General features: G+C 59.6%; 53 protein-coding genes and 1 pseudogene (1 of these 54 running past the window's edge). 32 read left to right on the top strand and 22 right to left on the bottom strand.

Translation table 11 applies throughout. The features are described from left to right. Positions 1-1,155: the 3' end of a complex I subunit 5 family protein gene (locus tag FHT76_RS17540; protein ID WP_183861898.1), read on the top strand. Its footprint begins 1,971 nt before the window's first position; the window shows 1,155 of its 3,126 coding nt (coding positions 1,972-3,126); its start codon lies off the left edge, out of view; the stop codon is at positions 1,153-1,155. 39 nt (positions 1,156-1,194) lie between these two features. On the opposite strand, the gene FHT76_RS17535 is transcribed toward FHT76_RS17540, so the two are convergent. Then, the gene (locus FHT76_RS17535; protein ID WP_259185743.1) at positions 1,195-2,343 is read right to left on the bottom strand and encodes an alpha/beta hydrolase; all 1,149 of its coding nucleotides are present in this window, start codon (positions 2,341-2,343) and stop codon (positions 1,195-1,197) included. 584 nt (positions 2,344-2,927) lie between these two features. Here FHT76_RS17535 and FHT76_RS17530 point away from each other — a divergent pair. From FHT76_RS17530 to FHT76_RS17510, 5 genes and pseudogenes are all read left to right on the top strand, one after another. Continuing rightward, on the top strand, positions 2,928-4,034 hold the full coding sequence (locus FHT76_RS17530; RefSeq protein WP_183861900.1) for an efflux RND transporter periplasmic adaptor subunit: 1,107 nt from the start codon (positions 2,928-2,930) through the stop codon (positions 4,032-4,034). Continuing rightward, positions 4,031-7,120, top strand: a complete 3,090-nt coding sequence (locus FHT76_RS17525; RefSeq protein WP_183861902.1) for an efflux RND transporter permease subunit — start codon at positions 4,031-4,033, stop codon at positions 7,118-7,120. The genes FHT76_RS17530 and FHT76_RS17525 overlap by 4 nt, the downstream gene beginning before the upstream one ends. Positions 7,121-7,255: 135 nt before the next feature. After that, positions 7,256-7,621: pseudogene (locus tag FHT76_RS17520) on the top strand (AI-2E family transporter); the annotation flags it as partial. Between the two features lie 301 nt (positions 7,622-7,922). Beyond that, complete coding sequence (locus FHT76_RS17515; RefSeq protein WP_183861904.1) at positions 7,923-8,174, top strand: hypothetical protein; 252 nt, start codon at positions 7,923-7,925, stop codon at positions 8,172-8,174. Between the two features lie 10 nt (positions 8,175-8,184). After that, a complete protein-coding gene (locus FHT76_RS17510) occupies positions 8,185-9,324 on the top strand; it encodes a helix-turn-helix domain-containing protein (protein ID WP_259127526.1) in 1,140 nt (379 codons plus the stop codon). A 95-nt stretch (positions 9,325-9,419) separates the two neighbouring features. Here the strand turns inward: FHT76_RS17510 and gltS are convergent, their stop codons facing one another. From gltS to FHT76_RS17485, 5 genes are all read right to left on the bottom strand, one after another. Then, on the bottom strand, positions 9,420-10,625 hold the full coding sequence (gltS, locus tag FHT76_RS17505) for a sodium/glutamate symporter (RefSeq protein WP_183861906.1): 1,206 nt from the start codon (positions 10,623-10,625) through the stop codon (positions 9,420-9,422). An 84-nt stretch (positions 10,626-10,709) separates the two neighbouring features. Then, positions 10,710-12,545, bottom strand: a complete 1,836-nt coding sequence (locus tag FHT76_RS17500) for an SLC13 family permease (RefSeq protein ID WP_183861908.1) — start codon at positions 12,543-12,545, stop codon at positions 10,710-10,712. Positions 12,546-12,657: 112 nt separating this feature from the next. Further along, a complete protein-coding gene (locus FHT76_RS17495) occupies positions 12,658-13,860 on the bottom strand; it encodes a M20/M25/M40 family metallo-hydrolase (RefSeq protein ID WP_405049271.1) in 1,203 nt (400 codons plus the stop codon). A 43-nt stretch (positions 13,861-13,903) separates the two neighbouring features. Beyond that, positions 13,904-15,451: an AbgT family transporter gene (locus FHT76_RS17490; RefSeq protein WP_183861912.1), complete on the bottom strand. Its 1,548-nt coding sequence runs from the start codon at positions 15,449-15,451 to the stop codon at positions 13,904-13,906. 370 nt (positions 15,452-15,821) lie between these two features. Then, the gene (locus tag FHT76_RS17485) at positions 15,822-16,079 is read right to left on the bottom strand and encodes a glycine zipper domain-containing protein (protein WP_183755391.1); all 258 of its coding nucleotides are present in this window, start codon (positions 16,077-16,079) and stop codon (positions 15,822-15,824) included. Between the two features lie 457 nt (positions 16,080-16,536). Here FHT76_RS17485 and FHT76_RS17480 point away from each other — a divergent pair, with 457 nt between their 5' ends. Next, positions 16,537-17,217 (top strand): GntR family transcriptional regulator, encoded by a 681-nt coding sequence (locus tag FHT76_RS17480; protein WP_259185742.1) that lies wholly within the window; start codon positions 16,537-16,539, stop codon positions 17,215-17,217. A 133-nt stretch (positions 17,218-17,350) separates the two neighbouring features. Here the strand turns inward: FHT76_RS17480 and FHT76_RS17475 are convergent, their stop codons facing one another. Continuing rightward, positions 17,351-18,835 (bottom strand): amidohydrolase family protein, encoded by a 1,485-nt coding sequence (locus tag FHT76_RS17475; RefSeq protein ID WP_183861916.1) that lies wholly within the window; start codon positions 18,833-18,835, stop codon positions 17,351-17,353. Continuing rightward, a complete protein-coding gene (locus FHT76_RS17470; protein ID WP_183861918.1) occupies positions 18,835-20,028 on the bottom strand; it encodes an amidohydrolase family protein in 1,194 nt (397 codons plus the stop codon). Before FHT76_RS17470 ends, FHT76_RS17475 begins: the two co-directional genes overlap by 1 nt. Before the next feature lie 475 nt (positions 20,029-20,503). Here FHT76_RS17470 and FHT76_RS17465 point away from each other — a divergent pair, with 475 nt between their 5' ends. From FHT76_RS17465 to FHT76_RS17450, 4 genes are all read left to right on the top strand, one after another. Then, positions 20,504-21,526, top strand: a complete 1,023-nt coding sequence (locus FHT76_RS17465; protein ID WP_183861920.1) for an amino acid ABC transporter substrate-binding protein — start codon at positions 20,504-20,506, stop codon at positions 21,524-21,526. Between the two features lie 66 nt (positions 21,527-21,592). After that, positions 21,593-22,741: an amino acid ABC transporter permease gene (locus FHT76_RS17460; RefSeq protein WP_183861922.1), complete on the top strand. Its 1,149-nt coding sequence runs from the start codon at positions 21,593-21,595 to the stop codon at positions 22,739-22,741. Between the two features lie 2 nt (positions 22,742-22,743). After that, complete coding sequence (locus FHT76_RS17455) at positions 22,744-23,838, top strand: amino acid ABC transporter permease (protein ID WP_259185741.1); 1,095 nt, start codon at positions 22,744-22,746, stop codon at positions 23,836-23,838. Next, complete coding sequence (locus tag FHT76_RS17450; protein WP_183862038.1) at positions 23,831-23,974, top strand: hypothetical protein; 144 nt, start codon at positions 23,831-23,833, stop codon at positions 23,972-23,974. Before FHT76_RS17455 ends, FHT76_RS17450 begins: the two co-directional genes overlap by 8 nt. Before the next feature lie 57 nt (positions 23,975-24,031). Here the strand turns inward: FHT76_RS17450 and FHT76_RS17445 are convergent, their stop codons facing one another. Both FHT76_RS17445 and FHT76_RS17440 read right to left on the bottom strand, forming a co-directional pair. Beyond that, positions 24,032-25,753: a hypothetical protein gene (locus FHT76_RS17445; protein WP_183861926.1), complete on the bottom strand. Its 1,722-nt coding sequence runs from the start codon at positions 25,751-25,753 to the stop codon at positions 24,032-24,034. Positions 25,754-25,900: 147 nt separating this feature from the next. Next, positions 25,901-26,047 (bottom strand): hypothetical protein, encoded by a 147-nt coding sequence (locus FHT76_RS17440; protein ID WP_183755383.1) that lies wholly within the window; start codon positions 26,045-26,047, stop codon positions 25,901-25,903. Between the two features lie 666 nt (positions 26,048-26,713). Between FHT76_RS17440 and FHT76_RS17435 the strand changes: the two genes are divergently transcribed. The 13 genes from FHT76_RS17435 (at position 26,714) to FHT76_RS17375 (ending at position 38,460) form a co-directional block, all read left to right on the top strand. Beyond that, complete coding sequence (locus tag FHT76_RS17435) at positions 26,714-28,039, top strand: ABC transporter substrate-binding protein (RefSeq protein WP_114713745.1); 1,326 nt, start codon at positions 26,714-26,716, stop codon at positions 28,037-28,039. Between the two features lie 101 nt (positions 28,040-28,140). Next, positions 28,141-29,109, top strand: coding sequence for a carbohydrate ABC transporter permease (locus tag FHT76_RS17430; protein WP_183861928.1), 969 nt, complete (start codon positions 28,141-28,143; stop codon positions 29,107-29,109). Beyond that, positions 29,106-30,059, top strand: a complete 954-nt coding sequence (locus tag FHT76_RS17425) for a carbohydrate ABC transporter permease (RefSeq protein ID WP_016555185.1) — start codon at positions 29,106-29,108, stop codon at positions 30,057-30,059. The genes FHT76_RS17430 and FHT76_RS17425 overlap by 4 nt, the downstream gene beginning before the upstream one ends. After that, complete coding sequence (locus FHT76_RS17420; RefSeq protein WP_007814759.1) at positions 30,056-30,268, top strand: hypothetical protein; 213 nt, start codon at positions 30,056-30,058, stop codon at positions 30,266-30,268. Before FHT76_RS17425 ends, FHT76_RS17420 begins: the two co-directional genes overlap by 4 nt. 3 nt (positions 30,269-30,271) lie before the next feature. Further along, positions 30,272-31,369: an ABC transporter ATP-binding protein gene (locus tag FHT76_RS17415; protein WP_183861930.1), complete on the top strand. Its 1,098-nt coding sequence runs from the start codon at positions 30,272-30,274 to the stop codon at positions 31,367-31,369. Beyond that, a complete protein-coding gene (locus tag FHT76_RS17410) occupies positions 31,362-32,366 on the top strand; it encodes an ABC transporter ATP-binding protein (protein ID WP_183861932.1) in 1,005 nt (334 codons plus the stop codon). The genes FHT76_RS17415 and FHT76_RS17410 overlap by 8 nt, the downstream gene beginning before the upstream one ends. A 46-nt stretch (positions 32,367-32,412) precedes the next feature. Next, positions 32,413-34,053 (top strand): dihydroxyacetone kinase subunit DhaK, encoded by a 1,641-nt coding sequence (locus FHT76_RS17405; RefSeq protein ID WP_183861934.1) that lies wholly within the window; start codon positions 32,413-32,415, stop codon positions 34,051-34,053. Between the two features lie 28 nt (positions 34,054-34,081). Then, positions 34,082-34,696, top strand: coding sequence for a dihydroxyacetone kinase subunit DhaL (gene dhaL, locus FHT76_RS17400; protein ID WP_183861936.1), 615 nt, complete (start codon positions 34,082-34,084; stop codon positions 34,694-34,696). Beyond that, a complete protein-coding gene (gene dhaM, locus FHT76_RS17395) occupies positions 34,693-35,091 on the top strand; it encodes a dihydroxyacetone kinase phosphoryl donor subunit DhaM (protein WP_183861938.1) in 399 nt (132 codons plus the stop codon). The genes dhaL and dhaM overlap by 4 nt, the downstream gene beginning before the upstream one ends. After that, complete coding sequence (locus FHT76_RS17390) at positions 35,091-35,435, top strand: HPr family phosphocarrier protein (RefSeq protein ID WP_114713753.1); 345 nt, start codon at positions 35,091-35,093, stop codon at positions 35,433-35,435. The genes dhaM and FHT76_RS17390 overlap by 1 nt, the downstream gene beginning before the upstream one ends. Beyond that, positions 35,419-36,999, top strand: coding sequence for a putative PEP-binding protein (locus tag FHT76_RS17385; protein ID WP_183861940.1), 1,581 nt, complete (start codon positions 35,419-35,421; stop codon positions 36,997-36,999). The genes FHT76_RS17390 and FHT76_RS17385 overlap by 17 nt, the downstream gene beginning before the upstream one ends. A 2-nt stretch (positions 37,000-37,001) precedes the next feature. Next, on the top strand, positions 37,002-37,412 hold the full coding sequence (locus FHT76_RS17380; protein ID WP_114713755.1) for a hypothetical protein: 411 nt from the start codon (positions 37,002-37,004) through the stop codon (positions 37,410-37,412). 55 nt (positions 37,413-37,467) lie between these two features. Beyond that, positions 37,468-38,460, top strand: coding sequence for a dihydroxyacetone kinase subunit DhaK (locus FHT76_RS17375; protein WP_183861942.1), 993 nt, complete (start codon positions 37,468-37,470; stop codon positions 38,458-38,460). A 68-nt stretch (positions 38,461-38,528) separates the two neighbouring features. On the opposite strand, the gene FHT76_RS17370 is transcribed toward FHT76_RS17375, so the two are convergent. The 6 genes from FHT76_RS17370 to FHT76_RS17345 all read right to left on the bottom strand — a co-directional run bounded on the left by FHT76_RS17370 (position 38,529) and on the right by FHT76_RS17345 (position 44,304). Further along, on the bottom strand, positions 38,529-39,140 hold the full coding sequence (locus FHT76_RS17370; protein ID WP_259127567.1) for a flavin reductase family protein: 612 nt from the start codon (positions 39,138-39,140) through the stop codon (positions 38,529-38,531). A 3-nt stretch (positions 39,141-39,143) separates the two neighbouring features. Beyond that, positions 39,144-39,884: an aspartate/glutamate racemase family protein gene (locus tag FHT76_RS17365; RefSeq protein ID WP_183861944.1), complete on the bottom strand. Its 741-nt coding sequence runs from the start codon at positions 39,882-39,884 to the stop codon at positions 39,144-39,146. A 6-nt stretch (positions 39,885-39,890) separates the two neighbouring features. Continuing rightward, positions 39,891-40,712: an ABC transporter permease gene (locus FHT76_RS17360; protein WP_183861946.1), complete on the bottom strand. Its 822-nt coding sequence runs from the start codon at positions 40,710-40,712 to the stop codon at positions 39,891-39,893. A 1-nt stretch (position 40,713) separates the two neighbouring features. After that, positions 40,714-41,628: an ABC transporter permease gene (locus FHT76_RS17355; protein ID WP_183861948.1), complete on the bottom strand. Its 915-nt coding sequence runs from the start codon at positions 41,626-41,628 to the stop codon at positions 40,714-40,716. 245 nt (positions 41,629-41,873) lie between these two features. Further along, positions 41,874-43,181 carry a PotD/PotF family extracellular solute-binding protein gene (locus tag FHT76_RS17350; protein ID WP_183861950.1) on the bottom strand — a complete coding sequence of 436 codons (1,308 nt, stop codon included), beginning with the start codon at positions 43,179-43,181 and terminating at the stop codon, positions 41,874-41,876. A gap of 34 nt (positions 43,182-43,215) precedes the next feature. Next, the gene (locus FHT76_RS17345) at positions 43,216-44,304 is read right to left on the bottom strand and encodes an ABC transporter ATP-binding protein (protein ID WP_183861952.1); all 1,089 of its coding nucleotides are present in this window, start codon (positions 44,302-44,304) and stop codon (positions 43,216-43,218) included. Between the two features lie 268 nt (positions 44,305-44,572). Here FHT76_RS17345 and FHT76_RS17340 point away from each other — a divergent pair, with 268 nt between their 5' ends. Then, a complete protein-coding gene (locus FHT76_RS17340; protein WP_210296667.1) occupies positions 44,573-45,286 on the top strand; it encodes a GntR family transcriptional regulator in 714 nt (237 codons plus the stop codon). Positions 45,287-45,527: 241 nt separating this feature from the next. Here the strand turns inward: FHT76_RS17340 and FHT76_RS17335 are convergent, their stop codons facing one another. Next, positions 45,528-45,983: an Lrp/AsnC family transcriptional regulator gene (locus tag FHT76_RS17335; RefSeq protein ID WP_016555203.1), complete on the bottom strand. Its 456-nt coding sequence runs from the start codon at positions 45,981-45,983 to the stop codon at positions 45,528-45,530. Positions 45,984-46,098: 115 nt separating this feature from the next. Between FHT76_RS17335 and FHT76_RS17330 the strand changes: the two genes are divergently transcribed. The 3 genes from FHT76_RS17330 to FHT76_RS17320 all read left to right on the top strand — a co-directional run bounded on the left by FHT76_RS17330 (position 46,099) and on the right by FHT76_RS17320 (position 48,103). Further along, positions 46,099-47,028 (top strand): DMT family transporter, encoded by a 930-nt coding sequence (locus tag FHT76_RS17330; RefSeq protein ID WP_183861954.1) that lies wholly within the window; start codon positions 46,099-46,101, stop codon positions 47,026-47,028. Positions 47,029-47,283: 255 nt separating this feature from the next. After that, positions 47,284-47,640, top strand: coding sequence for a helix-turn-helix transcriptional regulator (locus FHT76_RS17325; protein WP_183861956.1), 357 nt, complete (start codon positions 47,284-47,286; stop codon positions 47,638-47,640). Next, positions 47,624-48,103, top strand: coding sequence for an SRPBCC family protein (locus FHT76_RS17320; protein WP_183861958.1), 480 nt, complete (start codon positions 47,624-47,626; stop codon positions 48,101-48,103). Before FHT76_RS17325 ends, FHT76_RS17320 begins: the two co-directional genes overlap by 17 nt. A 159-nt stretch (positions 48,104-48,262) precedes the next feature. Here FHT76_RS17320 and FHT76_RS17315 read toward each other — a convergent pair whose 3' ends face one another. Continuing rightward, on the bottom strand, positions 48,263-48,616 hold the full coding sequence (locus FHT76_RS17315) for a hypothetical protein (protein ID WP_183861960.1): 354 nt from the start codon (positions 48,614-48,616) through the stop codon (positions 48,263-48,265). A gap of 289 nt (positions 48,617-48,905) precedes the next feature. Between FHT76_RS17315 and FHT76_RS17310 the strand changes: the two genes are divergently transcribed. Then, entirely contained in the window at positions 48,906-50,060 is a 1,155-nt protein-coding gene (locus FHT76_RS17310) for an MFS transporter (protein WP_183755366.1), read from the top strand. 303 nt (positions 50,061-50,363) lie between these two features. Beyond that, positions 50,364-51,893 (top strand): FAD-dependent oxidoreductase, encoded by a 1,530-nt coding sequence (locus FHT76_RS17305; RefSeq protein WP_183861962.1) that lies wholly within the window; start codon positions 50,364-50,366, stop codon positions 51,891-51,893. A gap of 415 nt (positions 51,894-52,308) precedes the next feature. Here FHT76_RS17305 and FHT76_RS17300 read toward each other — a convergent pair whose 3' ends face one another. From FHT76_RS17300 to speB, 4 genes are read right to left on the bottom strand one after another with little or no spacing between them, the layout of a single operon-like run. Continuing rightward, entirely contained in the window at positions 52,309-52,962 is a 654-nt protein-coding gene (locus tag FHT76_RS17300) for an amino acid ABC transporter permease (RefSeq protein ID WP_183861964.1), read from the bottom strand. Beyond that, positions 52,959-53,627 (bottom strand): amino acid ABC transporter permease, encoded by a 669-nt coding sequence (locus FHT76_RS17295; protein WP_183861966.1) that lies wholly within the window; start codon positions 53,625-53,627, stop codon positions 52,959-52,961. The genes FHT76_RS17300 and FHT76_RS17295 overlap by 4 nt, the downstream gene beginning before the upstream one ends. Positions 53,628-53,662: 35 nt before the next feature. Continuing rightward, the gene (locus tag FHT76_RS17290; RefSeq protein ID WP_016555211.1) at positions 53,663-54,454 is read right to left on the bottom strand and encodes a transporter substrate-binding domain-containing protein; all 792 of its coding nucleotides are present in this window, start codon (positions 54,452-54,454) and stop codon (positions 53,663-53,665) included. Between the two features lie 50 nt (positions 54,455-54,504). Next, the gene (gene speB, locus FHT76_RS17285) at positions 54,505-55,563 is read right to left on the bottom strand and encodes an agmatinase (protein ID WP_183861968.1); all 1,059 of its coding nucleotides are present in this window, start codon (positions 55,561-55,563) and stop codon (positions 54,505-54,507) included. Positions 55,564-55,834: 271 nt separating this feature from the next. On the opposite strand from speB, the gene FHT76_RS17280 reads away from it, so the two are divergent. Both FHT76_RS17280 and FHT76_RS17275 read left to right on the top strand, forming a co-directional pair. Continuing rightward, positions 55,835-56,695, top strand: coding sequence for a LysR substrate-binding domain-containing protein (locus FHT76_RS17280; protein WP_016555213.1), 861 nt, complete (start codon positions 55,835-55,837; stop codon positions 56,693-56,695). A gap of 108 nt (positions 56,696-56,803) precedes the next feature. Next, positions 56,804-57,163 carry a Rid family hydrolase gene (locus FHT76_RS17275; protein ID WP_183861970.1) on the top strand — a complete coding sequence of 120 codons (360 nt, stop codon included), beginning with the start codon at positions 56,804-56,806 and terminating at the stop codon, positions 57,161-57,163. The last annotated feature ends 508 nt before the right edge of the window (positions 57,164-57,671 follow it).

The following is a 57,671-nucleotide window of genomic DNA, read 5'->3' as shown; positions in this document are numbered from 1 at the left end:
GTTGGCGTTCATGTCTGGCTGCCTGGCGCCTATGCCGAGGCTGACGACGACCTGTCGGCAATGCTTTCCGCCGTGATCAGCAAGGTTGCGGTCTTCGGGCTGTTCATGGTGACATACCTCGCCATTCGCTCTGACGTCGGACTCGAAATGGCGCACGTGATGGGTTGGATCGGACTACTGACGACCGTCGCTGGTGCCGTTATGGCGTTCCAACAAACCGATCTGAAACGAATGCTCGGCTATTCCAGCATGAGTCAGATTGGCTACATCATCACGGCGATAGCGTTGATGAGTCATCTCGGTTGGGTCACGGCGTTCTACCTTGTTGCCAATCATCTGATGGTCAAGGGTGTCCTCTTTCTTGCAGCCACAGCCGTCATTCTGCGAACCGGTACCCGATTGTTCGATGAGCTCGGTGGCCTCGCCAGGGAAATGCCTCTCACCTTTGCTTGCGTGATTGTTGCCCTTGTCTCGATGTCCGGCCTACCCCCACTTGCCGGCTTCGGCGGCAAGTGGTTGCTGCTAAGCGCAATGATGGACAGGGGCTGGTATGGTCTCGCGATCGTTGCCGTCCTCGCGACCTTCATCGGTTTCTTATACATGTTCAGATTTGGCTATTCGATCTTCCTTGGTCCAAGAAGCCCCGCAGCTGAGGCTGTGGCGGAGGCGCCCTTGCCGCTCTTGGCCGCGCAATTCGTTCTAGTCCTCGCAATTGTCTTGCTGTCGTTCTTTCCGAAGCTGGTAATGGATCCGGTGTCTGCGGCGATCGATCCTTATTTCGCCTCGACTCTGGTCTGGCAGGGGATGTCGCTTGAGACCATCTATGGCTACTGGAATCCTATCCCCATCATGGCAGTCACTGTCGCGATCACAGCGGTTCTTTTAGGGGGCTTCCTATTGGTCTATCGAACCGGGCGCGGGCGCTCCATTCCCGTCAGCACGACGCATTTTTATGCCTTCTATCGATCGGCGTTTGCACCGCTCGTTACCCCAATTGCAAACTTTATCTGGGACGGAATCTGCGATCTGACGATCGGCGCGGCGGGAGTAGTGCGAAGGGTCTACACGGGCAACGGCCAGACATACGCGCTCTATGTGCTCTACTATGCAATCGCGATCTATCTGCTGGGGACGTTCAGGCTTCTTCCAGCTTGATGTCCGGCAGCGGCCCAACAATCTTGGCCCCTGTCATCGCTATTGGCCGGCCGCCTGTGCGATCCCACCCAGAATGCGGCTCGGAAGGAAAATTATCAGTGCTGCAGCGCCCTCGATCACCGATGCGCCGTCGGCCAGCATCGTCTGGCTAGCCGGCGCTTGGTCTTCTCTGAGAATACTGCGCATCAAGGCATCGTTGTTGACCACGTCCATTAGCGTGGGTGAACTGGCAAAGACACTATGCCTGCCACCATCGATGTCGGAGACATCGATAACCGCGATCTCTCTCTTTTGAAGGGCAGCAACCTCGGAGCCGCTGCCGACACGCGGGTGACCACCCGCCAATCGCCGGGAAAATCCGAGAGCGCGATCGCGCTGTGAGACGATGATTGCAAATGGTCGCGGGATGTCACCAATGTCGTCAATCTGGCTCAGGAAGACGTCGACATCGATATCAGGTGCGGCGAGAACGACGCCACCCAGCCGCTTCAACGTGCTGGTACGCCCCCTGAGGGCCAGATCGCGCAACGCTTCCGTGACGACATAGGCGCCCATGGAATGACCAACCAGGATGATTCTCGTTGCATTGGTCTCTGCGGCGATCTCGATCGTCTCGGCAAGTCCTCGCCGGCCAACGAGGGCACTGTCACGATCGAAGACGTAAAGCGGGATCGACGCTCCTGACGGCCAGGCGTAATGCAGCGAGACCGACTTGATATTGTAGTCGTAGCTGATCTGGGCGTTGCGGAAGACGCTGTCGGCGAAGTTGTTGTTGTATCCGTGAACGAAGATGAAAATCTCGCGATTTTCCGATGCCCGCTGCGCGAGCGCGACATTCATCTGCCTGATGAAGTCCTGCCGCTCGGCAATCGGCTGATAGGTCCGTGCTGAAAAGTGCCTGCTTGGATCAGGAGCACGGCCGCTTTTCTCGACGCGGCCGGCAACGTGGTTTTGTGGTATGCCAATGTCGAGTTTCGCAAAATTCAACGTCCTCGATCGCTCGGCCGAATACGGCAGCGAAAGATTGTCGGATCGGGCGCGGGTAGTCGCGACGTAGATTGGAACGATTGCCCGTGGTTCTGCTCCTGACGATGATGCCGTGGGAAGGCCAAGCACGGCGCGTGGTCCGCCACAGCCGACGAGAGCCAACAGGATGATCACAATGACTGACAATCGAATTGAGGACACGGGCTCGACCTAATTCCCTGGCAAGCTGCTAAAATCGTTCAACAACAAAGACAATCGGCTGGATCGTTCACCCTGGCCACACGCATGAGGCGAAGCACTTCCTTGTTCTAAGCTATCCGCGGCGGGTGCGGTAGACGAATTCCAGCTGTTGCTCGCAGCATCCAGATTTTCGTGTCGTTCCGGCGACAGAATGATGCGGAAAATCTTTGCGCCGATAGAGACCTCCCGCCGATTGCCAAAATCTGGACTGCAGGCATGTTTGCGGGATTCTATGCTGATCACTTCGCTTCTTGAACCGCTCTATAGTTCTTAACCAGAGCGCCTGCGCCTTCGGTTCCGAAGACCACGCAAGCCGAGCCGGACGTTAAAGGAGCACGATCACTTGAGTCCCTACTCAGGACTTCTACCGTTCGCGTTGATTACTGGCACAGATCGATTGATGTGTAATGGGCGCATATTTCCGATGCCCAGTGACGCATCAAACCCGCCAAAATGCATTTATCTCATTGAATCTATCCCATTTTTACAGCTGTCCGCGCATGGAGAAACGCCATCGCGCCAGTAGGTATCCGGGGGAACCGCCCATGAAGATGCATCTGGCTACTTCGAAATCCCGCGCAATGTTTGGCGTGTCGGTCGCTATGCTGGCGACCATCCTCCTGGCGGGTTGCCGAAACGAGGAGGAGGCTTCTGAGCGCCCTCCAAGACCGGTCAGAACCGTCGCGGTTTCATTCAATCCCGAGGATACATATGGGTCGCTCGTCGGGGAGATCCGTCCGCGTACAGAAACCAGCTTCAGCTTCAGGCAGGGAGGCGAGGTGCGCGAGCGCGACGTCGAGGTTGGCGACCTCGTGAAAGTGGACACCGTTCTCGCCCGTCTTGATACCGAAGACGCTCAGGACGCAGTGCGAAAAGCTGAAGCAAATCTCTTTGCGGCTCAGGCCCAATTCCAGAACGCAGAGACCGAGCGTGCGCGTCAGCAGCAACTTTATCCCCGCACATCAACCCGTCAGGCTTTCGATGCAGCGACCGCCCAGGCGAGTATGGCACAGGCTGGTGTAGACGCGGCACAAGCCGGTCTGCGAATAGCGCAGACCAATCTTGACAACCGCGTCCTGAAGGCAAATGCCGCAGGCGTCGTCACCGCGATCGGAGGTGAAGTGGGACAGATCGTCGGCGGTGGACAAATGGTGGTGCGGGTTGCCCAGCTTGGAACACGTGACGCGGTTTTCCAGGTTCCCGAAGCCACAATCCAGACGACCGGAGGCGATGCCCGCGTAGACGTGCAGCTTCTCAGCAACCCCGCCATCAAGGCGACAGGAACGGTTCGAGAGATTTCGCCGACTGCTGATCCGATCACCCGCAACTTCACGGTCCGCGTCGGGCTCGATACCGCGCCCGACGAATTCCGCTTCGGAAGTGCCGTGCGTGGTACAATCCGGCTTTCCGGTGAGCCCGCGGCGCGGCTGCCAATAACAGCACTTTTCAGCCAAGGTAGCGAAAGTGCCGTCTGGGTTGTCGATGCGGCCAGCAAGACGACAAAGCTTGTGCCGGTCGAGGTCCATCGCTTCGACACGAAAGATTTCCTTGTGACCAAGGGCCTCTCAAGCGGAGACAACGTGGTGGTTGCCGGAGTGCAGCAACTGCGCCCGGGCATGCCGGTTCGCTTGCTTGAAGGAAGCGTCGAATGAACGAGGGCTTCAATCTATCGCTCTGGGCGATCCAGCGACGGAGCCTTGTGATCTTCCTCGTGGTTCTAAGCGCCATAGCGGGCATCCTTGCCTACATCAATCTGGGACGCGACGAGGATCCAGAGTTTACCTTCAAGACGATGATCGTCTCCGCCGGGTGGCCGGGCGGAACGATTGAGCAGACCACGGATCAGATCACCGACCGTCTGGAAAGGACGCTCGAAGAGGTGCCCCACCTCGACAGTCTGCGCAGCCTGACAACGGCCGGACAATCAATCGTCTACGTGACGCTCGACGATTCAACGCCGCCCGATCAGGTCGGAGAATCCTGGTATCAGGCCCGCAAGAAAGTCGGAGACATGGTGTCGACGCTGCCAGCTGGTGTGCGCGGACCCTTCTTCAACGATGACTTCGGTGACACCTTCGGCATCATCTATGGCTTTACATCCGATGGCTTTACCGATCGCGAAGTCCGTGACTGGGCCTACGAGGCCCGCACCCGGCTGCTCAAGATCGACAATATCGGCAAGATTCAGCTTATCGGGACCCAGGACGAGACGATCTATATCGAATTCTCGACCGAGCGGCTCGCTAGCCTCGGCCTCAGTGCTGCAACAGTGATCGGAACTATACAGGCGCAGAACGCCGTCCTGCCTGCAGGTCTCATAACCTCGGCGCAGGATCGAACAATTCTTCAGGTTTCCGGCAGTCTCGCCGACGAGGCAACGCTGCGGCAACTGAACATTCCAACCGCATCCGGCTTCGTGCGTCTTGGAGATATTGCCAGTGTCGTGCGCGGAACCGTAGATCCGCCCCAGCCGCGATTCCGCATCAAGGGTAAGCCGGCTATCGGTATCGCCATCTCCATGGCGTCGGGGGGCGACATCCTGCAGCTTGGCCAGAATATCGAAGCGACGATGCAGAAGCTTGAGGACGATCTGCCAATTGGCATCAACCTCACGCACGTCGCGAGCCAGCCTGCGGTCGTCAAGACAGCGATCCGCGGCTTCACAACCTCGCTCGGCCAAGCAGTCGTCATCGTTCTCGGTGTGAGTTTCCTGGCTCTCGGAATTCGAGCCGGCATCGCGGTTGCCGTGTCAATCCCGCTTGTTCTTGCCTTGACCTTCCTGTTCATGGACATATCAGGCATTGCCCTGCAGCGCGTCTCGCTGGGAGCATTGATCATTGCGCTGACGCTGATGATCGATGACACGATGGTCACCGTCGAGACGATGATGGCGAAGCTTGAGCAGGGTTACGAGCGGGTTCAGGCGGCGTCCCACGCCTACACTTCAACCGCATTTCCGATGCTGGCCGGCACGCTGGTAACGATCGCTGGCTTCATTCCTGTCGGTTTTGCAAGCAGCTCTTCGGGCGAGTATGCGCGATCCCTTTTTCTGGTGATCGGCTTCGCGCTCATCGTGTCCTGGCTCGTGGCGGTGCTGCTGACACCGATCGTTGGTCTTGCCGTCCTGAAATCAGGGACTGCAACGGGTCCGAAGGAGGATGGAGCACTCATCCGCGGCTTCAAGAACCTCCTGTACGCCTGCATGCGAATGCGCCTCCTTGTCGTGCTTGCCACCGCCGCTTTGTTTGTGGCTGCTCTCCTTGGATCGTCCGCCATGAAACGGCAGTTCTTTCCAGCGTCAGACAGGCCGGAGCTTATCCTGCAGCTCACCCTGCCGCAGAGTGCATCGCAGGATGCGACCGCCGTTGACGTCTCGAAGGCGGAAGAAGTTCTGGCCGCCGACGAGGATGTGGCTGACTGGAGCTTCTATATCGGCTCCGATCCCGTTCGCTTCTACCTGTCGATGGACCTGCAGGCTCCAGCACCCTCCCGTGCCCAGGCAGTGGTGATCGCCAAGAGCGTTGGTGTGCGCGAGGCGCTGCAGGCACGCTTGCAAAAGGCGCTCGACGAGAAATTGCCCGATATCATCGTGCGCGTTTCGCCGCTGGAAATGGGACCGCCGGTTGGCTGGCCTGTTCAGTACCGGGTCAGTGGACCGGATATTCCGGGCGTGCGAAATGTCGCCTGGCAAGTCGCCGACGCCATCAGCAAGGTTCCGGGCGTCGTCCAGCCCAACCTCGACTGGAATGAGCCGGTTCGAAAAATCGTCATCAATGTCGATCAGGATCGTGCCCGGCTGGTGGGCCTCAATTCCTCTGTGATTGCCCAGACGCTGTTCGCCACGGCATCGGGAATTCCGATCACGCAGGTTCGGGACTCGATCTACCTTATCAATGTGGTGGCGAGAGCGGCCGCCGACGAGCGCGTCGACATCAGCACCATTCGCACACTGCAGATCCCCGTCGGCCCCAACAATACGGTGCCGCTCTCCAGCATCGCCACGATCGACTACCAGACCACACAGCCCGTCATCTGGCGTCGCGATGGCTCGACGACGATCACTGTTCAGGCAGACACCGCCGAAGGTGTGCTGGCGGCCGGTGTCGTCGAAGCTGCGGCTGCCAAGATCGATGAGCTGCAAAAGGCCAACCCGCGCTACCCGATCGAGGTAGGCGGTGCAGTCGAGGGGGCCGAAGAGGGGCTTGCATCGGTCGTCGAGATGCTTCCGGTGATGGCCGTCATCATCCTTATCGTGCTGATGTTCCAACTGCAGAGCGTACAGCGCCTGCTCCTCGTCATCAGCGTTGTGCCTCTGGGGCTAATCGGCGTCGTGCTGATCATGCTGATAACCAATACGCCGGTGGGCTTCATAGCCGTTCTGGGCATGATCGCACTTATCGGCATGATCACCCGAAACTCCGTGGTGCTCATCGACCAGATCGACCTTGCCATTGAAGAAAAGGGCCGGACGTGGCGCAGCGTGATCGACGTTACCGCCCAGCGTCTGCGACCGGTCTTCCTAACAGCGGGATCGACCGTGCTCGGAATGCTGCCGATCATCCGTGATCCCTTCTGGTCACCCCTCGCCTTTACCGTCATCGGCGGTCTCGTGGTCGCTGCGGCGCTGACGCTGATCTTCCTGCCGGTACTTTACGTCCTGTGGTTTCGCATTCCGGCTAAGGCAGAGGCCGAAAAGATCGAAACTTCCACGACTAAACCGGCTGCCGCTGGAGTGTGAGAGTTCTCCAGCCGCGTCTCATCGCGTGGTCGTGCTCAAAGCCTCGCTCGACGAGACAAAGGAACAGGTTGGGGTGACGCATTGCAAAGGACAACCGCTGTCAGCTAGGCTGCAGTCGGTCGGTGGCGTATTTGCGAACTTGCCACTGCCTGGGGTGCAATCGCTTTCGCGCTCAACGACATCCCTTTCCTCGGGCCGTTTGCTGCAACCGCGCTTCCGACACTGTTTGCCATTGCCCAATTCGACAACCGGCAGACGGCAGTGCTCATTTTCGCGAGCCTGAACGTCATCCAATTCATCATCGGGAGCTATCTGGAGCCGCGGCTCAGCGGTGCCTCGCTTGCAATATCCCCTTCGCCATAATGTGGGGCACATCTGGGGCTTTCATCGGCTGCCCACCCGATCGCGTTCATTGTTTATAGCGCAGGCACGCCATCGGGAAAGTGGGTCGCAACGCTGCTGTCGGGCGGTTCCAACGCAGACATGGACCACGGACCGTGAAGCTGGATCTCCGGCGTGCACAGAGATGTGTTTAAAGCCATCTAAAACAACTTGGAAACGCTAAAAGCGACTTCCTCTGATGCTTGTGCATCTGACAGTTGAGAAAGGACGTCGACGGCGCTAGATTACGCTTGGGAGGAACATCGACTGCCATAGGCGGCTTTGCCGCAAGATAGGGACGAAGGCTGAAACCCAGCTTTCGCCGCGCGAAGTGCTCGCTTCAGTCGCTCGCAAACCAGTCCGCTTGCATCATTCAGACATCATCCGGCCCTCGCTCTTGGGCCCAAGAGGAGAGTTAAGAATGAATCGCATAAGTGTTCTCTCACGCATCCTGTCGAGCAGTGCATACCTGGCACAGAACTTCGAGCGCGAAACGATCGCCGCGATTTCGAGCGCTGGTTTTCGATGCAAACCCGTGACGCCAACCAGCGCCTCTCACGCCTGCGCGGGCGGCTTCGCCGCTAAGCCTGGCACGATACGTTGGAATGACGGCGGCAATATGGTTGCCGGGCAAGCGGCGCCTGGCGATTCCGTCTTGCCTACGGCCAACTGAGGGTGACGCGATGACGACAGAAGACGTCATGACTCCTGCCAGCTTGCACGAACGGCAACTGAACCACATGAGCTTTGTGAGCTCGGACTACGAGGCCGTTGATGCAGAGCCGGAGGAAGGTACGCCTTCGTTTTTATCTCCTTTTGAGTTCTCGACCGAGGGGCTCTCGCGGCCGGATCAGTTTGCGGCATGGCGCAATAGCTTCGCACCTATGCTTGAGCTTTCTGATACCGATCCAATGACGGCAAACTTTAGCGGCCGGCAGGAGCTTTGGGATCTTGGCAGTCTCGTCCTTGCCAGGATCAGCACTGACAGCCTCGCCTTTTCTAGCCTTCCAGGACATGTTCGGCGAGATCCGGTCGACCACTGGACCATGACAGTTCTGTTGTCCGGTCAAATAAGCACCAATGCGGCAAGGCACGAGTTTACCGCGGATCCGGGCGAGTTCCAGATCCATTCGCTTGGCCGTTCCTTCACCGGCGTCGTCGACAAAAGCGAGATGCTAATGCTGTTCGTGCCGCGGGATCTTTCTCTCGAAACGGCGGCCACCCTTGGCTCGGCCGAATTTTCGACACTCAGGTCAGGCATGGGACGACTGTTCTCGGACTATCTGATTGGCGTGAGTAATCGCCTGCCAACGCTGGTTCATGCCGACTTGCCTGGGCTGACCGCAGCGACACAGGCAATGATCCTTGCCTGCGTTTCGCCATCCGCAGACCATATCGAGGCCGCCGAAGGACCGATTGCCAATGTGCTTCTCGAAAGGGCGCGGCAGCTGGTGCGAAGCCGGTTGCTCGATCCGAAGCTCGGCAGTGAACTGATACGCCGAGAGCTCGGCATTTCGCGCACGCGTCTATATAACCTGTTTGAGCCTTTCGGCGGGGTGATGCACTACATCCAGCATCGTCGATTGCTCAGCGCCTACGCCGCTTTAACCGACCCCAACGATCGAAGGCTCATATTCCAGATTGCTGAAGAGCGTGGATTCAGCGACGGGGCCGAGTTTGGCCGCGCATTCAAGCGAGCGTTCGGCCACAGCCCGAGTGAAGTCCGGAATCGAAGCGGTGGCGGCATTCCGCTTTGCCCGGACCTTGAGGATTGCGCGTCCGAGGAAAGACTTGGTGTGCTACTGAGGAGGCTACAGGGATAGCTCCGGTGTGCGTGCTGACGGTCGAACACAAGGTCGTACGCATTTGTCAGAATCGGCGTCTCCGAGCGTTCTTGATGATCCGTGCTGGTAGGCCCTCACCGGACAAGAAAGCCAAGAGCGGCGGCGTTCGCAAGGTCGATAAAGAAAGCCGAAACGAGGGGCAGGATGATGAAGGCGATCGTTGCCGCGCCATGGATTTTGGTAACTGCGGTCATATTCGCGATCGCTGTGGGGGTCGCACCCAGCGAAATACCACAGAACCCGGCGGAAATGACCGCCGCTTCATAGTTGCGCCCCATGGCCGGAAACACCACAAAAAGTATATAGGCAATCGCAGCGATCGTCTGAATCGCCAGCACGATGACAAGCGCCAGACCGAGCCCACCTAATCCCCACAATTGCATGCTCATCAGCGACATCGCGAGAAACACGTTCAACGAGAGATCTGAGATAAGTGAGAGCGCGCGGCTGCGCGTTGGCCAAGGGAGGTTCGGTGCTATGGAGGGGATAGTGTTCGTCATCACAATAGCGACCAGCAAGCACACAACAAAGAGCGGAAGATTGATGCCGGCGTCCAGGATGATCTCATGGAGTGTGTATCCTATGAGGATAGCGATGTTCGTCACTAGGAGAGTGCGCAAGAGGCTGATGTAGCTGACCTCGTCATCGTGCGTGCTGGCAGCTGTTCGGGACACACCTATCGTAAGTTCTTCGTCTTTGCTTCCGCTCAGCCGATAACGGGTGATGAGGTACTGTGCGATCGGCCCGCCGATGAGACTGGCAATCACAAGACCAAGCGTGGCGCTGGCAATGCCAACCTCCAGTGCGCTCGTAAGCCCGAAACGATTGCTGATGATCGGAGCCCATGCAATGGTGGTGCCATGACCGCCGATCAGGGACGTCGACCCCAGTAATATCGCCATCCCTGGGGGAAGACCAAGCAGATTGCTGGCGCCGATGGCAATTGCGTTCTGGATGACCAGGAACACAAGCGTGATGGCAAGAAGGATCAGTAGTGGCTTTCCACCTGCCACCAGATCGGAAAGCCTGGCGTTAAGCCCGACGCCCGTGAAGAAGTAGAGAAGCAGCATGTCGCGTGCGGCAAGCGTAAAACTGATCTCGACGGAAAAGAATTCGTAGGCGGCAAGTGTCGCCAACGCCGCGAGAAGTCCGCCGGTGACTGCTTCCGGAATGCTCCACCGAGCTAGCATGGGAATGAAGCGATTGAGATTGGCACCAGCAAAAAAGACGAGAATTGCGATGGTAAAGGACAAAAGTCCCGGGACCTGTATCACCGACATGTGTCACCCTTACTGACATCCTGGCCTTGCCGCACTTGCAGTCGACTGTTGTTCCAGCGCGCCTCTGCCTGGATAACCGGCAGCTTAGAAGCGCCAGATTAGAGGGACGATGAACACTGACACGACGAAAAACCAGATCAGCAACGGCAATCCCAGTTTCCAGTAGTCGTTGAAGGCATAGCCCCCCGGGCCCATCACCATCAGGTTCGTCGGTGTTGCGATTGGCGTGAGGAAGGCGCCGGCGGCTGCAACGGCCGTGCTCATAAGGACGGGGCGCGGAGAAATGCCCATGGCGGTGGCCGCTGCGACGCCGATCGGGATGACAATCAATGCTGTTGCAGTGTTGGAGATGAGTTGCCCCATGATTGCCGTCAGAACAAACAGTCCGGCAAGCAGCGCAACCGGACCGGCGTCACCCACGAGATTCACCAGATGCTCCGCCATCAGCTTCGCCGCGCCTGTTTCTACCATTGCTGTCGAAAGCGGCATCATCGCGCCAACGAGGATGACGGTCGTCCAGCCCACAGCCCGATAGGCTTGTTCGACGCTCATGATCCCCGAAAGGATGATTGCTCCTGCAGCAAGTAAGCCAGCCACCGCCGGCGGCACGATACCAGTGGCAAGCAGCAGAACCATCGCAATCAGGATGATAACGGCCTGACGCGCGCCGGGACCCATCGGGACCGCTTGGCGTCGGACAAGCTCGGGCGAATTGACAACCAAAACGTCGGGATCGTTCAGGTGCACATCGAGCGCCTTCCACGTTCCCTGCAGCAGCATTGTGTCGCCTGCCTGCAGGACGATACCGCCCGCTTCCTTGGCGGCGCTGCCAGGCGATATTCCGGCGCCGGCGCGCTGGACAGCCAGAATGATCAGATCGCCGCTCTCGGTCACCATGCCGGGAAAAACTGCTTGGCCGATGAGGCCGGAGCGTGGCGGGATGACGACCTCTGCAAGGCCTGAGTTGCGATTGAACAAGGTCTCTTCACCCTGACCGTTCGCCTTGTCGTCGCGAAGGGCCAGGTGCATGTCGGCAGCGTAGGCCGCTGCAACGTCAGGTTCACCGCGCAAGATAAAATGATCGCCCTCAGCGATGGCAGACCTGCGCAGTGGACCGGCCGTCTCGCCCTCCTGAATGGCGACGAGTTGCAATCCCGGATGGCCCGAAAGATCGAACGCGCTCGCGGCTTTGCCGACATAGGGCGAGCTTGCACGCACTCGCATCTGGTAGATCCCGCTTGCAAGGCCGTATTGTTCTACCAGTGTCTTGGCATGGCGACTGAAATCGGCGGGCATAGTCGCGCCGTTACGCTCCGGAAGCAGCTGCTTTCCGAAGAGGATGATGATGGCCATGGTGCCTGCCAGGAGTGGGATGCCCGCAAGCGCAAATTCGAAGAAGCCGAACCCACCGACGCCTGCGTCGATGCCTGCTTCTGAAACCAGCACGTTGACCGGTGTTCCGGTCAGGGCCAGCATCGAGCCTGCATGTGCCGAAAACACCAGCGGCATGAGCAGCTGCGACGAACTGCGCCGAAGGCGGACAGCTATGACGACCACGACCGGCAGCAGGGCTGCGACAGCGCCATTGACGCTGATCAGCGCGGTCAGGAGCGATACAAGTGCCATGGTCAGGAGGAGAAGGCGTGTCCGGCTTTCCTCGCCGGCCCCGCGGATCAGCAGTTGTCCGGCCCAAGCGGTCACCCCGGTGACCTCGAGCCCGGAACTGACGACGAAAAGGGATGCGATGAAGATGACCGCTGGATCACCGAAACCGCCAAGGGCTTGTCCAAGCGTCAGGACACCACTCGCCCACAAGGCAAGTGCCGTCAGCATGGCGACGAAGACGACCGGCAGCTTGTTCCAGACGAACAGTACGACGGCAACGGCGATGATAGTCGCTGTGTATGCTATTGGACTCAATCGCCCTGCTCCCTCTTGCCTGCCCGAACCGTCCAAAATCAAGCCGGCCCCAGCGCAGGCGTTCATGAGCGCCGAGCGACTGCGGCCGACCAAATTAACCTTCCAGAACTCGTCAATCGTCGAGTGTCGCCATGAGTACACCCAAACGGCAGCCCTTCTCGTATTCCTTGAGGTTCACATATTCCTTGATCGTGTGGATCTCGGCTTGCCCGGCTCCGATGGTGATGGTTGGCACACCATGCTTGTCGAGCCAGTTGGCATCCAATCCCCCGTTCGAGAAGACATACACTGGCTCGATGTCAAGCATTTGCAAGGCCTTTGTCGCGCGCTTCACGATCGGCGTGTCCTTGCCCAACTCGAATGGCGGATAGGAGGGCTTGTGGCTGAATTTCACCTCTGCCTTGTCGCCCTGATAGTCGGTCACTTCGCTCTGCGCCTTCGCGAACGCCTCCTTGTAACCGTTGGCAATCTTCGTCGCGAAAGCAGCTTCCGGGCTGCGCGCTTCGCCCTTGATGAAGGCGTAGTCGGTTACGACGTTGGTCGCATCACCTGCGGGTTTGTTGTCCTTGCCACCGAAAATACCGACGTTGCTTGTGCCGCGACCATCCGGTTTGACCACTTTGCCGAACCAGCCGTTATGCTTTGCTTCCGCCAACGCCACGGCGCCAACCAGTGTCGCCGAAATACCCTTCTCTGGCGCAACGCCGGCATGCGACGCGCGACCTTTGATTTCGACTTCCCAGTTTTCCTGCCCGACAGCGCCGACAATGAGTTCTGAAGCCATCTGGCCATCGACATTGATGCACATTGCCGCGCCGTTGAGGTCAGCCGGGTTGAGTTCTCGTGCCCCATGCAGCCCACTCTCCTCGCGAACGGTAAACAGTAGGGTGATTGGCGGATGAGGCAGCTTATGCTTGATCAGCGTCTCGGCAACCACGACAAGGAGTGCCACCCCGGTTCGGGCATCGCCGCCAAGTGCCGTGGTCCCGTCGGACACGATGCGGTCGCCCTCGCGCTTTGGTTTGGCGCCCGCGCAAAGCGGCACGGTGTCCAGGTGGGTGGAAAAGAGAAGGCGTGGCCCGGGCCGCGTTCCCGGGATGTCCACGATCAGATTGCCCGTCTCCGTCGGCAGCGGAATACGCTTGTTGGCGTCATCGAAGCGAATAGCCGATTCCGGGACGCCGATCTTCTTCAAGGCGTCGCAGACGGCAAGGCCGATGTTCCTCTCAGACCCGGTGACACCCTCCACCGACAGGAAACGCATCAGATGGTCTTCAGCTGCGGCGACGTCGAGAGGAATTGAGATGTTGCTCATGATGTCCATCCGTTCGTTCGAGTATCTATTCGCTTGAGGATTGTCATAGGCCCCATGGCAGTCCGAGGGCCTTCCAGACCGCAAAGAGGCCGGTCCACAACACGAACATCAGCACCACATAGGGAAGCATCAGTGAGACGATCGTGCCGACACCTGCGGACTTGTCGTATTTCTGGGCAAAGCCGACGACGAGTGCGAAGTAGGCATTGAGTGGAGTGATCGCGTTCATTGGGGAATCGCCGACGCGATAGGCGGCAAGGACGGCTTCCGGTTCAACACCAAGCTTCATGAGAAGCGGGACGAAGACCGGAGCGAAGATTGCCCACTTGGCAATGGCGCCGGTTAGCAGCAGGTCGATAATCGCGACCACAACGATAAAGCCGATAAGCAGCGGCAGTGCGCCAATATTGGCTGCCTGCAACACGCCTGAAAGGCTGAGCGCCATGACGGTGCCGATGTTTGTATAGGTAAAATAGGCGACAAACTGGCTAAGAACGAAGAACAGGAAGATTGTGCCGCCCATGTTCTTGATCGACTTCTCGATCGCCGCGATGACCTCGGCCAGCGTTTTCAACGTTCCGGCGCCGATGCCATAGGTCCATCCTGTTACCAGGAAGATCAGCATGATGAGTGCAATCAGGCCGTTCATGAAGGGTGAGTTGCCGATGAGCTCGCCGGTATCGGGATTGCGCAGAGGCGCGCCGCTCGGGATGGTCAACAGCAGGAAAACAACCAGGAGACCGATAAGGCCGTATAGTGCGAACCGCAAGCCGCGTGATTCCTGCTCAGAAAGGGTGGCCCCTTGAGCCTGCACACCGCCTTCCGCCGCTGCCGGATCATACTCACCAAGCCTGGGCGCGATCATGCGATCGGTTATGAACGCTATCACCACGGTCAAAAACAGCACCGAGGCAATGGAAAACCAGACGTTTGATGCAAGACCGATTGAACGCGCTGGATCAACCAGATGCGCAGCGTCGTTGGTAAATTCAACGAGCACGGCATCGAGCGGCTTGATCAGCATGTTGACCGTGAAGGCACCAGCCACGGCGGCAAAACCAAGCGCAAGACCAGCCAACGGGTGCCGCCCGACTGCCATATAAGCCACACCGGCAAGCGGGATCAGCACCAGATAGCCGGCATCTGCCGCGATGCTTGCGAGGATACCGACGAAAGCCAGGATATAGGTCAGCGCCCAGCTCGGCGAGACAATGACGAGCTTGCGGATCAGCGCTGTGACGAGACCGGATTCTTCGGCCACGCCGGCACCGATCATGGCAGCGATCATCAATCCGACAGCCGTAAAACTCATGAAGTTGGGAATAAGGGACGAATATAGAAAGCGAATGCCCTCGACATTCAGCAAGCTTCGGATCGATGTCGACGCTTGCTCAATCTCGTGCGTGTCGGGATTGATGCGCTCATAGCTTACGGCCGCTCCGAAAGCGCCAAGTACGGCTGACAGGACGATGACGATGCCAATCAGGATCAGGAAAATGATCACAGGATGGGGAACCATGTTTCCCACTTTTTCGACGCCGTCCAGGAACCTCTGCATCGTGGTCTTTGATGCGGTATTGGCAGTGGCCATGTCTTGCCTCCAGTTGAACCGACGTATGTCGCACCCGATGGATGGTCAAATGAGCTTGCTAGGTGCGTTGCCTTAACAGTGGTCGGCCTGCGAAATGGCACGAATGGAGCGCTATGGATCAACCGCTTTGCACGTCGCCGGCAAGTGAACCCGTTGCTGCAACGACAAATATAATTTTATATTTCAATGCGTTAAACGCCATGCCTGCTCATTCACCAGAGCCGTTGCAGGAGCTAAAATCAGCGCGCTCTTTCGGTGACGGGAATGCCGCATATCGCAAAAATCCAGCCGGCGTCAGGATGGCCCGTGTTGAGAGAACGTGTTGGCCCCCATCGCCTGCTCACGCGAATGACACCGCCCGTCTTCATCGTTAGCGCGGGCAGGCTGCGATATAGCGCCGACCGTTGCGATCGCGAAACTCGCACTGGCCCGGACGACCGGCCACGTTTCCGATCACGGCGCCGGAGGCTCCACCGATCGCCGCGCCGACGGCCGCACCACGCACGTCGTTCGTGACGGCACCACCAACCACCGCACCAGTGGCGGCGCCGATACCCGCACCTTGTTGCGTCGGTGTGCAGCTCGCAAGCGCCAGGCCCGCCAACGAGAAAATCAGTAACCTCTTCATTAATCTCCCCTTTGCGACGTTTTACAAATCCGAAGACCGTAGGAGAAAGGCGTTGCTTGCAGTGACTATAGTGTGGCCAAGATGGCTGTGATCAGCATAGAATCCCAAAACCAAGCTCTGAGTTCAAATCTCTGGACAATGTGGCAAGGGCCGTCCGCCGGGGCGGAATGATCAGACTGTCCTCACACCCGCCTGGCAGCCCTCGATTACGGTCCACACCGCTTCACGTCGGCATGTTCATCCGCACAGGTCCAGTCCGCCGTGATGTCATGAGTCGCCTCAACAGACGGGCAGCTTGCCCTGAAGCCCGATAAGTCGACCTGCATCAAAGAACTCACTGCCTCTCCTCGACAATTTGCCCCGATATTGCTGACAATTATGCAACCAAAACACCAATTGCTACGGTTGACTTTCCCTGCGGCATCGAGCTTCTCTTACCCGAATGGGAGTGAATTTCGTGACCGAACAACCTGGCCCGTCTGCGCGACAAATTGTCGAGAAAGTCTGGCTATCTATCGCTGAGCGCAGGCTCCGCCCCGGTATTCAGCTCAAGGAAGAGCAACTGGCGGCGATTTTCAACGTCAGCCGCGCCCGCATCCGCCAGGCCCTCACGGTGCTTGAACGCGATGGTCTCGTCACGATCATTCCCAATCGGGGCGCGTTCGTCTCCAAGCCTTCGGTCGAGGAGGCCCGCGATGTCTTCTTCGTACGCCGCACGGTGGAGCGTTGCGTCGTCGAACGCCTGTGCCAGTCTGTCAACAAGACCGACCTCAGGCGGCTGCGCGACCATGTTGCCAAGGAACGGGCTGCCAATGCCGCGGACGTCACGAGCGACATCATCAAGCTCTCCGGTGGCTTCCACCTACTGCTAGCCGAAACCGTCGGCTCCGACTTCCTGTTCACGACGATGAGGGATCTGATCGCCCGCTCCTCGCTGATCACTGCTGTCTACCGCAACACGAACCGCCGCTTCAATTGCGGACCTGACGAGCACGAGGAGATCGTCGAGGCGATCGCCGCCAAGGATGCCGAGAAGGCCACTCACCTGATGGCCCATCACCTAGAGCACGTTGAATCAGAACTCGACCTGAGCGAAATCCGCGACCTTTCCCATGACCTGCGAGCAGCCCTTGCGTAGCTGTATCCTTAAGCAGATGTCGCCTCCTTGATAAACCCGATGCCGCCCGGGAGTTCACGGGGCGCGTTGTTTGTCGCGGTGACCCGGAAATTCTAGTTCGAGATAGCGGACGTCGATGACCGCCTACCGAACTTCACCCAAGGTCAGCGTCAACCGGATAGCTGGGAGCGAAGATCTCCGAGACCGGGGGATTGCTCCAGCTTCGTTCGGGATACTTGGCGATCAGCCCGTCATACTGCGCCTGCGCCTGTACCCGTGCCTTCTCCATGTCGAGGCCCGCAACCTTGCGGGACAGCATCGAGACGCGGCCGTCGACGAACACAGCGCGCGTCACCTTGCCCGAACCGCTGGTGACCAAAGTTGTAATAGGATCGATCGACGGCGCCATGATCACGTCGTCGAGATCGAAGACGGCGATATCGGCACGAGCGCCGGGGGACAGATGGCCGAGGTCCGTCCGGCCAAGCGCACGCGCGCCCCCAAGCGTCGCGGCATCGAAGAGATCGGCCGAGCGAAGCCGATCCGGCGCGCCATCGTTGATGCGGCCCGTGATCAACCCGACGAGCAGGTTCATCCACATGTCAGCAGGCGCCGTATCAGTGCCCATGGCGATGTTGATGCCACGTTTGCGGCAGGCCGAGAAGGAATTGAGCGTGCTCCCGCCGCGGCCCGAGACCAGCGGGCAATGAACGATGGAAACGCCGTTTTTCGCGTAGAGGGCAAGGTCCTCCTCCGTTGCATTGGTGGCGTGAGGCGCGATCAACCGGTCGCTCAAAAGGCCGGCCTTGGCAAGCCAGACAGGGGCGGTCGAGCCGTGCAGCATGCGAACCGTATCGACCTCCATGGCGCCTTGCGCCATGTGCAGGCGGAACTTGCAACCGAGTTCGCGGGCCGCAGCATCCGTGCGCTGGAGGAGTGCCAGGGTAGACGTCTCGACGCGGTCAGGCGCCAGCATTCCACGGACGAGATCGCCGTGACGACCGTTCTGCCGCTCGATGTAAGAGATAGCGTCCTTCAGGCCCTTCAAGCCGCGCTCCTCATCAAAGACCGGCACCATGCGCCCCGGTTCTTCCAGCACCATGCCGCCGGAGCGATAGGCGGGGCTGAGATAGACCCGGAGACCGAGTTCGCCGGCCGCATCAGCCGCCGCATCGAATTCGGCCACGGTCTCGCCCCACTCGCGGTAGAACAGCGAGGCGATCGGCGCTGCCGTCGTGATGCCGTTCAACAGCAACTGGCCAAAGGCGAAGCGCTTCTGGAAGGCCAGTTCGTCCTGGCTGTACATCTCATAGGGGCCGGCCTTGACATAGGAGCGCGGCCAGACGCGACCCTTGGCCCAGCCGGGATGATTGTCGATGGCGAGAATGGTCGTGTCGAGATCGGACAGTGCGTCGAGATCGATCAAGCCGGGGCTGATCAGTGCATTGCCGAAATCGATGCGCCGAGCCACTTCGCCAGGAAAGCGATGGCCGACGAAGAGAATTTCGTTGTTCTCGAATACCACTTCGCCATTGCGCAGCAGGCGGTGGGAGCCGTCCTGGTGGCCAACAACCCAGCTTGCGGTAAGAAGCGTACGGCCTTCGGGGCGGCGGCCGAGTTCCAGGGATGCTTTGTTCATCACGGCATCTCCACGATGGCCTTGCCCTTGCGGGCAACAACGCGGCCGTTCTTGACGACCAGTGGTCGGGGCGCGGTGTCGACGACGGCGTGCGCAAGTGTCTCCCCGGTCAGAAGCGTGAAATCGGCATTGCAGCCAACATCAAGGCCGTAACCGTCGATCCGCATGACGTCGGCGCCGCCCTTCGAAACGACGTTCAGAACATGGGCAAGCTCCTGGTCCGTGCGCAGTCCATTCTTCATGCCGATCACCTTTGCGCGGTCGAGCATGTCGGGCTGCCCCCACGGGCCCCAGGTATCGCGTATGCCGTCGCAGCCACCACCGACACGCACGCCCGCTTCCTTGAGCCGCATGATCGAGGGCACGTTGACGGACGGCGCACCGGTCGTCAGGATCGCAACGTCGAGACGGGCGATCTCTTCTATCAGTTTCCCGACCCTGACATAGTCATTCATGCCGAGCGCAAAGGCGTGGCTGATCGCCACCTTGCCTTCCATGCCGTTGGCGCGGATGCGTTCGAAGATCAGTTCCATGGTGAATGCGCCGAGATCTGCGGCTTCATGCAGGTGGATGTCGATCGGAACGCCGTGTCTCACGGCGAGTGCAAACAGGATGTCGAGTTGTCCCTTGGGATCGCGGTCGATCCCGCAGGGATCGATGCCACCCAGCACTTCGCAGCCCTGCCGCAGTGCCTCATCCAACAGATCCACCGTACCCGGCATGACCATGACGCCGGATTGCGGGAAGGCGACAATCTCGATATCGATGATGTCCCTCAGCGCGTCTCGCGTCCTCCACACCCCCTCAACCAGGGACAGCCCGTGCCTGGTGTCGATATCAACATGGCTGCGGATGTGGCTCGCGCCGTTCGCCGCAAGGCCGATCGCATGACGCATCGATTGCCGGTGTGCGTCGATGCCGATCTCCTGCCGGTTTTCTCTTTCGAAATCGATCCGCCCCTGCAGGATCGCGGGGCGATCGTTGACATGCCAGGGCATGCCCCAGGTCGTCTTGTCGAGATGGGTGTGGGCGTCGATCAGGCCCGGCACGACTATCGCGCCGTTGCCATCCTCCACGGCCATGCCGTCTTCTGGCCGATACGATCCAAGACCCGCGATCTTGCCATGCCTGATCAGGATGTCGCAGCTTTCGCCAGCCATCGGCCTGGCGTTGCGGAGTAAGAGATCGTGCATGGGGTACCTCCGTTTCGGCTTGTGCGCATCAGGTGGGCCAGTTGACAGGATGCGGCTCGGTCCGTTCGCTAAAGGGCGGACGGTTTTATCAATGACTTCAGGTTGGGAGAAAGCCCACACGGAAGGCTGGTCCAGCTCGTTTGCAGCCAGTCCAAGCCGCAACGCCTTGCTACACTGGCAGGGCGAATGCTCCTCCGCGAGCAACCACGTCCCTTGCTCCCGCGTCGGCTATTAAGGCAGCCTTCGAAGCTATGTCAACGCAAATTGTCTACAATATTTTACTGAGCCAAAGACTGTGGCTACGCTCCACAGGCTTGCAGGCCGCGCGTTTCACGGCAGTCAGAGCTTCCCCGATCAAAGGACAGGCCATACGTTGTCAACGCAAATAATGTATTGTAGACAATATTGGAGGCATTATCGTACCCAAGGCGAAGAGGAGTTGCCGACGATAACGCCGCAATCACGGGAGGATTGAATGAAAGGACTAACTCTGGCCGGCTGCCTCAGCGCAGTTCTCGGCGTACTGGCCACCGCTGCGATCGCCAATGCCGACACACTCGACACGGTGAAGCAGCGCGGCAAGCTGATCTGCGGCGTGTCGCTCGCGACGCCGGGTTTTGCGGCACCCAACGACCAAGGGCGCATGGAGGGCTTCGACGCCGACATCTGCCGGGCGATCGCGGCAGCAGCCTTGGGAGATGGTGACAAGGTCGAATATGTTCCGACCAACATCAACACCCGCTTCCAGGCCCTGCAGTCCGGCGAGATCGACGTTCTCTCACGCCAGACGACGCAGACCTACAGCCGCGAAGCCTCCCTCGGCCTCGATTTCGCACCAGTCGTCTTCTATGACGGTCAGGGTCTCATGGTGCCAAAGTCGCTCGGCGTCACCAGCGCCGCAGAGCTGAAGGACGCCGCAATCTGCACGCTGCCGGGCACGACGACGGCGCAGAACCTCAGCGATTTCTTCGGCAAGCTGGGCTCCAAGTTCGAGCTCGTCGTTTTCGAAAGCCCGGATGAAAACCGCGCTGCCTTCTTCAGCGGACGTTGCGACGCAATCTCCTCGGACCGATCTGACCTTGCCTCGATCCGCGCTGTCTCCAACAAGCCGGACGATTATGTCGTCCTGCCTGAGACGATCTCGAAGGAGCCGCTCGCACCAGCCGTTCGCCAAAACGATTCCAACTGGCGCGACGTCGTGTCCTGGTCCGTCTGGATGCTGATGGCGGCAGAGGAAAAGGGCATCACGAAGGCCAATGTCGATGAAAAGCTGAAGAGCGACGACCAGGAGATCCAGCGTATGCTTGGTGTTACCGACAATCTGGGTGAGATGCTGAAGCTCGACGACAAGTGGGCTTACAACATCATCAAGTCTGTCGGTAATTACGGCGAAGTCTTCGACCGCGCCCTTGGGGAAAACACCCGCCTCGCCATGACGCGCGGCCCGAACGCGCCCTGGAATTCCGGTGGCCTGCTCTACGCTCCACCGTTCCGTTGAGACAACATTGCGCCCGCAGCTTGCGGGCGCAACCACCTCGCGCGGTTTCTCATCGGAATGCTCTCAATGGCTTTCATGAACAACGCGCGCTTTCGCGCGCTCTTTTACCAGTGGATGGCAATCGGCGTCGTCGCGCTTGTCGCCTGGTCGATGTTTGCGACCGCAAGCAACAATCTTGCCAGACATGACATCACGACCGGCTTTTCCTATCTGTCGCGCCAGGCCGGTTTCGTCATCAGCGAGGCCGCGATCGCCTACGAGCCGACCGACACCGTTGCTCGCGCCCTCTTCGTTGGCTTTGCGAACACAGTCAAGGTTTCGCTGCTGGCCGGCTTATTTGGCACGATCCTGGGGCTTGCAGTCGGCATCGGTCGCATGTCGCGCAATCCATTGCTCCAGCGGCTGATGCTGTCCTACGTCGAGGCGCTCAGGAACATTCCGCTTCTGCTCTACCTCTTGTTCTGGTACGCGGTGATCATCAATGTGCTGCCGCCTGTTCGAGCAGCCCTGCCGCTCGCGCCGCATGTCTATCTCTCCAACAGCGGCCTGGTCATCCCCTCCATCAGCTTTGAGCGCGGCCTTTCCATTGCTCTCGGAGCAGTCGGGCTCGGCATCGTCTCGGCGCTCCTCATTCGACATATCGCGCTGCGCCGACGGCTTGCTACGGGCACCTCCAACCATGGCCCCCTCATCGCATTGCTCGCTACCATTGCTCCGATTGGCCTCGTCCTGCTGCTGGGGGACGTTAACATGGCCATCGACTTGCCGGAAAAGGGCCGCTTCCGCCTGACGGGAGGATTGCAGGTCAGGCCGGAATTTGTGGCACTCTGGTTCGGGCTTGCACTCAGCGTATCTGCCAACGTCGCCGAGATCGTCCGTGCCGGCGTCCAGGCCGTCCATAAAGGGCAATGGGAAGCATCGATGGCGCTCGGTCTGCCCCGGCGGCGAGCCATGCGCCTTGTCATCCTGCCGCAGGCACTTCGCCTGATCATTCCGCCGCTCACCAACACATATCTTACCGTCTTCAAGAACAGTTCTCTGGCGATCGCCATCGGTTACCCCGACCTCGTGATGGTGTCCAACACCGTCATGAACCAGACCGGACAGGCAATGGAAACCATTGCGATCTTCATGGGCGCCTATCTTGGCCTGTCGATCGCCATTTCGCTCATCATGAACTGGTATAACAAGCACGTTGCCCTGAAGGAGCGCTGACCGTGACGGAACTCCAACTCGTGCTCGGCACAACCACAGGCGACGCGCCTCCCCGACGGCTATCCCGCTGGTGGCAAGATTTCTTCGGGACGCCGGGCAACGTGCTGATCACCATCCTTTGCGGCGCAGCCGTCATCGGTATCGGCTGGCTCGCCACCCGGTGGCTGCTCATCGACGCAACGTTTGCCGGAACGCCTGAGGATTGCAAGGTGGGGAGCGGTGCCTGCTGGCCATTCCTCAGCGCCAAGCTTCGCTACATGGCATTCGGTTTTTATCCGTTCGAGGAACAGTGGCGGCCATTTCTTTCGCTGATTGTCTTCATCGGCGCGGCCGTCGCTTCCATGGTTCCGCAGCTATGGAGCCGTAACCTGCTGCTCGTTTGGGTGTTCGTCATCCTGCCCGTTCTGTATGGACTGATGGCTGGCGGCGTCCTCGGGCTACCCGCGGTTCCAACGACCCAATGGGGCGGCCTGCCGCTTTCCTTCATGCTCGCTTTCGTCGGGCTTTCCCTGGCGTTGCCGCTTGGTATCCTGCTTGCCTTGTCGCGCGCATCCGACCTGCCAGTGATCCGTGTGCTGGCGACCAGCTTCATCGAAATCGTTCGCGGCGTGCCGTTGATCAGCATCCTCTTCATGGCGACAGTCATGCTGCCGCTGTTCATGCCGGATGGTGTGACGGTCGACAAGCTTCTGCGTGCCCAGATCGCCGTTATCATCTTTGCCGCGGCCTATATCGCCGAGATTGTGCGCGGCGGACTGCAGGACGTGCCGAGAGGTCAGCTGGAGGCGAGTGCATCACTCGGCATGGGCTATTGGTTGACGATGCTCACGATCGTGTTGCCGCAGGCAATCAAGAAGGTCATCCCACCGCTCGTCGCGCTCATTATCAGTTTCTTCCAGGACACCACCCTCGTCACCATTGTCGGCCTGCTCGATTTCCTCGACACGGTACGCTCGGCCATGCGCGATCCCGCCTGGCAGGGTATTGCGGTGCTCGAAGGCTATGTCTTTGCTGCCGCCGTCTATTTTATCTTCAGCGCGCTGATGGGGGCTTACAGTCGCTTCCTCGAGCGTTATTTCAGGACGACTCATGATTAATTTCATTCACCTGCCAAGCACCCAAAAACTCCTGAAGTCCTTCGACCTCAAGGTGGAGTTCTTTGAGACACTGGTATCGACAGGCGTGATCGCCGGGCGTGACCATATGCCGTCGGCGGACCGCTTTGTTGGCTGAACGACAAGTTGGTCCGCTTTGGGGCCGTAAGCAAACGCAGCCCGAGTTCGCGTGGTGTTATCTGCCGATCTCCGGTGTGACATGCAGCCGGTGTCGTAGGAAATCTGAATTCCAGACGCCGTGCACAAGGTGCGGCAACGGATTGGTCTGCATCACGCTGAACATATAGCGCCCTTCAACTTTCTTGAAGGCTTCCCGTTCGAACCGCTGATCTATCGTGTTGACGTCCGTGCCGGGCGGGATATCCGCAACGATCGGCGCTAACTGCGGATTGGAATTGGGAATGACCAGACGGGTTGTCGTCTGGGTAACAGTTCCAACCGTTGTCTGGATGACGAGGAATCCCCTGACCTTGTTGTCGCGGGTCAATCCAACGTTCTCATACGTCACCTTGAACGCGTCGTTGTGTGGAATGAACGACACGAGAACGTTGTTCTGGTAAACGAGGTTGTAGACTTGGTTACCATTGGGAATGACCGCGACGTTGTAATCATTGATGTTGGATACCTCGAATGTGACGGCGGGTTTGCCCAATTCAGCCTCGAACGCGATGGCAAATGTGCCGGCAATCGGTGGCGCACCCCAAGGCTTGAGTTTGGTGCCATCGTCCATCTGGTCCCGCCACCAGAAACGTTTGGAGGCATCGCAGAAGACATTAAGCGTATACTTGTGCTGATTGGCGCTGACATCATCCCGCCACCAGATTTGCTCGGCGGGATGAATCTCCGAGTGGCAGCAGTGGCCCTTGTCGTAAATCCAGACACCGTAGATGCAGATATCCTGAGGCCCTCGTGCCAAGATCAAGTCGTTCAATGTCTGCGCCGTTCCGGAGTGGACATCGCCGTCAGGCTGTATTTCCGCTTCGACCAGGGCGGCCTCGGCGACACTCTCGCTATCGTCGCAATTGGGCTTGCCCAACTGGTGAAGACTCAGATTCCACTGGGCGCTCATGATGTCGGTGTACTCGCGTGGATGCCCGTCGGTGATAAGGTACTGGTACTTCTCGTTGGGAATGACGTCTATGTTGACGTCATGGTCTTCGTAGGTACCGTTGATATCGGCGATATGAACGCTATCCACTTTGCCGACCAGCGTCCGCTTGAAATAGACGACGGATCGGTGGTCACGCGGCTGTTTTTGCGGATACCAGAAGTTCAAGTTGTCAGGAATTGCTATATTGTTCGACGCCCGCTCGAAAGCGGCCGAGCCAATCTCTTCGGGGCCTCTGAAGTCGCTGCCGATGATCCCCATCTGGTCGGCAACCGCATGATCCCACATTGCTGCGTCCGAGCCGTTCTGGCCGCCCAGGAACGTGATGATTGTTTGGGCGCCGTCAACTTGCATCACCGTTGCCGCAGTGGAGGGATGTGGCGCATATGGCGGCGACACCACTGCCGTAGAGTTGTCTGGCAGGGCTCCATTCGCTCGTTGGCGCTCCCAGTGACCCGGGATGAACTGGCCGTTTTCCATGCGGCTCCGCGCCCAGACAAAGCCCGGTCGATCGGCGATTGAAAACACGTTCACGTACGAGATCTTGTCATTGAAACCGTACACAGAGAGATCCGGACAATCCTCCAGCAAGTCGATGGAAATGCCATAGCCGCCGCCATCATCGGCATGCTCGAAGAGTTGCGCCCCGAGCCCTGTTGGAATCCTGATGGAAGACACGACGTCGTTGAAATCGTCGGGTGTAAAAAAGCGGTAGCCACCCGGCGCAAGCGCTTTGCTTCGTCCTCCAAAGCCTGCGTCCTCATAAATTGTGACAACATCCGTGGTCATAGGCGTGCCTCCTCGCAAGTAGCTCGTCCATGAACCGCCGCTGCAAGTTGCTTTGACCGCAGTGGTCCGAAAACGAGAGATCGTTCATGGCCGAAATGCCGCGCACTGCTCCGCCGCCGCCAAACGGGACGGGAACCATTGGAGCACTCAAAAGTTGCGGGTTTTGCGATGCGTTATCCAGCGACGCCAGACGATAGCAGCAAGGAGGACCATGATGATCACAAAAAAGAGGAGTTCGGTCGTACCGTCGCCGCCGTCTGGGGAAACCCCGAACCATTGTTCGATGAAATCCATCTTCCTTCTCCCGTTGCTTCAAGGACTTGCGGGACCGTTGACGTGCGAAATAGCGGCCACGCGTGCTGCATCGACGCCACCTTGCGGTGGCGGAAGATATGTCATCTGAAATTTGAGTAGTGCCGAGCGACGAGGCGCGAATTCATGAGCTCTCTCGAGCGCTAGTCGGCTATCGCTTCCCCAACTATATTACCGGAAAACCTCGCAGGGAGCGAGAATAATTTCAACGTATCGAGGCATTGAGCGTGCCGGGTGCGCCAAGTACTACCCCAGGGATACGATATCGGTATCCATTGATCTCTAGACGCGGATGATCTCGATGTGCGCCGGAGGCGCGACCGAAGCGCTTCCATCCTCGCGGCGACGGAAGCGGCGACGATCATGGAGAAGCAGTTCCATGCCCGGGCGCCTCAGCTTTTGGGCGACACGCCGCCAATAGCAAGGCAAGCCCTGATATCGGCAAGGTTTCTGGCCTTTCGGCGTCGTAAACAAGCAGTCCGGCCCTAGGCGTCGCAACAATAAAAACCCGCTTGCTTTGTTTATAAATTTATCTATTACTAAACATATTGCTAAACATGAGAGTTGAGGAGTTCATGTTAGCATTTTCAGAAATGGGTGAACTTGCGCGGTCGGCGGGGAGCCGGCCTTTGGTTCTGGGAGGAACTAATGCAGAAGAAATCGAAAGCCCTTCTCGGGCTGGCCTCGGCGTTCATCATCTCGTCGGCGCTGCCCAATCTCGCCAAAGCCGATCAACTGACACTCTGCTGGGCCGCTTGGGACCCGGCGAATGCGCTGGTCGAACTCTCGAAGGATTTCACCGCCAAGACCGGCACCGAAATGAAGTTCGAGTTCGTGCCCTGGACGAGCTACGCGGACCGCTTCCTCAATGAACTGAACTCCCACGGCAAGCTATGCGACCTGATCATCGGCGACAGCCAGTGGATCGGCGGCTCGGCTGAGAACGGCCACTACGTCAAGCTCAACGACTTCTTCGACAAGGAAGGCATCAAGATGGATGACTTCGTGCCGGCGACCGTCGTGGGCTATTCGGAATGGCCGAAGAACACGCCGAACTACTGGGCACTGCCCGCCATGGGCGACGTCGTCGGCTGGACCTATCGCAAGGATTGGTTCGAGCGGCCAGAACTGCAAAAGGAATTCAAGGAAAAATATGGCCGAGATCTCGCAGCGCCGAAGACCTATGACGAGCTGAAGCAGATCGCCGAGTTCTTCCAGAAGCGCGAGATCGACGGCAAGACCGTTTACGGAGCCTCGATCTATACGGAGCGCGGCTCCGAAGGCATCACGATGGGCGTGACCAACGTCCTCTATGACTGGGGCTTCCAGTACGACAACCCCGACAAGCCCTACGAGATGGAAGGCTTTGTCAACTCACCTGACGCCGTCAAGGGCCTCGAATTCTACAAGGCGCTCTATGACTGCTGCACACCGCCCGGCAGCTCCAACGTCTACATGGTCGAATCCGCCGACGCCTTCAAGTCGGGCCAGGTGGCGATGCAGATGAACTTCGCCTTCACGTGGCCCGGCCTCTACAAGGACGAAAAGGTCGGCGGCGACAAGATCGGCTTCTTCCCCAACCCGGCCGAAAAAAAGCATTTCGCCCAGCTTGGCGGACAGGGCATCTCGGTGGTTTCCTATTCCGACAAGAAGGACGCCGCTCTGCAGTACATCAAGTGGTTCGCGCAGCCTGAGGTGCAGGCCAAATGGTGGCAGCTCGGCGGCTACTCGTGCCTGAAGTCGGTCGTCAACGCCCCGGACTTCGCCTCCAGCCAGCCCTACGCCCAGGCATTCCTGGACTCGATGGCGATCGTCAAGGATTTCTGGGCCGAGCCGAGCTATGCAACCCTACTCCAGGACATGCAGAAACGCGTTCATAACTATGTCGTGGCCGGCAACGGCACCGCCCAGGAGGCGCTTGACGGCCTGGTGAAGGACTGGACCGAAGTCTTCAAGGACGACGGCAAGATCTAGTGTCCGGCAGGACGCACAACATTCTTGCCAGAATGGCGGCCCGGATTGCCAAGACGGCCGGGCCGCCACGTGTCTCACATACGCAAAGACCAGGTGACACCTTGAACATTTCCTCTTCCTCCATGGTCGAGCAGGCAGCGGATGCGACTGCGAGAGCAACACCGGTATCGGTCGCTCGCCGGGTCCGCGGTCTGTCCGACCGGGCGATCGCCTGGGTGTTTATCGCCCCCACCATCATCCTGCTTCTCGCCATCAACATCTTCCCGCTCATCTGGGCAATCTATCTGTCGTTCACGAATTATCGCGCCAATCGCCCAAATGCGCCGGTTCAGAACGTCGGCTTGAACAACTACGAGCGCGTGCTGACCGACCCCGATATCTGGCAGGCGATGCAGACGACAGCCCATTTCGTGTTCTGGACGATCCTGCTGCAGACGATCATCGGCTTTACGCTCGCCTACCTGATCGACCGGAAGTTTCGCGGCCACGCCTTCTGGACGACCCTGATCCTGATCCCGATGATGCTGTCCCCCGCGGTCGTCGGCAACTTCTGGCGTTTCCTGTACGAGCCGCAGATCGGGCTCTTTGCCTATGCTGTTTCTCTGGTCACCGGCATTCCGACCGCTGATATCCAGATGCTCGGCAGCGTCACGCTTGCGCCTTGGGCGATCATCATTGTCGATACCTGGATGTGGACACCCTACGTTATGCTGATCTGCCTGGCGGGCCTGCGCTCCATTCCCGACTATATTTACGAGGCGGCGGAGGTCGACCGCGCCTCCGCATGGCGCCAGTTCTGGTCGATCACCGTACCGATGGCCCTGCCCTTCATCATGCTCGCCGTGCTGTTTCGCGGCATCGAGAACTTCAAGATGTTCGACATGGTCACGCTTTTGACCGGCGGCGGTCCGGGTTCGACCACCGAAGTCGCCTCGATCACCTTGAAGCGCGCGGCCTTCGAGAGCTGGGCAACCGGGCGGGCCTCGGCCTTCGCCATTGTCCTCTTCGTCGCCGTGTTCGGCCTCGCCAACATCTACGTCAAGGCACTTAACAGGGTGAAGCAACGATGAGTTCCGCCACCTCAGCCCATTCGGTCGTCGAACCGAGCTCGACCAGCAAGCGCATCGCCGGCGCCATCGTTATCGTCTACGCCCTGATCACGCTGATCCCGCTCGTCTGGATCTTCCTGACCAGCATCAAATCGCCGCCCGACTCGATCAGCTATCCTCCGAAGATCGTCTTTACGCCGACGCTGGAGGGGTACTGCAACCTTCTGACGACGAGAACGCGCCAGACGCCGGAATACATCGCCTCCCTGCCCGCCCCGACCGGCACCTGCGACGAGGTGACCCGCAAGCGCAACATGGTGATCGCCGGCCCGTCGAACTTCCTGCCGCGTTTTGCCAACTCGCTGGTGATCGCTTTTGGCTCGACCTTCCTGGCCGTCTCGTTGGGGACGCTGGCCGCCTACGGTTTCTCCCGCTTCAGGGTACCGCTCGCCGATGACCTGCTGTTCTTCATCCTGTCGACCCGCATGATGCCGCCGATTGCTGTCGCCATCCCGATCTATCTGATGTACCGCGAGCTCGGGCTTTCCGACACGGCGCTGGGCATGATCCTGCTTTACACTGCGGTCAACGTCTCGCTCGCCGTCTGGCTGCTCAAGGGCTTCATCGACGAGATCCCCCGCGAATATGAGGAAGCCGCGATGATCGACGGCTATACGCGGCTGCAGGCCTTCTGGAAGGTCGTCCTGCCGCAGGCAACGACAGGCATTGCTGCCACCGCGATCTTCTGCCTGATCTTCGCCTGGAATGAGTATGCCTTTGCGGCACTGCTGACCTCCGGCGAGGCCCAAACGGCGCCGCCCTTCATCCCGACCATCATCGGCGAAGGTGGTCAGGACTGGCCAGCGGTCGCGGCGGGAACGACGATCTTCCTCATCCCCATCCTTGTCTTCACTATTCTCCTACGCAAGCAGCTCTTGCGTGGCATCACCTTCGGAGCGGTCCGCAAATGACGCATCTGATAGAAACACCGCGCCCATCCCGCCCGAAGCGCCCCTTCTTCCTGCGTCGCGGCCCGATGGAGAACATCGCAACCGCGCTGATCGCCATCGGCTTCCTGATGCTCTTCCAGCCATTCCTGCTGGTCCTCTACACCTATTCGCTGGTGACACTGCTGGCCGGCACGGCCATGTTCATCATCGTCTCGAAGTTCCCGGAGTGAGCCATGGCCGATATCAGGATCGAAAACCTCCGCAAGCAGTTCGGCAGCTTCGTCGCCGTGCAGGATTCGAGCTTCGTCATCCATGATGGCGAGTTCCTGGCGCTACTCGGACCGTCTGGCTGCGGCAAGACGACGACGCTTCGCATGATCGCCGGCCTCGAACTGCCGACGAGCGGCAAGATCTACCTCGACGGCGAAGACGTCACCTTCAACCGCGCCAGCGCCCGCGACATTGCCTTCGTCTTCCAGCTTTTTGCGCTCTATCCGCATATGAACGTGCGCAAGAACATCGCCTTCCCGCTGCTGTCGCAAGGCATGCCGAAGGCGGAGATCCGTCAGCGTGTCGAGGAAACCGCGCGGCTGCTGCAGATCGATCATATCCTTGACCGATCCGTCTCCGGGCTTGCCGGCGGCGACCGCCAGCGCGTGGCGCTCGGACGAGCAATCGTGCGCCGCCCGAAGTGCTTCCTGATGGATGAGCCGCTCGGGACGCTCGACGCCGAGTTCCGCGAGGTCATGGTCCATGAACTGCGCGAACTCCACAACCGCATCCATGCGACGACGGTCTACGTGACGCATGACCAGCATGAGGCGATGGCGATGGCCGACAAGATCGCCGTGATGAACCACGGCGTCATCGAGCAGTTCGGCACGCCGCAGGAAATCTACAGCAAACCAGCGACCATGTATGTCGCCGATTTCATCGGCTCGCCGCCGATGAATTTCATGCGCTTCACCTCAGGCCTTCAGACGGGCGCACAATCGATCTCGCTGCATGGCGTCAACGTCAGTATTCCCGAGGTGCATCAAGATCTAGCGGAAGCCGAATTGGCGCTCGGCGTCAGGCCGGAGCATATCCGCTTCAGCGACGCCTCTCCGTTGCGTGGCGCCGTCTATGGCAGCGAATATCTCGGGACCAATCAGGTGGTGGCGGTCGAGACCTCGAGCGGCGTCATCAAGGCGCGCGTACCGGCAAACCGTAATTTCCATATCGGCGAGACGGTTGGCCTTGAGTTCAACCCGGCCAAGCTGGCGCTGTTCGATTGCAAGTCGGGCCGCGCCATTGCCTCGGCGCTGTATTCGGAGGAACGTCATGGCTGACGTCGCGCTCAAGGGTCTCAACAAGCGTTTCGGCGACACACAGGCACTCGCTGATCTGGACCTGTCGATCCGTGACGGCGAGTTCGTCGTCCTGCTTGGGCCGACGGGCGCCGGCAAAACGACGACGCTGCGCCTTATTGCAGGCCTGGAGCGCCCCGACAGCGGCCGGATCGAAATCGGCGGTCGCAGCGTTGCCGGCGAGGCACCGGCTGAAAGGGATGTCGCCTTCGTCTTCCAGCAATACTCGCTCTACCCGCACATGACGGTTTACGACAACCTCGCCTTTCCGCTGCGAGCGCCGGTGCGCAAGCTCGGGGCCGAGGAGATCGACCGCCGCGTCCGGGAGATTGCACGGATGGTCAGGATCGACCATAAGCTGGAGAACCGTTCGACACGCCTTTCGGGCGGCGAAATGCAGCGCGTTGCGATCGGCAGGGCGCTGGTGCGGCGGCCCGCCATCTACCTGATGGACGAACCGCTCTCCTCGCTCGATGCGAAGCTGCGGGCGGAACTGCGCCTGGAACTGAAGCGCATCCAGAAGGAGCTCGGCTCGACACTGCTCTATGTGACCCATGACCAGGTCGAGGCGATGACGATGGCAGACCGCATCGGCATCGTCGCGGGAGGCCGACTGCTGCAGGTCGGAACGCCGCGTGAAATCTACGGCAATCCCGCCAGCCTTCATGTCGCTGCCCGTCTCGGCCAGCCGCACATCAACCTGCTGCCCGCCGATCTCCTTCCCGGAGCCAATCCACCACCCGGGACCAGGACGGTCGGGGCGCGAACCGAACATCTTGAAATCATCGTTGACAAGAATGCCAATGCGGAAATCGACTGGATCGAGCACCTGGGAGACCAGAACCACCTGCACATCCGGGTGCGCAACCACAAGCTCGTCACACTTGCCGATCCATATCTTGCAATTCGGCCAGGTGATCGAATCAGCCTGACACTACGCGATCCGCTTTATTTCGACGCCAGCGGCCAGCGGCTGTGACACCGAACGAAACAAAACACTCGCATGAACAGACGGGTCTCTCTCCATGAAACACTTCTTCAATCGCCGGGAAACGATCGTAACCGAAGCCCTCGACGGCGTGCTTCTGACGAGCAGCCCCGGGCGCCTTGCCCGTCTGGACAGCTTCCCTGAGATCAAGGTGATCCTCCGCGCCGGCTGGGACCGGTCGAAGGTCGCGATCATCTCCGGCGGCGGCGCGGGCCATGAGCCTTCGCATGCCGGCTTCGTCGGCAAGGGAATGCTGACGGCCGCGGTATCCGGCGAGATTTTTGCTTCGCCCAGCGTCGATGCGGTGCTGACCGCAATCCGAGCCGTCACCGGCCCCAAGGGTGCATTGCTCATTGTCAAAAACTATACCGGCGACCGCCTGAACTTCGGCCTGGCCGCCGAAAAGGCGCGTGCCGAGGGGTTCGCAGTCGAGATGGTGATCGTTGCCGACGACATTGCCATCCCCGGCATCAACCAGCCCCGCGGCGTTGCCGGCACACTGTTCGTGCACAAGATCGCCGGCTACCACGCCGAATCCGGTGCTGACCTGAAGACGGTCACGGCACAGGCAGCTGCGGCAGCGCGCGACATCGTATCCCTCGGCATGTCACTTTCGACCTGCAGTGTACCAGGCCAAGCACATGAGGATCGGATGGGGGCCGACGAGGGAGAGCTCGGCCTTGGAATCCACGGAGAGCCCGGCGTCGAGCGCATCGCGTTGCAGCCGGTTGCAGATCTCGTGGCAACCATGAGCGAGCGGTTGGCTGCAAGGATTGATGGCGCGGGCGACTATGGGCTGCTGATCAACAACCTCGGCGCGGTACCGCCGCTTGAAATGGGCGTCATTGCCAACGCCGTGTTGTCCTCTTCTCTTGCCCGCCGCGTCCGGCTGATCGTCGGGCCGGCTCCGATGATGACCGCGCTCAACATGAACGGCTTTTCGCTTTCGCTGATCCGTCTGGATGCCACCCGCGAGGCCGCACTGAAGGCTGCGGTCGAACCGCACGCATGGGCACCCGTCGTCGAACGGCACGAGATCACAGTCATTCCTGCACCAGCAAGCACCTCCACCCTCGCCGAGGTCACTTCGGTCAGCGACCATGGCGGGAACCGCCGGCTCCTTGCCGCAGTTTGCGAGCATCTGATTTCCCTCGAACGCGAATTGAACCACCTGGATAGCCGCGTCGGCGATGGCGACACCGGCTCCACCATGGCAACGGGTGCGCGCAGCATCCTTTCCCGGATCGACGCGCTACCGCTGAATGACCCCGCCGCCACTATGGCCGCAATCGGCGAGGTTCTCGGTACGAGCATGGGTGGCTCGAGCGGCGTACTGCTCTCGATCTTCTTTACCGCCGCATCGAAAGCCATGGCGGAAAAGGCGGATCTTGCGGCTGCCCTGCTTGCCGGACTTGATCGGATGACGTTCTATGGGGGTGCCGCAGTCGGCGACCGCACGATGGTCGATGCGCTGGCGCCGGCGCTCGCGGCCTTGAGATCGGGTGGCGTAGCGGCTGCGGCAAGCGCGGCGGCGGCAGGCGCCGAGTCGACAAAAGCGATGCGGAAAGCAAGGGCCGGACGCGCGTCTTATATCGGAGAAAAGGATCTGGAGGGAGTGCCGGATCCGGGAGCCGTCGCGGTGGCAGGTGTATTCGAGGTCGCGGCACGGCTGACATGAGCTGGTGCTGCGGTTGGGAGGCTATCAGGTGCAGGCAGAACCGGTTCTTCTCGCGGGATTGATTGAGGCTTGCCGGGCCGCGATCACGGCAAATAGCGATCACCTCTGCGCACTCGATCGCGCGATCGGTGACGGCGATCATGGGACCAATATGCAGCGCGGCTGCGAGGCGGTCAGCGCCGAGGAAGCGACGGTCTCAGGCCTTCCCTTGCCCGAGGCGCTGGAACGGATCGGCCTAACCCTGGTGATGAGCATCGGCGGCGCCGCCGGCCCACTTTACGGGACACTACTGATTGAGATGGGGCGCGAGCTTCGCAAATCGGGCCGGGAACAGGATTTTTCGCTTGCCCTCAAGCAGGCCATCGATGCCGTGGCCCGCCGTGGGCGCTCGAACGCTGGCGACAAGACGCTGCTCGACGTCCTGTATCCGGTGCAGGATGCACTCGCACAACATTCCCCCCTGACGGATATCGTGCGCCGTGCAGAGCTTTCCGCCCGACTGACCGGCGCCATGAAGGCCATGCGCGGCCGCGCGGCCTACCTTGGAGACCGTTCGATCGGACATGTCGATCCCGGCGCTTCGAGTTGCGCCCTTCTGACAACCGCCATCTGTCGCTACCTTGAGGAGCACCGCCCGGAATGAATGCGAAGACCCCAAACGTCGGGATCGTGATCGTCTCCCACTCGCCGCTGGTCGCGAAAGGCACCGCCGAGATGGTGCGGCAGATGGTGGGTGACAGCGTGCCGCTTGCCTGGTCGGGCGGCAACAGTCGAGGCGAGCTTGGCACCGATGCCGGGGGAATTCTCAAGGCAATTGACGAGGCATGGTCGGAAGCTGGCGTCGCCGTCTTCGTCGACCTTGGGGGGGCCGAAACCAACAGCGAAATGGCGATCGAGATGCTCGGTTCTCCCCGCTCCCAAAAGGTTTCGATCTGCAACGCCCCTGTTGTCGAAGGAGCCGTTATTGCCGCTGCCGAGGCCTCCGGTGGGGCGTCGTTGGCCAAGGTGGTCGCGACGGCAGAGGAGCTATCACCCTGATGAACGGCGGTTTTCGTATTGGGGCCCACGAGGCCGGGCAGATCCATGCCAGTTGCCAGACCGAAGTCGAGGTGAAGCATGGCGTTGGACTGCATGCTCGACCGTCAGTGACGTTCACGCGGCTGGCAAAGTCGTTTCCGTGCTCGATCGAAGTCGCGGTCAACGGCAACGACGTCTGGTTGAACGGCAAGAGCATCATCAAGATCATGGGCGCCAAGATCCGCAAGGGTTCGGTGCTCAAGATCCGTGCAAACGGCATTCTCGCGGAAGAAGCCATCCGGGCATTGAAGGACCTCATCGAGCGCAATTTCGACGAGGAAAAGAAGCATGGCCGAACCGCTTAGACTGAAAGCCACCAGCGCCTCGCCAGGTAGTGCGAGCGGCCCGGCCTTCGTAGCCGAACCGGTCGAACCCGCCGCGTCAATCCCGTCAAGCTTATCCGGCCAGGTCGAGCTCGCAAGTGCGATCGAGAAAGCTATTCTCGAACTGCAGGAACTGGCCACCGGGACGGACCCGGAGGGCGGCGATATCGTCGAGTTTCAGATTGAGGTACTTCGCGATCCGACGCTGACCGAGGCGACTGGCGCGCGCATCGAGGCTGGCGAAAACGCGGCATTCGCCTGGGTCGGAACACTCGATGGATACATCCGGGAACTGGAGTGCTCGGAAGAAGCCCAATTGCGGGCGCGCGCCGTTGACATCCTCGATATCAAGAACCGCGTCTTGTCGGTGCTCACGGGAACGACTGTCGACGACTTTCCATCCGGATCGATCTATGTTGGAAAGGATATGGAACCCAGCCGTTTCCTAGCCCACGACTGGTCGGCCGGCGGTGGTATCGCTCTTTACGCAGGCAGCGCGGTCGGTCATGTCGCCCTGCTTGCCAGATCCCGGTCGATACCGATGGTGATCGGCGCCGGCCGCTTCGTAACAGCAGGGGGGCAACATATCGGAGTTGATGGTGACACTGGTATTGTCATTCTTCAGGCAGCCAAGTCGAACGCGACCTCGGCGGGACACGGCGATCCGTCAAAAAGCACTGCTCTGCCACTCGACAACGGAATTGTGTACACGTCGGACGGAACGCAAGTACTCCTGTCCGTCAATGTCAACGCTCCGACAGAAGTGGACGCGGTTCCCGCCGAGGTGACCGCGGGCATAGGGTTGATGCGGTCTGAATTCGCGGTGATGTCGCTCGGTGATGCAGCAAACGAAGAAAAGCAGCTTGCAATCTACCGACGCCTCCTGGAATGGGCAGATGGACGTCCTGTAACAATCCGCATGTTGGATGTCGGGGGCGACAAGCCGCTTCCGGGCATTACCGAGACCTGCTCGCTGCGCGGTATCCGTCTGCTTCTTGCCCGGCCGCAGATTGCGCGGGTTCAGGCGCGTGCGCTCCTTCGAGCAGCAGTCTTTGGCAACCTGCGTATCATGTTGCCAATGGTGACATTCCCTTCCGAAGTTGATGACATGCGGCAAATCTGTCGCGAAGAAGCCGGCGAACTTCGCCGCCGCGGCGTGCCGCACCGCACTCCGCCGATCGGCATGATGGTGGAGGTACCGGCAGCCGCGCTCATGCTCGACGACTTTGATGGCGCTGACTTCTTTTCGTTCGGCACGAACGACCTGACGCAATACCTCGTGGCCTCCGCACGTGACGAGGTCGGCTTCAGCCTGGAGCGAGAGCGAGTCGTACCGGCCGTGCTGCGCCTGCTGACCCAGGCGGTGAAGCTCGCCGGCGGCCGACCGGTCAGCATTTGCGGTGACATGGCCGGCGACCCGCTGCGCACGCCCGGTCTCCTCGCGGCAGGCATACGCCATTTTTCGGTGGCGCCAGCTCGACTTGGCGCGATAAGATCGGCACTCGTCGGCCTGAACGCCGATGGGACAAAAGCAGCCGGGGACTAGGGATGGCGCGCGAAGACACCGAAGACGCCATTATCGCCTACAAGGACATTCTGGCGCAGATTATCGACAACCGACCGTCAGGAACACGTCAGAGGCTGGCGACGGAACTCGGCAAGCATCGCAGCTTCGTCACCCAGATAACCAGCCCCACTTATGCGACGCCTCTTCCGGCGCGTCACCTCGCGACCATCTTCAGGGTGTGCCATTTTAGCCCCGCCGAACAGGACCGTTTTTTGGACGCCTATCAGGTCGCCCATCCCGGCAAGCTGCCGGAGTTTGGCGCCACGGAAAAACTGCGGCATCTTTCGATAATGGTGCCTGACTTCGGCGATGAACGCCGCAACCGGCTTCTGGAAGAGGCGATCACGGACCTGGTCCAAAAGATCGCCGAGATTTCGGGGCCGCCTGATTGAACGGACGGTTCGCGCGGAACGAGCGCTAGATGATCATCGCCTTGGGAGGGGTTTGATGAAGAAATTCATGAATGCAGCGGACACAATGGTCGCCGAAAGCGTCGAAGGCTTCGTGCGCGCCCATGAGGAGTTCCTTGTATTCGGCGCAGACCGTCAATTTGTCCGTCGTCGCCACCTCGTTCCAGGTAAGGTAGCAGTCATCTCCGGGGGTGGAGCGGGCCACGAGCCGATGCATGTCGGCTTCGTCGGTCGCGGCATGCTGGATGCAGCATGCGTCGGGCATATTTTCACGTCCCCTACTCCAGGCCAAATCCTCAGCGCGATAGAGGACGTGGACACCGGTGCCGGCTGCCTGCTGGTGGTAAAGAATTATGACGGCGACCTCATGAATTTCGAAATGGCGGCAGAGATGGCATCGAGCCGCCACCGAATTGAGATGGTGATCGTAAGCGACGACATCGAAACGGCAAGCACGAACGACGGCCGCGGTCGACGAGGCATTGCCGGTACGGTAATCATGGAAAGGCTTCTCGGCGCCGCCGCGGAAAACGGCATGGCACTCGCTGAATTGAAAACCCTTGCTGCCGGCCTCGCGTCCCGCGTCAGATCGATGGGTGTCGCACTGACCGGTGTCACGGTGCCGCACACGCGGCGATCGACCTTTTCACTCGGCCCCGAAGAAATAGAAATGGGTGTTGGCATTCATGGAGAGCCGGGCCGTTCAAGAGAGCCCTTCTCCAACGCGGACACCATCGTGAGGCATCTAAGCGAGGTGGTTTTCAACGAAGTCGCTCGGGTTTCTGACAAGGCATTGCTTTTCGTGAACGGCCTTGGCGGCACGCCGCCGGCGGAACTTTATCTCGCTTACAACGTCGCGCATCGCTTCATGCAGGGTCATGGTCTGCAGATCGCGCGCTCACTGGTTGGTACTTACGCAAGCTCACTTGACATGCAGGGCCTTTCGATCTCGCTCGCTCTGCTTCGTGACGAAGAGTTCGCTCTATGGGATTCGCCTGTCGCCACGGCTGCCTTGCGCTGGGGCTGCTAGGGATGGGTCTGTCGTGGCGACCTCAGCGCAGCGGCCTGCAACTCGTCGGACCCAAAGGTTGGAAAATCTTATAATTTCGGCGTCAGCATCTCGAAACGGTCACGGATCGTCGAGCAGGTATCGCCGCCAAGGCGCGCGATGGCATCGACTTGCCTGGGATCGACGCGCAGACCTTCAGGATCGACGACACCGTCGCGATAATGAGCATAGACGATCTCGCCCATGATGATCTGACGGGATTTCCCGAGCTCAAGCGTGACATGACGCCTGCACTCGAATGCTGCGGGTGCTTCCGCGATCCATGGCGAAGCGACTTTCTGACCCGCCATCGCCGTCAGTCCCGCCTCCTTGAGCTCGTCGACACCACGCGGATATTTTGACCCGCAGACATGCATCGCTTCGGCAATGGAAAACGACACAATGTTGACTGTGAAGACTTCCGTCATGCGGATGTTATAGCCCGTGTCCTTGAAAGACATGTCCGGATTGTTCTCGACGCCGAGCGCCAGGATGGGCGGATCGGCGGAGAGGCAATTGAAGAAGCTAAACGGGGCGGCATTGATACGGCCATGTTCGTCGACCGTAGTCACCAGCGCGATCGGTCGCGGAATGATCGTGCCAATCATCAGCTTGTAACGCTCACGCTCCGAGAGTGCTTCGAAATCGAAGGATATTGTCATCGGTCAGCCTGCTGCTCGCATCGGCGCGAAAGCGCTCATAGCGCCGGTAAAGGGTTTTGCCAGAGGCGATGCGTAAGAACCGCGCTTGCTCGTCGACAATCCGAGCGAAACCAGCGCCTCGGCCTGCTTCACCGCTACGGCGACCCCATCGACCACGGGCACGCCGTAGATATCCTGCAGCTCGCGCGCCAGATCAGTCATCCCAGCGCAGCCAAGCACGATCGCTTCGGCGCCATCCTCAGCAAGAGCACGCTCGATCTCGGCCCGGAGCTTGCCGATAGCGCCCGAAGTGGGATCTTCGAGCTGAAGAACCGGAATATCGGAGGCGCGCACCCTGGCGCGTCCGCCCATGCCGTAGCGTCGTACAAGATTGTCAATCAAGACACGCGAACGCTCCAGCGTCGTCACGACGGTAAATCGCTGCGCCAGGAAGCCTGCGGTGGCGACCGCAGATTCACAGAGTCCAAGCACCGGCACGTCGGCAAAGCTGCGCGCCGCGTCAAGTCCCGTATCGTCGAAGCAGGCGATGATCGCGGCATCGTATTCGCCAGCCCGCTCCTTGAGTTCGCTGAGAAGTCCCGGGATTGCGAGCGCCCCGTCATAATGCCCTTCAATCGATACCGGCCCCATTCGCGAGGTGGCGGCAATGATGACGGTGCCAGACGCCATGACCGCGCGGGCAGCAAGGGCTGCCTTCTCGGTCATGGTTTCAGTCGTATTGGGATTGACCAGAAGAATGCGCATTGGGGGTCAGCTTACCTTTGCCTGACGCCGACGCAGCATGAGCATGATGCCGAGCGCGACGAGGATGATAGTGAAGGAAAACAGCGTCGTTACCGTGCCGAGCGCGTATAGCACCGGCGTCGTGACGTTGGTGGTCATACCGTAGATTTCGAGCGGCAGCGTGTTGTAGCTGCCTGATGTCATCAGCGTCCGGGCGAATTCGTCGTAAGAGAGCGTGAAGCCGAACAGCCCGACACCGATCAGGCTCGGCGCAATCATCGGCAGCACGACGTGGCGGAAGGTCTGCCAAGAACTCGCGCCAAGATCGCGGGCAGCTTCCTCGTAGGCGGGCGAGAAACGGTTGAACACGGCGAACATGATGAGCACGCCGAACGGCAACGTCCATGTCAGATGCGCGCCGAAGGCCGACGAATACCAGGCAGGCTTCAGCCCGCCCTGCTGGAACACCACGCCGATTCCGAGCGAGATGATGATCGACGGCACCACGAGGCTGGCGACAGTCGCGTAAAACAGAAAAGTCGCGCCACGGAACCGGCGGCGGAAGGCAAGGCCCGCGAGCAGCGATACGACGACCGTGACAACCATCACCATCAGGCCGAGCGTAGACGACCGACGGAACGAGGCGCCGAAATCGCCCACCGCCTGTTTCTCGAACAGATTGTAGAACCAGTGAACGGAAATGCCGTTCAGCGGAAAGGTGAGGCCGCCATCCGGCCCCTGAAAGGACAGGATCAGGATCGCCGAGAGCGGTCCGTAGAGGAACAGCACGAAGACAAGGAAGAAGGCTGCGAGCACGTAGAATTCGAAGGTGCGCCTCTCGTGGTTCATCTCAAAGCTCCTTGCGGATATCGACGACGCGCAGGATGGCCGCGACCATCATCAGGACGACGACCAGAAGCACGACGGCATTGGCGGCGGCGGCAGGATATTGCAGCAGCGACATCTGGTTCTTCATCATCAGCGCCACTGAAGCGCTCTGCCCGCCGGACATCACCTGCACGGTGGAGAAGTCAGCCATCACAAGCGTCACAACGAAGATCGAGCCGATGGCGATGCCGGGCTTGGCGAGCGGGATGACGACGTTCCAGAGGATCTGCCAGCCGCTGGCGCCGGCATCGCGCGCTGCCTCGAACAGCGAGCGGTCGATGCGCATCAGCGTGTTGAAGATCGGTGTCACCATGAACAGCGTGTAGAGATGCACCATGGCGAGAACCACGGCGAAATCGGAATAGAGCAGCCACTCGATCGGCTGCGGGATGATGCCCGCCTTGATCAGCGCAGAGTTGACGAGGCCATTGCGGCCGAGCACCGGGATCCACGAGATCATGCGGATGATGTTCGACGTCATGAACGGCACGGTGCAGACCAGAAACAGGATCATCTGCGTCGACGTGCGGCGGATATGAAAGGCAAGGAAATAGGCGACCCAGAAACCGATGAAGACGGTCAGCGCCCAGACGATGACGGTGAATTTCAGCGTATTGAGATAGGTCTTCCACGTCACCCACGAGCCGAGCGTCTCGGTGTAGTTCATCGTCAGGAAATCGGGATAGAGACCGGCGAAGTCGTAATCCCAGAAGCTCACCACCGCGATCATCGCGATCGGCAGGATGAAGAAGAAACCGAGGATCAGGATGAGCGGCGTCGCCTGGAGATAGGAGGCGGCCCACGGCGCAAGCCGAAAGCCAGCACTGCGGACCCGGTCAGTCGTCTCGTTTGTCTCTGCTGAAGCGATCGTCGCCATCTGCCATCCTCTCGGATTTGCCTTGAAACGGAATTGAGAGAGGGATCGAAGACCCCTCCCCAACCCTCCCCACAGGGGGGAGGGAGTTCTTCTGTTGCACCCTCCCCACAAGAGCGAGGGCGTTTTCTGCCGCCACGCTCCTCGGGAGGAACCGGCTCCTTGCCGCAGCGCCCACGCTCCCTCCCCCTTGTGGGGAGGGTTTGGGGAGGGGAAAGCGGCACCCGCTGTGGCGGATGATGGCCGCCTTAAGCCGCGATGAACTCGTTCCAGCGGCGAACCATGTAGCGGTCTTCGTCCATGACGGAGTTCCAGCACGCGACATGACCCATGCGCTCTTCGAACGAACCACCGTCGCGAACGGCGCCGGCCTTCTCCATGACCTTGCCTTCCGGCGAGAGGATATCGCCCTGGGCTGCCTTGCCTTCGATCCAGTAGCCCCACTCGTCAGCCGTCATGAAGCCCTTGGCGGTGTCCATGCAGGCAGAGTAGTAGCCCTGGCGGTTGAGGTAGCCGCCGACCCAGCCGGATGTGTACCAGTTGATGTACTCGTAGGCCGCATCGAGCTCGGCACCCTTGAGGTGCGAAGCGAGGCCGAGACCGCCGCCCCACGAGCGATAGCCTTCCTTGAGCGGCTGGTATTTGCAGGCGATGCCCTTGGAGCGAACAGCGGCGACAGCCGGCGACCACATGGACTGGATGATGACTTCGCCCGAAGCCATCAGGTTGACCGACTCGTCGAACGACTTCCAGAAGGCGCGGAACTGACCGTCCTGCTTTGCCTTGATCAGGAAGTCGATCGTCTTGTCGATCTCTTCCTTGGTCATGTTGCCCTTGTCGGCGTACTTGATGTTGCCGAGCGCTTCCATGATCATCGCGGCATCCATGATGCCGATCGACGGGATGTTGAGGATTGAGGTCTTGCCCTTGAACTTCGGGTCCATGATATCGGCCCAGGTCGAGATCTCGCGGCCGACGAGATCAGGGCGAATGCCGAGCGTGTCGGCGTTGTAGATCGTCGGCATCATGGTGAAGAGCTCGGTCTCGCCCTTGGCGAAGGTCTTGGCGTCGGCTTTTTCGACGTAACCGACCGTGTGCGGCGCGGTGCCCTGCGCAATCACGCTATCCGGCTTCAGCTTGCCGTTCTTGAACAGCGGAACGACCTTGTCGTAGTACTTCAGCTTCTTCACATCCATCGGCTGGATGACGCCGGTCGGATAGACCTTCTTCAGGATCCAGTATTCGATGTCGGCGATGTCGTAGCTGTCAGGCTGCGTCACGGCGCGCTGCGCGGCGGCGTCGGAATCCGTCGCCGTCATCTCGAGCGTGATGCCGAGGTCCTTCTTGCACTGCTCGGCGATGGCGTTGATGTTGGAGACGCCGGTGCCGAACTGGCGAAGCGTGATGTTGGACTGCGCCCAGATGGTCGGGAAGCCGGTGATCAGGCCGGAGCCGGCGGCAGCGCCGAGGGCGGCAGCACCCGTCTTCAGCAGGCTGCGGCGCGACACGCCCTTGCCCATCAGACCCTTCTTGGTGGTTTTCGTTGTATCAGTCATGTCAGTTCCCTCTGGTTTTTGTGGTAATGAAGATTCATGCCGAAACGCGGCCCAGGAGAACGGCGTCCTCCAAGGCCCAACTCAGGGACACCGCATCGCCGACCGATGCGGGGTTGGCGAAATAATCGCCATCGGACGCAATGACGGTGAAGTCATCGCTGCCCGCGCCGGCCACGGTGAGCTTCACCGAGGCGCCGCGATATTCGATGTTGGAGACGACGCCGTTGAAACCGAGCGTCTTGTCGGAAGCGGTATCGAGCCGCACCCGATCTGTGCGGATACCGATGTCGACACTCTCGCCGGCGTGCTTGCCGTTGCCGCGCACCGAGAATGTCTGACCTTCCGGAACCTCGAGCGTCGTAACACCGTCTTTCGAGGAAACGACGCGGCCGGAGAGAACATTGTGATCCCCCATGAAGCGAGCGACGAAGGCGGTGGCCGGCTCCTCGAAGACCTTGCGCGGCGTTGCCGCCTGCTCGATCTTGCCGTCGTTCATGATGACAATGATATCGGCGAGCGCCATCGCCTCTTCCTGGCTGTGCGTCACATGCACGAAGGTGATGCCGAGGCTCTTCTGCAGCTTTTTCAGTTCGGCACGCATGCGGATCTTCAGGAACGGATCGAGCGCCGACAACGGCTCGTCGAGCAGCAGCGCTTCCGGATCGGTAATCAGCGCGCGTGCCAGCGCCACACGCTGCTGCTGCCCGCCTGATAACTGTGCTGGCCGCCGCGTCGCATAGGCGTCCATCTGCATCAGTTTCAGCAACTCGAGCGCCTTGGTCCGCCGTTCGTCCTTCTCGACACCCTTCATCTTCAGGCTGAAAGCGACGTTGTCGACGAGGTCGAGATGCGGGAAGAGCGCATAAGACTGGAACATCATCGCCGTGCCGCGCTTGGCCGGCGGAAAGTCGGTGACGACTGTATTGCCAAGCCTGATATCACCGGACGAAATGCTTTCGTGCCCGGCGATCATGCGCAGCGTTGAGGTCTTGCCGCAGCCGGAGGGGCCGAGAAAGCAGCAATAGGAACCGGCCGGTATCTTCAGGCTGATGGAATGGACCGCCGTGGTGGCGCCATACACCTTGGAAACTGATACGATATCGATCTCTGCGGCCTTCGACATTGGTCTTCCCCTGTTCGAGAAGGACAATGCATCCGCCGTGCCAGTTCCTATTGCGGTGCATCAAGCGTCGAAAAATCAAACACTTCGCTTTGCAGAAGGGTCACACATCAAAATTGCGGCACCAACATCACCTGCCCAGAAAATAGGCTATCGTTCGCACTTCGTGCAAACGATCGTATACAATTTAGCCATCTCTTTGAGCGCAAATTCCGTTTAACTTTTACGGGAAACGCAGATATCATTTCCCGGTCAAAAGGTATTTGTGTTCATGAAGCCCACCGCAACCGCCGTGCATACCACAGAGGATTCAACCGATACGGGCGCACAACAGATCCGCGACGCGATCCGCGATGCGATCGTCGAGCGGCGGCTGTCGCCGGGAACAAAGCTATCGGAAAGCGATGTCGGCAACCTGTTCAACGTCAGCCGTACGCTTGCGCGCGCCGCCCTGCAGGCTCTTTCCTATGAGGGCCTGGTCAGCGTCGAAAAGAACCGTGGCGCGTTCGTCGCCTACCCCTCGCCCGATGAGGCTCGCCAGATTTTCGCTGCCCGCCGCCTGGTCGAGCCCGGGATCTTGCGGGAGGCTGCAGCCAGAATCACGCCTTCGCAAATCCAGCATCTGAAGCAATTGCTCATCGCGGAAGGCCGCCTGATGAGCGAGCGCGGCCAGATGGCACGACGTGCCGAGATCAAGGCATCGGGCGACTTTCACCTGACGCTTGCCGCCATATCCGGCAATGCGATCATGCAACGTTTTATGGATGAACTCGTAGCCCGCTCGTCGCTGGTGATCGCCCTTTATGGTCAATCGACCATATCGAGTTGCGGTCATTCCGAGCATGGCGATATCGTCGCCGCGATCGAGAGGAACGATCTCGACGAGGCATGCAGGCTGATGCTGCACCACATCGCGCATATCGAGGCCGATCTTGATCTTCGCGAACGCAAGAGCGTCGGTCTCAAGGAAGCCTTCGAGGGGTGAGGTCAGATTAACCAGAGCCGAAGGCGTTGACCGGGTACTGCTGGTTTCCAAGTCTGCCATGAGCGGAAGGGCATCATCGGATGCCCGACCCGCATCGGGATCGCCGAGACAAATGCTCGACAGGCAGCAGAAAAAGAGACTACCGGCGGCGCAAAGTCATGGTCCGCTTATGGCCTGCCGAGAGCGGACGATAATCGGCGCCTCTTTAGCTGGAGGCGGCACAGATAGTCCGACCCTTCCATCAGATACGCGGGAACACCGTCGTCTTCTTGACGGTTGCATAGGCGAAACTTGTGTCGATCCCCGCGATCCCTTCGATGTTGTGAAGCTGTTGCCTGACGAACTGCTCGTAGTCCTTCAGACTTTGAACGAGGACGCGCAGGAGATAGTCGGCCTCCCCCGTCATGACGTAGCAGTCCTGTATATTGTCGATGGAGCGGACCTTTCGCTCGAAGGCCGCGATCGCCGCCTCCGAGTGGCGCTCGAGCCTGATGCGGACGAACGCGGTGATTGGAAGCCCGTAGGCCTCCTCATCCACGATAGCGGTGTACCCCTTGATGACACCGTTCTCTTCCAGGAGCCTGAGACGGCGAAGACATGGAGACGGCGAAAGCGCCACTTTCTCGGAAAGCTCTTGGTTCGATAGGCGGCCGTCCCGCTGCAGCGTAGAGATGATCTGTCGGTCCTTCTCGTCCATGGCCCTCCCTCATTGGCAGAATCTGCCAAATATCGTTCCTGATGGGATCAACATAGCAAGAAACTGCCTGAGGAAGAAGCATATCATGTCACTCAATTTGACATCGAGGTTTCTCATGGCCGACATTACTACGACTTTCCCCAGACCGACGATCAAGTGGAATGAGACTGCCGCTGCAGGTTATGTTGTGTTGGCGCTCGTCGTCCTCATCTGGGCTGGGTTCGCGCTCACCATGCGAGCCATGGGCAAGTCACCGCTCGCTACTGCGGATGTCGCCCTGATCCGCTTCGCCGTGCCTGTGGTGGCGCTCCTGCCCTTGCTGTTCGGCCGCCTGCATCTGCTGCGGCAAGTCGACCGCAAGGCCGTCCTGTTGGTGCTGGCAGGTGGCGTGCCTTTCTATTTCATCGCGTCTGCGGGAGCCAAGCTGACCTCAGCGGCCTATGTTGGCGCATTGATCCCCGGTACGACCCCGCTCGCAATGGCCCTGATCTCGCGCTTGTTCATGGGTCGGAGACTCTCTACAAGACAAGCTCTTCCGATCGGACTTATCGTGGGTGGCGTCGTACTCATGATCGCTGGACAACGCCACGCTGTCACCGCGGAGACACTGCGGGGCGTCGGACTGCTTCTGCTCGCGAGCCTCATCTGGGCCGGATACACGATCGGGCTGCGGCATACCGGGTTGGACGCGATCTCAAACGGCCTCCTACTTTCGATCGGTTCCCTGGTGGCTATCGTACCTATGATGCTCGTCGGGCTGGTCGGAAGCAATTTCGGCCACTTCAGCCTCGGCGAGGCGCTGCCTTACGCACTCGTCCAGGGTATCGGGACGGGGCTGGTCTCGACCTTGGGCTACGCGTTCGCGATCTCGCGGCTCGGCGCGTCCCGAAGCGCCACGATCGGGTCCCTGTCTCCGGCGCTAACGTCCCTTTTAGCTATACCCCTATTGGGAGAGTCGCTCGCCGTCGCGACCGCCATCGCCGTCGCCCTGATGACATTCGGCGTAATCTTGGCGAATCGTACGGGCGAACGAGTTCCAGAATGACGGCTCGGCGCTTTGACTCCATGGAATAGGCGCGTCCCACGCCTCGAAGCGACGTGTCAGCAAATTCAGGGCTGTAGGCGCTCCGTGAACCGCCGTCGTTTAATGCGCACCTCCCGGTCAATGCCAATCGAGGTAATGGCGCGCGCTGCGCCCTTGGCGACTTGAGGTTTCACGTCATGCCGCCCCAGTCCCTCAACACTTAGGCAAACGCCTTAATATTATTGACAGGTGGTCCTGCTCGTTATAGTAAGGCACATGCCTTATCATTCCGCACCCCTGGATCTCGCCTTTCACGCCTTAAGCGACCCGACCCGCCGCGCGGTGGTTTCGCGACTGTCTGAGGGCGAGGTACCGGTGAGCCTCCTGGCCGAGCCGTTCGACATGGCCCTGCCTTCGTTCGTCCAGCATCTCAAGGTTTTGGAAGATTGCGGGCTGATTGCCAGCGAGAAGCGCGGGCGCAGCCGCTGGTGCCGGTTGGTACAGGCGCGGTTCGACGAGGCGGCGGACTGGATGGAGGCAGAGCGCCGGCGCTGGACCGACCGGTTGGATCGGCTGGAAGTCTATTTGGACAAGACGAAAGAGGATGGTGAAGGCAATGGCAAACCCGTTTGATACATGGTCGCTTGATCGAGAGATCGTACTGGTGAAAGTTCTGAACCATCGACGCGACAAGGTTTTTGCGGCGTGGATGGACCCCGGGGCGCTAGCCGAATGGTACGGTCCGGCCGGCCTGAAGATCGAGAGCTACGAGGCCGACATACGCGAGGGCGGACTCTGGCGGTTCGACATGGTTGGCCTGTTCGAGGGCAAAGAACAGCGTTTCCCGAACCTCATGCGCTTTCTGGAGATCGTGCCAAACGAGCGGATCGTGATGGACTATGGCACGCCTGATCCCAACGACCCCGACCGCTTCCGCGCCACGGTGACCTTCGATGAGCAGGCCGACGGGAAGACCGTGCTCACCATGCGCCAACTCCACCCCACCCGCCAGCGACGTCAGGTCGTCATCGGCTTCGGCGCGGTTGAGTATGGGCTACAGACGCTGGATGGCCTCGCAGCTTGGTTGGACGGCTGAGTATTTGGCCAATCAGCGCCGTCTGTACACCTTCTGTGAATTGGGTTTGTTGTGGTTCTGACAGAAAGCAGGCAGACTGCGCCGGGCAAACTTGGGAGAACGCTTCATCGTCCTCCCTCCTGCCGCCGGTTTCGACTGATCGCCAGGAAGCCCTCCGCCTCATTCCACATAGAAGACCATGTTGCCGTTTCGCGCTCTCATCACCCATTCAATGTCATTGGGCGTTAGCTTCTTGGCCTTCAGTTGATCAACAAGCCATTTGTTCTGGCGTGCTGCGTTTCGGATCGCGTTCACATGCTGCGCGTCACCCGGCGATGGATGCGCACCTGTTTCATGCGCCGTACGGTAGCTTACGACTGAGAGTCGCTTCCCGTGATAAGTCCGCACATACGCAGGGAGATTTTCGCTCCAGTTCATTCTCCGGTGTTCTTGCCTCGTCTGTTGCGCTGCAGCCAGCAGGGCGGTCGGGATCGTCGAGACCGCAATGCCCAGGACAATAGCCAGCTTCCTCATGACGCCCTCCGAAGAGAAAGGTTGCCGGACGATCTTACGCGATATGGAGGCAGCAGGCACCGTGGGAATCGCCGGTTTGCATCACGGGCAGAAGGCAATGATGGCCCGGGTTGGGTCCCTGCGGACCAAAGGGCGATCCAAACCCTGCCTGATCCTGAGACGGGCCGACCTCCCCTCCGAAGTCAGCGATCAATTGATGGTCTACACGGCTTATCAGTTGGGGGCATGTTGTTAGTGAGCCGCGATTCACGTAGAAGAGGGCTCCCATCAAGTTCACCCCGGAGCTCCCGTGCATATCGGACCGCAACAGCGGATTTACGTCTGTTTCTTCCTGTTCGCCGTCTCCATGGGCGCCATGCTTTCGCGCCTTCCGGACATTCAAGATGCGCTGCAGATCGATAAGTCCGAGCTTGGCCTGACTCTGATCGGAGCCGCCATTGGCGCCCTGATTTCTTTGACGTTCTCGTCACCGATCGTCGCCCGCCTTGGAGCTCGAACGACCGCCTTCCTGACCGTCTTGGGTACCTCCGCTTGCCTTGCCCTCGTGCCATGGATGAGCGCCGCTCCCCTGGTATTCGGTATTCTTCTTTGCGAAGGACTTCTGGCGGGGGCGCTGGAAATCAATCTCAACGTCGAGATCGATCGGATCGAGGCGCAACTGGGGCGCGGCGTCATGAACCGGGCGCACGGTTTCTGGAGCCTCGGCTTCTTCGTCACCGCGCTGATATCGGCCGCGGTCCGTCAGGCTGGAGTGTCAATGCAGCTCCATTTGGCTTTGACGTTTGGCTTCGTCTTGGTCGTTGGCACTCTGGCAATCGCAGGCATGCGCAATGCTCCAGCCAGACCCACGCAGGAGCATTCCGACACGGGGCGCATCGCGCTACCGACCATTGCGCTTCTTCCTCTGTGTGTGATCGGTATCGCTGCTTTCCTGGTTGAGGGTGCAGGCATCGATTGGTCTGCAATCTATATGCGCGACGTATTCCAGTCTGAGCCCTTTGTGGGCGGCCTGGGTCTCACGCTTTTCACCTTCTTCATGGCTATGACGAGGATTTTCGCAGATCCGTTCGTCGATCGCTTTGGCTCGCGGGCGGTAGCATTCACTCTGCTGTTGGTGTCGGCAGCCGGTCTGAGCGCAGTTTGGCTTGCGCCGCATCAATTGATCGCCCTTTTCGGGTTTGCCCTCATGGGCGGCGGCTGCAGCGTGGTTTATCCGCTTGCGGTTTCCGCGGCGGCCCAGCGGTCGGACCGAGCCTCTCATCTCAATGTCGCAGCGCTCGGTCAAATGTCGTTTGTCGTGTTTTTCCTCGCTCCGCCACTCCTCGGTTTTGTAGCGGAGCATTTTGGTATACGGACAGCATACTTGGTATGTTTGCCCGTGATCCTGGGCGCACTGATATGCGTTCGCGCCCTCTCCGCCCGGCGCCCGTTGGCCGTCGCATAGGGTTGGCTGCCAATCGCACCCTGCTTTTCCGATGACGGCAACACGAATGAGGTCGGACTTTGAGGTTCGTAGTGACCTCTTCTCTTCGTTGCAGGAGGTGCCGGCAACGAACCGACGTCCTGGACGAATCGCTCCTCCCAAATTGCGACCCTATAGTCCCCTATTCGCCCGCTAGACTTCCACGAGCCGAGCCGAATTCATTTGCCTAAGAGGCGGAATGGCGGGAAATTGACTGGGGTTGTCTGCTGAGCAACCAAGTGTGGCAACGGCATGATGACGGGAACGTCCTCCAGGGAGGAGAAAATGGCCGACCATTCAAAGCTCAAGGGACCCGATCTGGCCCTCGGTATTGCACTCGCCGAACTGGCAGACGGAGGCAAGCTGGTCGGTCATTGCGACGGCGAACCGGTGCTCTTGGTGCGCCGCGGAGCAGAGATATTTGCGGTTTCTGCCAGTTGCTCCCACTATGGCGGACCACTGGTAGACGGTCTCGTCGTCGACGATACCGTTCGCTGTCCTTGGCATCACGCCTGCTTTGACCTTCTCACCGGAGACGCGCTGCGGGCGCCGGCCCTATCGCCACTCGCTTGTTGGTCGGTCGAGCAGCGCGACGAAAGGATCTTCGTCGGCGAGAAGCGCAAGAAGCTGTCCCCCACCGCGCGCGAAAGCAAGACAGGTGCTCCACCAGAGCGGATCGCAATCGTCGGCGGTGGGGCGGCCGGTTTTGCCGCAGCGGAGAGGCTGCGGCGGGAGCAATATCAGGGCGACATTGTCATGATCAGCGACGATGAGGCAGCGCCCGTCGACCGCCCCAACCTCTCAAAGGACTATCTCGCAGGCAAGGCTCCCGAAGACTGGATTCCGCTGCGCAACGAAAACTTCTATGCCAAGAATGGCATCGATCTACGCCTCGGCACCAAGGTCACCAGTATCGATATCGGTGCCAGCGAGGTCGCGCTCGCCAACGGAGCACGGGTAGCATTCGACAAATTGCTGCTCGCGACCGGTGCCGAACCGGTGCGACTGACCATCCCCGGCGCCGACATGCCTCATGTCCATACGTTGCGTTCGCTGGCCGACAGCCGCAGGATCATCGCACAAGCCGGCGCCGCGCGACGCGCTGTGGTACTCGGCGCCAGTTTCATCGGTCTCGAGGTTGCCGCCGCTCTTCGAACCCGGAGCCTCGAAGTGCATGTGGTGGCGCCCGGTGAACGGCCCATGGAACGAGTGCTGGGACCACAGATGGGCGACTTCATTCGCGCTCTGCATGAGGAAAATGGCGTCGTCTTCCACCTGGGAGATCGGGCGGCGAGTATTAGTGCGAGCGAGGTCCTGCTGAGCAGCGGCAGCACCCTGGGCGCCGACATCGTCGTTGCCGGCATCGGTGTGCGGCCGCGGGTCGATCTTGCCGAAACAGCCGGTCTCGCCACTGATCGAGGCGTCCTGGTCAGTTCCTATCTCGAAACCAGCGTCTCCGGCATATATGCAGCCGGCGACATCGCGCGGTGGCCTGACACCCACAGCGGCGAAAACATCAGGGTGGAGCATTGGGTGGTGGCGCAGCGGCAGGGTGCTACCGCGGCGCTCAACATGCTCGGACACCGGAAGAAATTCACGGATGTACCGTTCTTCTGGAGTCAGCATTACGACATTCCGATCAATTATGTCGGCCATGCCGAGGGATGGGACAAAATCGAAGTGGAGGGCGATATTGCCGCTAGGGACTGCCTCGTGCGCTACAAGCGTGGTGGGCAGGTCCAGGCAGTTGCCACGATCTTCCGCGATGTCGAAAGCCTCCGAGCAGAACTGGCGATGGAGCACGGCACGGCCTAGAACGTGACGGGATCATGAAGTATGCATGCGTTTTGCCCGAGCGACCGGCAAAACATCCAGACTGGCCCAGGAGTGGAATCCCCAGCGACTGGAAGCGTCCGCTCGAACGCTGGTTATAAGCGTCCATAAGCGACAGGATCGGTACCCAAAACAGCATACCACCACTACGCGTGCATTTCAGGGTTAGGCGTCGGTCAGGGCAGCCCGTGTCTTGTCGAGCGAGAGCTAAGAAAGGGCCCACTTCTGGCACTTTGATACAGGGCATGCAGCGCTTCCAAGTGCCTACGAGATCGTTAGTTCCGATTCCCGATTCCACCAAGCCGCCGGTTCTGCCGGCGCTTGGGTTGGAAGGCGTAACAGTAATCGCAGCACTAGCTCAGCATGGCGGAGGAGAGCCGCCCCCGTCATTTGCTGGCTAGTTTGAACAAACCGCGGCTTCCCGTTCAAGCTTTCGCGCATACTCGGTAAGTGGGTAGCAAAGCACAAAGAAGATGACAGCGACTAGCCCGTAAACCTTGAAAGGTTCGAACGTCGCGTTGTTGATCGCGTTTGCGGTCCTCATCAGTTCCTCAAAGCCAAGAATGGACGTCAAGGCTGTGCTCTTGATGAGCTGCACGAGAAACCCGACGGTCGGTGCCCGGGTTATCCTGAAAGCCTGTGGGAGGATAATGAGCCGAAGCTCTTGCAGGCGGTGCAGACCGAGACTTGCGCCAGCGTCCCACTGACCGCGCGGGAGCGCCTCGACGCCGCTCCGCCAGATCTCCGCGAGATACGCGCTTGCATAAAATGTCAGCCCACATACGGCAGCAGTCCAGGGCTCGATGCGGAATCCCAACATGGGCAAGCCAAAAAACATCAGGAAAAGCTGCATGAGGAGCGGCGTCCCCTGGAACAGCGCGATGTAACCTGACGCCAGGCGCCGTGGCCAAGAGGCCTTCGATATACGAGCAAAGAGGATTGCCATGCCGACGCTCGCCCCGCCAACAAACGCAGCAATCGACAGAAGAAGCGTCCAACGCGTCGCGAAGACAAGATTGCGCAAAATATCCCAGAACGTGAACTCGATCATGATATCCCCGCTCCAAGGAACCGGCGACCACCAGCAATCAGCAAACGCCTGAGGCTTGCTGACATGGCAAGATAGATCATCGTCACGACAAGATAGGTCTCGAATGAACGAAAGGTGCGGGCTTGCAATAGATCGGCCTCTTGCGCCAGTTCGCGAACGGAAATCTGTGAGACCACAGCCGATTCCAGCATCATGATGACAATCTGACTTGTGAGGGCCGGAAAGATAATCTTGAGCGCCTGGGGCAAGACGACTTTGAAAAATACGTGCCTGGGCTTCAGTCCAAGCGCCCGTGCGGCCTCGCCTTGCCCCTTGGGGATAGCATCAAGCCCAGCGCCTACCACCTCGGTCGTGTAGGCCGCCATGTTGAGGGTCATGGCGAGTATTGCCGCGGTCACCGGATTGAGACGGATTCCGAGGCTTGGGAGGCCAAAGAAAATGAAGAACAACTGGACCAGAAACGGCGTGTTACGGATGACTTCAACGTAGATGCCAACAGCCCGGCGCAACCAGCCGAACCGGCTTCTTCGCGCCGCAGCGCCGAAAACACTGAGTACCGTCCCGAAGACGGTGGTGCAGGCAATCAGCAAAAGCGTCATGCTTGCGCCATATGCAAGCGCTCCCGCGCCGCCCCAAAGCCAATCGAAGCCAAGGCTATAGGTCATCGCCACTCCTTTCACGGCGGGGAGCAGTCATACGATCAATCCTTGAGATTTTCAGGGTTGAGTGGCGTCTTCAGCCAGGCCTTCGAACTAGCGTCGAGTTTCCCCTCCGCGATCATCTTGGCAACCACGTCATTGACGGCGTTCTTCAGGCCATCCTCGCTCTTGCGAAGAGCAATGTGAGAAGGCGACGTCAAGAGCTGGAACTTTTGTTCCGGTTTCAAGGCGTCCTGACGTGCCAGAACCTGCGCTCCAACATCGTTGCCAACCACCATCAATTGCGTTTGACCCGAGATGAAGGCCTGGATAACGGAATTGTAGTTTTCGAAGCGCTGGATTGTTGCCGACGCGGGGGCGGCTGCCGTCAGGGAGGTGTCTTCGAGCGTGCCGCGGTTCACGGCAATCGTTTTGTCGGCGAGGTCGTCCTTGCCGCTGATGGCGACGGCTGCCGGCCCTATGACCGCGATGTAGTACGGTGCGTAAGCGGCAGCGAAATCAATTACTTCTGCACGCTCCTTGGAATAGCCGACGCTCATCAGAATGTCGACGCGCTTATCGTTCAGATAGGCAATTCGGTTTTGTCCGGTGACGCCTACGAGGTTGAGCTTCACGCCAAGACTGTCGGCAATGTTCTGAGCGACATCGACATCGTATCCCTTGAGGCTCATGTCCGCGCTGGCCGATGAAAATGGCGGGAAGTCGGAGAAAATGCCTACGCTGATTTGGCCAGCAGCCTTGATGTCGGCGAGGTCGTCGGCATGGGCCGACAGTCCGACCAGAGCGAATGCCGCGGCAGTTGCGATGGTTCTTCCTAGTTTGCTGATATTCATTTTATGTTCCCTTTTTCTTGGTTCTAGATGGAGACGGCGATCCCAACCTCTCAGGCGGCGTTACGCACGGCGGGGCTGAGCATGGCGAGGCAAAGCAATTCGAATAGGACCTGCGCGGCAATCTGGGCCGTGTTGGTGGTCGCGTCATACTGCGGCGCCACTTCCACCACGTCACCGCCAACAAGATTTACTCCGCGGAGGCCTCGCAAGATGGCGAGAACTTCTCTCGGAAGCAATCCTCCAACCTCGGGTGTCCCGGTTCCCGGCGCAAAGGCGGGATCAAGGCTGTCGACGTCAAAGCTAATGTAAGTTGGACCGGAGCCGACGACCTCGAGGGCACGTGCGATCACGGCCTTGATACCCATCTCCGCGACTTCCTCGGCGTGTATTACCGTCATGCCCGAAGCAAAGGAGAACTCCCAAAGATACTCGGCTCCGCCTCGAATGCCTATCTGGATCGTTCTTCGAGGGTCAAGGACGCCGGCAAGGACGGCCTCTCGGAACGGAGCGCCGTGGTGGAACTTGGAACCCTCGTATGGGCCAGCCGTATCGCAATGGGCATCGATGTGAATCATGCCAACAGGGGCGCGGCTCGCGAACCCCTTGAGGATGGCACCGGATATGGAATGATCTCCACCAACCGACAGGGGGATCACTCCAGTATCGGCGATCATGCGGTAGCTGGCTTCGATGTCGGCATGGCATCCCGCGAGATCGAAGCGGCTTCTCATCGGAACATCACCGACGTCGGCGACCTTGAGCGTGCCCATTGGAGCAACCCCGAGAACATGCTCGTAGGGCCCGACGCGTTCGATCGCCCGAACGGCTCTCGGACCCAACCGCGACCCGGCGCGATTGGTGACACCAAGGTCCATCGGCACGCCGATCAAGGCCACATCCAGTGCTGCAAGCACATCCGATCTGATGCCGCCCTCGATAAAAGACGCGCCAAGGAAGGTCGCCGGATCTGCAAACGGCCACTTGCGGCTGTCGCCATCTTTGAAGACACTTGCCGCAACTTCGCGAAAGTGTGGATCGTGCATTTCGCCGCCGGCGGCATTGCCGAAGCGACGGCGAAGGTCCTCCAGAAAGTCCTGGTCAATCGTCAAGATAAGTTCCCCGGTTCTCGGTCCGAGATGGCATCATTCGCCCAGCCAGAATCCTTTACAACCTTGATATTTCGTGAGGGCCTATAACGATTTCTGATAGTCTGGCAGCCTCGACCGCCATTTTCGACGACAGGCCCGTTCAGATAACTTTATAAGGGCATGGGCGATCCCCGGCCCGTTGCCTCGCGGATGCAGATCGTTCAATGTCGAATTTCGCTGTCATGAGCACATTCGGATAGCTCGCCTTTAACGCAACCGAAGACGCTGTCGAATGCTTGATCTCGATTCATATCTGCTACGGGCTTTCCTGACGGTCGCCGAGATCGGAACGGTCAACGGCGCCGCTGCCAAATTGCATCGAACTCAAGCGGCGGTCAGCATGCAAATCCGCAAGCTCGAAGAGCTCGTGGGGGTAACGCTCTTTTCTCGATCCTCCAAGGGACTTGAGCTCACGGCTCACGGCCAGGTCATGGTGGCCTATGCCCGGGAGATCGTGCTGCTCAGCGATGAGGTCGGCCGTCGGCTCACCGGAAAGGTACTCCAAGGACGCATCCGTCTCGGGGTCGTCGAAGACTTCGCCGCCAGTCGACTGATAAACATCCTTCGTGACTTCAGGGCCCAGAACCCGAAGGTGGACATCGACATAATCGTCGAGCCCAACCGGCGTCTGGCGGAAATGTTCGAAGAGGGGAAGCTCGATCTTGCCGTGTGCGACATCACCGTTCTCAACAGGAAACCAATCCTGATCTGGACCGAATACCTGACATGGGTCGTCAGATCGGATTTTGTGGTCGACGCCAGCAGACCGCTCCCGGTCATCATGTTTGACGAGGGTTGCCCCTGGAATCTCCAGACGATCGCCACGCTGTCGCAGCGAAACATAAAATGGAAGACGGCCTGCGTCGCGTCCACGTTGGTTGCCATGGCGACGGCGGTCAGGGTTGGCATAGGTGTCGGTCCCATGCTTGAAGCCACGATTCCCGAGGGATGTCGCGCGCTCGACAAGGCCGCCGACCTACCCGGCGCCGTCCGCATCGAGATTGGATTTTATGCTCAGTCCGAGGCGTCCGAGGGCGCCCGCTATCTTGTCGAGTTCGTGTCGCGACACACCGCGATGACGGACCGCCCATAACATTCCGTTATAGCCGCGAAAAATAAAACGGCCTGTTCAACTGGCGCGGTGGCTGCAATTTGGCCTTGGCAGCAACCGACGCGCCAATTGAAACAGGGAAACCGGCCGATGGCTATCGAGCACGCGTCCGTCGACGAGGCGTCGCCACTTCAAACAGTCCATATCATCGGCCAGACCGCCAATTTCGCCGCCGGAAGCAGCATACGCGCACAGGCTGCCGAGATCCTTGATCGTATCGATGCCCTGCTCGCGATGGAGGGTACAGACAAGTCAGAACTGATCCAAGCCAACATCTGGCTTCGCGATCTCGGGTCTTTTGCCGAGATGAACGCCGCTTGGGAACAGTGGGTAACTCCGGGCATAACGCCTCGCCGAACAACTTTTGAAGAGCATGGTCTACCAGCACTATGTGACCTTCGAGTCGACGTCATCGCCTGGCGAAAGAGCCAGGAGTTTGCGTCGTCGTAAGGTACAATTCAAAGCCGTAGAGCACGCCCCGTACCACGACAAGCGATTGCCTGGTGGAGCTTCACGTTGTGGGGCAAGCCCGATCTCGCTGCGCGTGTCCTCGAAGCGCTGACGAGGTTTTCAAGAACGCGGTTCGGCAGCACATGGTGCTTTTCCTTCGCCTCGCGCAGCTTGTCTTCGCCGCGGCAGCTTTTTGGCCCTCTCGAGGGCAGCGGAACGGCCGCCGTCTGACAGCGCCTTGGTGTTGGCTTTTCCAATTGTCGCCTTCCCGCGCTTGGCATCTGCACTACTTCATCTTCGCTTCTCAAGGGGTAGTGGGAGGCCTCGGATAGTTATTGCGGAACCCAGCCGAGGCCCTCTTTTTACCGCAGTGTTTCACCGGGCCGAAAACTCTGAGGATCGTGCCCACTGCAGTGGTGTAACTGGACGGCTCTGGTCCCATGCTCTCCGGCGTGAGCCGGACTGATCAACGTGCCACTGCCGGCAAGCTGATCATAGGATCATCGCT

This window comes from Rhizobium sp. BK176, assembly GCF_024808055.1.
Note: the sequence above shows the minus strand (reverse complement) of the source record. Positions and strands in the feature narration are given on the sequence as shown.

Coding starts and splice junctions, on each gene's coding strand:
- FHT76_RS17530 (WP_183861900.1), top strand. CDS start 2,928: ATGAAGATGCATCTGGCTACTTCGAAATCCCGCGCAATGTTTGGCGTG.
- FHT76_RS17525 (WP_183861902.1), top strand. CDS start 4,031: ATGAACGAGGGCTTCAATCTATCGCTCTGGGCGATCCAGCGACGGAGC.
- FHT76_RS17515 (WP_183861904.1), top strand. CDS start 7,923: ATGAATCGCATAAGTGTTCTCTCACGCATCCTGTCGAGCAGTGCATAC.
- FHT76_RS17510 (WP_259127526.1), top strand. CDS start 8,185: ATGACGACAGAAGACGTCATGACTCCTGCCAGCTTGCACGAACGGCAA.
- gltS (WP_183861906.1), bottom strand. CDS start 10,625: ATGTCGGTGATACAGGTCCCGGGACTTTTGTCCTTTACCATCGCAATT.
- FHT76_RS17495 (WP_405049271.1), bottom strand. CDS start 13,860: ATGAGCAACATCTCAATTCCTCTCGACGTCGCCGCAGCTGAAGACCAT.
- FHT76_RS17490 (WP_183861912.1), bottom strand. CDS start 15,451: ATGGCCACTGCCAATACCGCATCAAAGACCACGATGCAGAGGTTCCTG.
- FHT76_RS17485 (WP_183755391.1), bottom strand. CDS start 16,079: ATGAAGAGGTTACTGATTTTCTCGTTGGCGGGCCTGGCGCTTGCGAGC.
- FHT76_RS17475 (WP_183861916.1), bottom strand. CDS start 18,835: ATGAACAAAGCATCCCTGGAACTCGGCCGCCGCCCCGAAGGCCGTACG.
- FHT76_RS17470 (WP_183861918.1), bottom strand. CDS start 20,028: ATGCACGATCTCTTACTCCGCAACGCCAGGCCGATGGCTGGCGAAAGC.
- FHT76_RS17465 (WP_183861920.1), top strand. CDS start 20,504: ATGAAAGGACTAACTCTGGCCGGCTGCCTCAGCGCAGTTCTCGGCGTA.
- FHT76_RS17460 (WP_183861922.1), top strand. CDS start 21,593: ATGGCTTTCATGAACAACGCGCGCTTTCGCGCGCTCTTTTACCAGTGG.
- FHT76_RS17450 (WP_183862038.1), top strand. CDS start 23,831: ATGATTAATTTCATTCACCTGCCAAGCACCCAAAAACTCCTGAAGTCC.
- FHT76_RS17445 (WP_183861926.1), bottom strand. CDS start 25,753: ATGACCACGGATGTTGTCACAATTTATGAGGACGCAGGCTTTGGAGGA.
- FHT76_RS17440 (WP_183755383.1), bottom strand. CDS start 26,047: ATGGATTTCATCGAACAATGGTTCGGGGTTTCCCCAGACGGCGGCGAC.
- FHT76_RS17435 (WP_114713745.1), top strand. CDS start 26,714: ATGCAGAAGAAATCGAAAGCCCTTCTCGGGCTGGCCTCGGCGTTCATC.
- FHT76_RS17425 (WP_016555185.1), top strand. CDS start 29,106: ATGAGTTCCGCCACCTCAGCCCATTCGGTCGTCGAACCGAGCTCGACC.
- FHT76_RS17420 (WP_007814759.1), top strand. CDS start 30,056: ATGACGCATCTGATAGAAACACCGCGCCCATCCCGCCCGAAGCGCCCC.
- FHT76_RS17415 (WP_183861930.1), top strand. CDS start 30,272: ATGGCCGATATCAGGATCGAAAACCTCCGCAAGCAGTTCGGCAGCTTC.
- FHT76_RS17410 (WP_183861932.1), top strand. CDS start 31,362: ATGGCTGACGTCGCGCTCAAGGGTCTCAACAAGCGTTTCGGCGACACA.
- FHT76_RS17405 (WP_183861934.1), top strand. CDS start 32,413: ATGAAACACTTCTTCAATCGCCGGGAAACGATCGTAACCGAAGCCCTC.
- dhaM (WP_183861938.1), top strand. CDS start 34,693: ATGAATGCGAAGACCCCAAACGTCGGGATCGTGATCGTCTCCCACTCG.
- FHT76_RS17390 (WP_114713753.1), top strand. CDS start 35,091: ATGAACGGCGGTTTTCGTATTGGGGCCCACGAGGCCGGGCAGATCCAT.
- FHT76_RS17385 (WP_183861940.1), top strand. CDS start 35,419: ATGGCCGAACCGCTTAGACTGAAAGCCACCAGCGCCTCGCCAGGTAGT.
- FHT76_RS17380 (WP_114713755.1), top strand. CDS start 37,002: ATGGCGCGCGAAGACACCGAAGACGCCATTATCGCCTACAAGGACATT.
- FHT76_RS17375 (WP_183861942.1), top strand. CDS start 37,468: ATGAAGAAATTCATGAATGCAGCGGACACAATGGTCGCCGAAAGCGTC.
- FHT76_RS17370 (WP_259127567.1), bottom strand. CDS start 39,140: ATGACAATATCCTTCGATTTCGAAGCACTCTCGGAGCGTGAGCGTTAC.
- FHT76_RS17365 (WP_183861944.1), bottom strand. CDS start 39,884: ATGCGCATTCTTCTGGTCAATCCCAATACGACTGAAACCATGACCGAG.
- FHT76_RS17360 (WP_183861946.1), bottom strand. CDS start 40,712: ATGAACCACGAGAGGCGCACCTTCGAATTCTACGTGCTCGCAGCCTTC.
- FHT76_RS17355 (WP_183861948.1), bottom strand. CDS start 41,628: ATGGCGACGATCGCTTCAGCAGAGACAAACGAGACGACTGACCGGGTC.
- FHT76_RS17350 (WP_183861950.1), bottom strand. CDS start 43,181: ATGACTGATACAACGAAAACCACCAAGAAGGGTCTGATGGGCAAGGGC.
- FHT76_RS17345 (WP_183861952.1), bottom strand. CDS start 44,304: ATGTCGAAGGCCGCAGAGATCGATATCGTATCAGTTTCCAAGGTGTAT.
- FHT76_RS17340 (WP_210296667.1), top strand. CDS start 44,573: ATGAAGCCCACCGCAACCGCCGTGCATACCACAGAGGATTCAACCGAT.
- FHT76_RS17335 (WP_016555203.1), bottom strand. CDS start 45,983: ATGGACGAGAAGGACCGACAGATCATCTCTACGCTGCAGCGGGACGGC.
- FHT76_RS17330 (WP_183861954.1), top strand. CDS start 46,099: ATGGCCGACATTACTACGACTTTCCCCAGACCGACGATCAAGTGGAAT.
- FHT76_RS17325 (WP_183861956.1), top strand. CDS start 47,284: ATGCCTTATCATTCCGCACCCCTGGATCTCGCCTTTCACGCCTTAAGC.
- FHT76_RS17320 (WP_183861958.1), top strand. CDS start 47,624: ATGGCAAACCCGTTTGATACATGGTCGCTTGATCGAGAGATCGTACTG.
- FHT76_RS17315 (WP_183861960.1), bottom strand. CDS start 48,616: ATGAGGAAGCTGGCTATTGTCCTGGGCATTGCGGTCTCGACGATCCCG.
- FHT76_RS17305 (WP_183861962.1), top strand. CDS start 50,364: ATGGCCGACCATTCAAAGCTCAAGGGACCCGATCTGGCCCTCGGTATT.
- FHT76_RS17300 (WP_183861964.1), bottom strand. CDS start 52,962: ATGATCGAGTTCACGTTCTGGGATATTTTGCGCAATCTTGTCTTCGCG.
- FHT76_RS17295 (WP_183861966.1), bottom strand. CDS start 53,627: ATGACCTATAGCCTTGGCTTCGATTGGCTTTGGGGCGGCGCGGGAGCG.
- FHT76_RS17290 (WP_016555211.1), bottom strand. CDS start 54,454: ATGAATATCAGCAAACTAGGAAGAACCATCGCAACTGCCGCGGCATTC.
- FHT76_RS17280 (WP_016555213.1), top strand. CDS start 55,835: ATGCTTGATCTCGATTCATATCTGCTACGGGCTTTCCTGACGGTCGCC.
- FHT76_RS17275 (WP_183861970.1), top strand. CDS start 56,804: ATGGCTATCGAGCACGCGTCCGTCGACGAGGCGTCGCCACTTCAAACA.